The organism is Campylobacter sp. CFSAN093226 (genome assembly GCF_012897595.1).
Taxonomy (GTDB): domain Bacteria; phylum Campylobacterota; class Campylobacteria; order Campylobacterales; family Campylobacteraceae; genus Campylobacter_D; species Campylobacter_D jejuni.
The window spans coordinates 171479-228735 of sequence record NZ_CP040608.1 but is presented as its reverse complement, the minus strand read 5'-3'; the positions used below and the strand labels follow the sequence as shown (position 1 = coordinate 228735).

Genomic DNA, 57257 nt, shown 5'->3' with positions numbered 1-57257 from the left:
GTTTTCACCTTGAAGTTGTATAAACTCTTCTCCAGCTTGCTTGTTATACAAAAATTGCATTTTATAGATATCTTTCTATTAAAAAAGGCAAAAACAATAAAAAAATTTCAAAAGGTAAAATCAAACAACTAATCCATCTAAAAGTGGCATATTTTCTAAATCTTCTTGCTTTTTTAAAACAAACAAAGTGAAAAATTGCTAAGGCAAAAATTAAGATCCAAGAAAAAATCATTACCCAGATATTGACATTCATTTGAAATTGTTTCATTGCTGATAACAAACAACCTGTAAAAATAATCAAAGCTAAAAATAAATAATAAATTGGTAAAAATAATCGTATTCTGCGAATAAAAATGAATTCGGTTTTAAAATTTCCTTGTGTTAGTATAAGATAAAAAAGCATTAAAAAACCGCTCGCATAAAGACTATAAAGATGTAAAGCTAAAAAGAATTCGTAACTTTGATCCATTATTTTCCTTTGTTTATAAAATCAGCTAAATTTTGAATTTGTTCATCACTTAAAAAACTATGGTTTTTATCTTTTATCGTTTTTATTTTTTGTATAAAAATTTTATTGCTCAAGGTTTTAATGGCCGTGCTGTTTTTAGGTTTTAATTCCCCTTTTTCTCCATGACAAGTGGCGCATTTTTGTTTATATAAAGAGTTGATAATACTAGGATTGACTTCATGTTCATCATTTGAACTTTGTGCTTCATCATCTACAGGTAAAGGCAGGTTGGAGTCACTTAATTCTGTTTTTTCATCGTTTTGTTCTATTTGGACTACTTCTTGATCTGTATTTTGAGTCTTGGAAATATTTTTTTCATCATTAGAACAGGCAGATAAAACTAATAAAAAAAAACTTAAGGCAATTAAAATTTTAGCTTTTTGCATTAAATCTCCTTTGGATTTATAAAAATTTCTTCATTTTTTAATTTGTTATAAAAATCTATATCATTCCATTCTGCTTTAATGCCATTGGAAAATTCTATGTCTTGAAGTGAAATTTTTGGCATTAGCTCACTATAGGCATCTTCTCTAAAACCTTGTGCATAGCCTGTTCTTGTTTCATGAACAATGATGCTTTGTAAAGTCACTCCTTGTTCTCCATTTACCATTTTTGTTTGTTTTAATAAAGCATCTATAAGTATGAAAAATACACGACAAAAATTTTCAGCACTTACATTAACAGGCAGGCAAATCCAACGACTTGAATATTTTTTCATTTCTTCTAAATATTTTGCGTCATCATATTTAAAAAGAGTGATAGCATGATCAAAACTATCAATAATTTGGCGTATATAGGTTTTTAAAAGTCCAAAATCATAGACCATTCCAGCATTATCTAAATATTTGCTTTCAAGTAAAACTTCAACTTTGTAAGAATGTCCATGAATGCTACTTTTGCAACGCTTAGAAGAACAAAATCTAACAATGTGTGCGTTTTCAAATTCAAATAATTTTCTTATAATCATACACCCTCTTTATCGTTCCAAAGACGAATATGAATTCTATCAGAATAATTATAACCATTCTTAATACAAAATTCAGCAATTTTTTGAGCATTTTTTTTAAGGTTTTGCTCATTTTCACCCATAGGCATACAAAAAATTTGATTTGGAGCTTCTTTTAGAATTTCATTGATTTCTAAAAATGAATTATCAAGAGTATTGGCATCTAAAACAAATTTATAAAAACTATCTTTTGCGTAATTTTTAAATGCTTTTAAAGCTTTAAAATTTAATCGTTTATCTTTTTTTATCCCACTATTTTGGAGTTTAACGCTTAAAGCAAAAATACATTCTTTGTAAAAAGGATATCTATCAAAATCAATTTCTATGCTTCCATTGCTTTCAAAGTGTATTTCGAATTTATTTTTTAATAACATTTGGATAAATTCTATAAATTCAGGATTTTCATAATGGATTAATGGCTCTCCACCTGTGATAACAACTATAGGATCAAAGTCTTTTTTTAATTTTATCACTCTTTTTAAAAGTTCATTAGCATTTAAAGTTTCATAACTTTCTTTAAAATCTTTTGTGAAAACAGCTCTTATCGTGTCACATCCAATGAGAGTTTTATCGTTTTTTGATATTTTTACATTAAAACCTAAACAGTTGAAATTGCAACCAGCAAAACGCATAAAAATAGCTAATTTTCCATTATATTTGCCTTCTCCTTGAATGCTTAAGAAACTTTCAACAAGTTGCAAAATTAACCTCCAGTTTGATAAAAAGCACGAGATGAGGTTTCATTATCAACAACACTCCATTTATTTTTTTCTGGTTTATTTCTTAATACTTCTTGTAATATTTCTACAGCGGCTTTAATATCACCTTTTCGAACCGCTTCTTTTATGCTTAATGCTTCATCAAAATAAAGGCAAGGTATTAACAAGCCTTCAGCACTTAAGCGTATGCGATTGCAAGAATCGCAAAATTCATGGCTATGAGGATCTATAATTCCAAATTCATAATCATCTGCCTTGTAAATACTCACAGGTGCTTTTTCATCTTTTTTTATAAGTTGAATTTGATATTTTTGACTCAAAATTTGTATAATTTCATCTCTTTTTAATCCTTGTAATTTACCATAAGCATGAGTATTTTCCATAAATTCTATAAAGCGAATTTGAGCTTTTTTTGATTTTGCAAATTCCAAAAGAGATATCAGTTCATCATCGTTTAAATTTTTAAGAGCTACAGTATTAAGTTTTACTTTCAAATCTAGATTTAAAGCTTCATCAATTCCAGATAAAACACTATCTAATACATCTTTTTGCGCAAGAGTTTTTGCTTTTTTGTGATCTAGGGTATCAAGTGAAATATTAAGTCGTTTAAGTCCAGCATTTTTTAGGTCTTTAGCAAAGTCTTTTAGTAAAAATCCATTTGTAGTTATAGCAAGGTCAATATCGCTTTTATAATCGCTAATCATTTTTATAAAAATACTTAAATCTTTTCTTAATAAAGGTTCCCCACCTGTTATACGGATTTTTTCAATTCCTTCGTCTATAGCTGCTTTAACAAATAAAAAAAGTTCTTCAAAGCTTAATAAATTTTCTTTTGGCTGATAATCGAAAGGAATTTTTGGCATACAATAAAGGCAGCGAAAGTTACATCTTTGTGTAACTGAAATTCTAAGATAATTTATCTTTCTACCGAATTGATCTATAAGCATTTATTTTCCATTCTATTTTATTAATTTCTTAAATTTTAAGACAAGTTCTACATTTCCAGTGCCAATGCGTAAATCTTTAGCGATTTGTTCTATGCTTTTTCCTTCTTTGAAAAGATTTTCTATTTTTTGTTCTTCTGTATCGTAATTTGGTGTAAGTTTAGCCATGCTTTGTGCTTTTTGTTCCAAATTTAAAAGACGATTTTGTTGTTCATTTTGAAAATCTTCTATGATATGTTCCATAGTTTTTAGTGTTCTTAAAACAGGAGTGATTTTTGAACTGATTTGTTTATCAAGTTCAATCATAATTTCTTCTTTTAAAAGAGAGGTTTTATAGTCTTCATCCTCTTCGCTATCATCTTTAACTCCTAATTCTTTACGAAAATAATGAAGTTCTTTGGTAATATCTTCTATCACATTTTGAAGTTTTGCTATTTTTGCATTATTTTCTCTTTCTTTGATATTCATGTAGGCTAGCATTGCAATTAAAAGCACAATTATAAAAACTAAATAAAGTACATCATCACTCATTCTTGGCCTTTCTTATTTCTTATCATATTTCTTTGGATTTCAACAACAAAAGCATCAAAAGCCATTTTGTCTTCAGGCTTAATTTTGATAATTTTTGCCAATGTTTGACTTTGAGCTTTGATAAAAATAGCTATTTTTTGATTATTTAAATCAAATCTTAAATAATATTCTTTATCTTCTTCTAAAATAGTATCCAAAAAATTTAGATACTCAAAATTTAAAGATTCTATTACCCCTTTTTGCTTAAGTGGTATAAGTTCTTTATTTTTATCTAAAGAATTTTCAAGTCTTAAAATATCTTCTTTTAGACTTAAAAGAAGATCAAAAATAATTTTTTCACCCTCGTCAAAATCAATGCGTAAAGCAAGTTTTTTCCATTTTAAAATTTGAGAAATTGCTCCAAGTTTTAGGTATTCTCCAAGAAAACGGTTATTTTCTATTTCACAACATTCTAAATGAGCTTCAAATCCTGCTTTAAAAAGTGCTAATTCCATAATAAATCAATCCAAATAAAAATAAAAAAGATAATACTTAAATAACCATTTAGAGTAAAAAATGCTCTATCAATATGAGCAAAATTCTTATGAACAATTTTATGTTCCAAGGCTAAAATAATACCGCTTATAATTACCCCAATAAGTGCTATTTTTCCAAGTGCTACACCCCAAACTTCCCACACAAAAAGAAGCCAAAATAATACCGCTAAAATATGGCAAAAAGATGATATAAATAAAGTAGCCTTTGAACCAAATTTAGCAGGAATAGAGTGAAGTCCTATTTTTTTATCATACTCCATATCTTGTAAAGAATAAAGCAGATCAAACCCAGCTGTCCAAAAAGTTACACCTAAACATAAAATAACGCTATAAATGTGAATTTCACCCATAATTATAACACTTCCTGCAATAGGCGCAAGTCCTAAACAAAATCCTAAAACTAAATGTGCTAAAGAACTAAAGCGCTTAAAAGCTGAATAAATAGCCAATACCAAAAGCACAGGAAAAGACAAATAAAAGGCCAAGGTATTAATAAAATAAGAACATGATATAAAAATAAGTGCATTAATAATGATAAAAATCCATACGCTTTTTCTACCTATTTTTCCACTGACATTAGGGCGATTTGCACAACGAGGATTATCCTTATCTATATCTTCATCCATTAAACGATTTGTAGCCATGGCAAAATTTCTTGCACTTACTGCACAAATAATGCCTAAAATCAACGCCTTAAAACCAAACCAAGCAGTGTCATTTGCAAGTTTTGATGCTACAATCATAGAGGAAAATAAAAAAGGCAAAGCAAAAATAGAATGCTTAAATACTACAAGTTCTAAAATATCTTTAAATTTTATCCAGAATGTGTTCATTTTTCTACTTTAAAATATTTTTTGCTATGATTTTACTAAAATTTTTATAAATTTTAGGATAAATATTAAAATGTTTTTTGAAATAGCATTAATAGGAACAACCGCGAGTGGAAAAACATACATAGCCAATACTTTAGCAAGAGAATTTAATGCTGTTGTTTTAAGTCTTGATAGTCTTTGTGTTTATAAAGAGATTAATATAGCAAGTGCCAAGCCTTCACAAGATGATCTTGCGAGTATAAAATACTTTGGGGTAAATTTATTGAGCGTGAATGAACATTTTAATGTTGAGTTATTCATAAGAGAATATCAAAAAGCAAAAGAATTTGCTTTAGCTAGAAATTTACCTCTAATTATAGTAGGTGGAACTGGATTTTATTTAAAAACTATGATAGATGGTTTAAGTGAAAAAACCTTAGAGTCAAAGAGTTCTTTAAATAACGATGAAATTTATGCTCTTTTATTAAATATTGATCCAAACTATAAAATAGAAAAAAATGATACTTATAGATTAAAAAAATGGCTGGGTATTTATGAACAAACAAGAGAAATTCCTAGTGAATTTTTAAAAAGAACACAAAAAACTGGGGTGCTTAAAGATATAGAAATTTATGAGCTTGCGTGGGATAAAGAAATTTTAAAAAAACGTATTAAAACTAGAACAAAAGAAATGCTTGATAATGGACTTTTAGATGAAGCAAAAATTCTTTTTTCTAAATTTGATCATAAACTTAAAGCATTAAATTCTATAGGTTTGAAAGAGTGTAAAGAATATTTAGATGGAGAAATTTCCTTTAAAGAGCTTGAAAATTTAATCACGATACATACTACACAACTTGCCAAAAGACAAAGAACTTTTAATAAAAAATTTCAAAGTAAAGCCTTGGAATTTGATAAAGCTTTAGCTACTTTAAGAATGAAATTTTCAATCGAAAAATAAATGTTCTATTAGAATTTTTACTCCTAGTATAATTAAAACCAATCCGCCTAAAAGTTCAGCTTTATTTTTAAGATAAATTCCAAATTTATTCCCTATTTTTAGAGCAATGATACATAAAATGAAGGTGATAATACCTATTAAAAATATAGCTAATAATAAATTTACATTTAAAAATGCAAAACTCACACCAACTGCTAGTGCATCGATACTCGTAGCAATTGCTAAAGCTAGCATGGTTTTAAAGCCAAATTGATTGGCATTACTATCGCAATTTTCATTTTCCAATGACTCTTTGATCATTTTTAATCCTATTAAAGAAAGTAAAATAAAAGCTATCCAATGATCAATACTCGCAATAAAAGATGCAAAAGTTATGCCTATAAAATAACCAATAGTTGGCATCAAAGCTTGAAATCCACCAAAATAAATTCCAACAATAAGATAATGTTTTAAATGTAGTTTTTTAACACTAAAACCTTTGCATAGTGATACAGCAAAAGCATCCATTCCTAAAGCACAGGATAAAAAAATAAGACTATAAAAATCCATAACAAATCCTAAAATTTTATAAAAAATTGAAGATGAAATTATAATCAAACAAAGATAAAAATCACATAATTTTGATATATTTAATTAAATTTTAAGAAATAAATATATATAATTCAATTTCATTTTTATTTTTTACTCCTTAAAAGTGGCCCATTCGTCTAGCGGTTAGGACATCGCCCTTTCACGGCGGTAACACGAGTTCGAGTCTCGTATGGGTCACCACTTTTTAATTTTTCTTTTAAAATAACAATTTTTTCATTTTTTCTATTGAAATTTAATAAATATTAATAATTTATTTTGTAGAATACGAATAGCTTTTGATATAAGTCTATTATAGACTTATATCAAGGCTGGGCATTATTGAGCTGGTGTTTGCTCTTTTGTTTTTTTGTGAGTTTTAGCTTCATGTTTTTTATCAGCTTTAGCTTTTGAATGATGAGCTTTTGTATGTGTTTGATTTACATCGCTTGGAGTATTAGCTGCAAAAACATTAGCTGCGAAAGCACCTAGTAATGCTGAGATTAGTACAACTTTTTTCATATTTTCCTCCTTATGAATAATTTTTAGTTGCAAATTAATTGTAATTATTAAAAATCAACAAATAGATATTTTTTGTAAAAATATTTCAAAAAAATATAATTTTTTATATATATTTAAATTATTATTAAAATATATTATAAATGTATCTTATTTTATTTAGATTAAATAAATAGAAATTTTACCCACTAAGCTTTTAAGATATTTTTACTCTTTTTAATATTATTATGGTAATATTTTCAATATCAAACTAAAAATAAAGGAGAAATTATGTTTGAATTAAGAAAATTACCTTATGATACCAATGCTTTTGGTGATTTTTTGAGTGCTGAAACTTTTAGCTATCATCATGGAAAACATCACAATACTTATGTTACAAATCTAAATAATCTTATTAAAGATACTGAATTTGCAGGTAAAGATCTTGTAAGTATTATCAAAACTTCAAATGGGGGCGTATTTAATAACGCAGCTCAAGTTTATAATCATGATTTTTATTTTGATTGCATTAAGCCAAGTACAGGCTGTGGCTGTGGCGGTTCATGTCAAAGTATAGATGCTAATTTACAAGCGGCACTAGAAAAAGAATTTGGATCTTTAGAAAATTTCAAAGCTGAATTTATCAAAGGCGCTACAGGAGTTTTTGGTTCAGGATGGTTTTGGTTAGTTTATAATACTAAAAATCAAAAACTAGAATTTGTAGGTACTTCAAACGCAGCTACACCAATTACTGAAGATAAAGTTCCTTTACTTGTTGTAGATGTTTGGGAACATGCTTATTATGTAGATCATCGCAATACACGCCCTGCTTATTTAGAAAAATTCTATGCTCATATTAACTGGGAATTTGTTGCAAAAGCTTACGAATGGGCTTTAAAAGAAGGCATGGGATCAGTTAGCTTTTATGCAAATGAACTTCACCCTGTAAAATAACTTTAATCCTTTTTGTGCTAGAATGGATTTTGACATTAAGTCAACATTCTACACAAAAAGGGGCAAAAATGGATAATTCTTTATCTGCATATACTCAAAAATATGACAAAGAAGGTTATGGACTTCAATATCCTGATGGTCATGTTATAAGATTTTACGAGAGAATCTTAAAATACAAACTAAGCAAAACAAGTGGAAAATTACTTGATTTTGGTTGTGGAAATGGAGTGCATTCTAAGTATTTTAAAAATATAACCGGGGGGGGGTATAGAGCCTTATGGCATTGATATAGTTCCTAGTTTAAAAAAAGTTTGGGAAAAAGATCCTTGCTTAGATTCTAAAAATTTTCACATCATATCTCCTAATTCTAGCTTTAAAAAACTCTTCAATACAAAAATGGATTTTATATTTGCAAATCAAAGCTTATATTATCTTACAAAACAAGCTTTTAAAGAAGCTGTGCAAGAATTTTATGAACTATGCAATGAAGGAGCTATTATATTTGCAACCATGATGAGCGATAAAGGCTATAGTATGTATGAAAGAGGAGAACTTATGGATAATAGCTTGCGTGAAGTAAAAGGATGTCCAAGTGGTAGATTGAGTGGTTCTTCATATATACGCTTTACTAAAGACATAGAAGAATTAAAAGAAGATTTTAAACCTTTTAAACCTTTATTTTGGGGAGATTATGAATTAATTAATCTGTATAATTTTGAAGGCAGTGTGGAGCACTTTATTTATATAGGACAAAAGTAAGTGCTCTAGCACTTACTCTCCTAAGCTTGGAGTCATTTCGATAATCTTCCAAGGAAGTCCTTGAGAATTCAGCTCTTCCATAAAAGGCTTAGCGTCAAATTCTTCCATATTAAACACGCCTTTTCCTTGCCAAATTCCTTTAGCGATTAATTTCGTACCTATCATAGCAGGAACACCTGTAGTATAGCTCACAGCTTGCGCGCCAGTTTCTTTGTAACATTCTTCATGATTGCAAACATTATAAATATAAACTTGTTTGTCTTTTCCATCTTTTTTACCACGAATCACGCAACCTATATTGGTATAACCTTTAGTGCGTGGTCCTAAACTTGCAGGATCAGGAAGCAAGGTTTTTAAAAATTCTATAGGAATGATTTCTTTACCTTGGTGTATCACAGGTTTAATCCCTAGCATTCCAACATTTTCAAGACATTTCATGTGAGTTAAATAACTTTGTCCAAAAGTCATAAAAAAGCGTATTCTTTTTAAACCTTTGATATTTTTTACCAAGCTTTCAAGTTCTTCATGATAAAGCAAATAGCTATCTTTCACTCCTACTTCTGGATAATCCCACTCCATTTTTATTTCCATAGGCTGCGTTTCTATCCACTTGCCATTTTCCCAATAACGCCCTTTAGCAGAAACCTCACGCAGATTGATTTCAGGGTTAAAATTCGTCGCAAAAGCATAGCCATGATCACCTGCATTGCAATCTAAAATATCTATATAAGAAATTTCATCAAATAAATTTTGCTGTGCATAAGCACAAAAAACATTAGTTACACCAGGATCAAATCCACTTCCTAAAAGTCCTAAAATTCCTGCTTGTTTAAACTCATCATTTCTCGCCCATTGCTCTTTGTATTCAAATTTAGCTAAATCAGGATGTTCATAATTTGCCGTATCTATATAATCAATCCCTGCTTTTATACAAGCATCCATTAAACTCAAATCTTGATAAGGCAAAGCCACATTGAGTAAAATTTGTGCTTCTGTTTTCTTGATAAGTTCTACAACTGCATTGCTATCATCAGCATCAATTTGCGCCGTTTCAATTTGAACCCCTAAACGCTCTTTGATAAAAGCAGCGATTTCATCACATTTGCTTTTTGTTCTACTAGCTAAAGTGATTTTACTAAAAGTATCAGAATTCATTGCGCATTTTACAGTAGCCACACGACTTACCCCACCTGCGCCTATGATTAAAAGATTTTTCATTCCTATCCTTCAAAAATTTTTTTGATTTTATCAAATTTAAACTAAAAATTGATAATATCAAAACTTATTTTCTCTTCTAAATCATAACTTGAGCTCACCAAAATAAAAAAAATTATATTTTTATAAAGTAATTTTAGCCTACAAAAAGCCCCTAAAAATTCTTTTTGTAAAATTTTAGCCTCAAAGCGATTTCCTATTTTAAGCTCTGCATAACCAAAAATATAATTTTTTGAAGCTATCCAAGCAAAAAATTCATCTTCTAAATCAAGTTTTTCTTCTATGATATTTAAATCAGGTAAAATTTGTGCACTTTTAAAATCAGGTTTAAAATAAAGCTCTTTAGGATTTGCATGAGCTAAAATTTTTCCTTTTTCTAAAAAAGCGATTTGATCAGACATACAATAAGCATCTTCAATATCATGAGTTACCATAATAGCCGTAATGCCTTGATTTTCTATCATTTTTTTCAATTCTCTTCTTAAATCCTGTTTTAAATTTTGATCCAAATTAGAAAAAGGTTCATCTAAAAGCAAAAGCTTACATCCTCTTGCCATAGCTCTAGCAAAAGCCACTCTTTGCGCTTGTCCTCCTGAAATTTCATCGATTTTTTTATATCTTAAATCTTCAATTTCAAAAGTTTTAAGCAAATGATTTAAAATTTGATTTTTATCTTTTTTATCATAAAGTGCAAAAAGTATGTTTTTCTCAACATTTAAATGAGGAAATAAAGCATAATTTTGAAACATCAAAGCCACTTCACCTTTGCAAGAAAACAAATCATAAGAACTAGCTTGTTCAAGCTTAGCAATAATCCTTAAAAGCGTGCTTTTTCCGCTTCCACTACCTCCTAAAATGCTTAAAAATTCTCCTTCTTTGACATGAAGATTGATATTTTCTAAAGCTTGTATTTTTCCAAAATTTTTAGATAAATTTTTAATTTCTAACATCATCTTTCCTTGTGATTTTATCCATCCAAACAACAACCATTAAAGAAAGAAAAACGATAAACAAGGAAGGCAAAGCTGCATCATAAATTCTTTCATCACTTGCAAACCAGAAAGCTTTAACACTTAAAGTTTCAAAGCCAAAAGGCGCTAAAATTCTACTTAAAGGAAGTTCTTTAATCGTATCAATAAAAACAATAATAAAAGCCAAAAATAAAAAATGTTTCATTAAAGGTGTGTGAATTTTAAAAAATAAAATAAAATAACTCGTTCTTAAATTTAAACTTGCTTCATCAATATTTAGATGAATTTTATTATATCCTCCCTCTAAAGAATAAATTGCACTCGCTAAAAAACGAATTATATAAGCAAAAACAAGAACAAGTAAAGAATTTCCCAATAAACTCATGTGAAAAAATTTATCCAAAAATACAAAAAGCACTATAATGCTAATCCCTAAAGCAGCAGCAGGTATAGAATAACCCAAAGAACTTATTTTTAAAATAAATAAATTAAAAAAATGATTTTTAACTATCCTAGAGCTAAACATCAAAAAATAAGCTAAAAAAGTGGTAATTAAAGCAGTGATTAAAGCTAAGATTATAGTTTGAAAACTGATAATATAAAATTGCGATTCAAAAAGCTTATGATCTTTTAGCCCCCAATAAACTAGCCAAATAAAAGGTAAAATAAAACCTACAAAAGCAATCATAAAACAATAAATACAGGATAGAATTTGTTTAATAGGATTTAATTTTCTTTTTTTGATAAAAAGAGCTAAATTTTGATTAAAACTATAATGATGTTTATTTTTATAATAATAATCCACATACATAATCAAAAATACAAAAAGCATTAAAATACCCGATAAAACACTAGAAGAATAAGAATCATTCAAATCATACCAGAGTTTAAAAATTCCAGCCGAAAAAGTATCCACTCCCAAATAAGCACTTGCACCATAATCACTCAAAGTTTCCATTAAAACCAATAAAGCTCCAGAAAAAATGGCAGGTCTTGCACTCAAAAGTGCCACGCGTGTAAAAATTCTAAATTCAGAATATTTCATGATTTTAGCTACTTCATAAGCCTCTTTAGCTTCACTTTTAAAAGCTGTTTTAGCAAATAAATAAATATAAGGATATAAAGAAATAGCCAAAACAAAAATAACACCATAATGATTGAAAAAATCTATCCTAAAGCCAAAATTTTCGTGAAAAAATCCTTGAAAATCCATAATTCCCACATAAACAAAGGCTAAAATATAAGCAGGTATGGCTAAGGGTAAAATGAGTAATTTTTCTAAAATTTTACAGAAATAAAAATCATAATTTGCAATCAAATAAGCAGAACTCACACCCAAAATCAAGCTTAAACACAATACTCCCATGCTAATTATAAAAGTATCTTTGATGAATTTTAAAAATAAATAATCAAAAAAATGACTCAAATTTTCTTTAATAGATGAAAATTGGGTTAAATCACTTGTATTAAAATTTTGAAATAAAATATAAAAAAGTTCAGCAAAAATACCAAAAATAGGTAAAGCAAGAAAAAGGGCAAGTAAAATTGCCCCGAGTTTATAGTATTTTAAGGTTTTATACATTATCTAAAACCGACTTCATCGTAAATTTTAACCGCTTCTTTAATATTTTCTGCTATCTTACTCACAGGGATTTGATCTTCTTTGAAAGTTCCAAAATCTTTTACCGTTTGGCTTAATTCTACATCATTTCTTATAGGAAATTCATAATTACTATCAGTAAGAATTTTTTGAATTTCAGGACTTAACATAAATTCCATAAATTTTTTAGCCGCATCTTGATTTTTACTTGATTTTGTCATAGCAATACCGCTAATGTTAATATGCGTTCCTCTATTGTCTTGATTAGGAAAAATAATACCCAAAGAATTCCCCACTTCTACATCTTTTGGATTTTTAGAATTCTTTAAAAGCCCTATATAATAAGTATTCATAACTGCAAATTTAGCTTCGCCTGCAAATACTTGTCTGGCTTGATCTCTATCCCCACCCTTTGGATTTGTCGCAAGATTTTCAAGCACACCTTTAGCCCATGCTTTAGCCTCTTTATTTCCGTCATTAGCTATAATAGATGCTAAAAGAGTTTTGCTATAAGGAGCTGTAGCACTTCTCATAACAATTTCTCCTTTAAATTCAGCTTTTGCTAAATCTTCATAATTTTTCATTTTGCTAATATCGATATTTGTGTTTTTGTTGTAAGCAATAATTCTTGCTCTTTTTGTAATCGCAAACCATTCTTTATCCTTATCTCTTAAATGAGCGGGTATAAATTCTTCTAAATATTTTGATGAAACAGGGGATAAAAGTCCTAAATTCTTAGCTTCTGTAAGATTTGAAATATCAGCTGTGATGAAAATATCAGCAGGAGAATTACTTCCTTCAAGAGAAAGTCTTTTAATAAGTTCTGAAGCTTTAGCTTGAGTATGATTGACCTTAATACCTGTTTTTTCTTCGAATTTTTTGATGATTTCAAAATCAGCATTATAATGTCTTGCTGAGTAAATATTAAGCTCACTAGCACCTAAAAATGAAACAGCTGTTAAAAACATAAAGAAGATTTTTTTCATATTTTATCCTTTAATTGAGAATTATACTCGGTTTTATTAAGATCTTTAAAATCGGTATGAGAATGTTCAGAGCAAGCAAAAGCAAAGCCAACGCATAGTAAAAATAAAATTATTTTTTTCATAGACATTAATTCCTTTTAGATATTTTGATAAGAAATATTAATATTAAAAAGTAAATATAAAGTAACTTAATAATTTTATAACTGATAAATATTTTCATTTTATTATAATAAATTTTGATAATAATTATAAATAATTAAATTTTAATATAAATATTTAATAGTATTTTTATATATAAAATATTAATATTCAATATCAAAAATAAACCACTAAGAAAGTAACAATAATAATGAAATTTTATACTATTTTAAGCATTCTATTTATAAGCTTTATGTTGAGCGCTTGTGCTGTTTTGCAAAAATCATCTCCACTTCAAGAAAATAAAGATTTTTATATACTTGATACGCATACTCAAAAAAAGATTTCTTTTGAAGATATGATTTTAGAATTGCTAAAAGCAGATGTGATACTGCTTGGCGAAAAACACGATGAGGTTAAACATAAGATAAGTCAAGTTATGATTTTTAATGCCTTAGAAGGAAATTTAAGTTCTCAAAATATAAACTTTGATGTAGCTTTAGAAATGTTAGCAAGCACAGAGCAAAATCACTTAGATAAAGCTTTTAAAAATAAAAAAACCATTAAAGCCAATGAACTTACTAATGCATTAAATTGGGATAAGGTCTGGAAATGGAAAGATTATGAGCAATTTGTCAATGTGGTTTTTTATTCAAAGTCAAAAATATTAGGTGCAAATCTTTCACGCTCAGAAATTACAAGCATTTATAATGGGGCTCAGCCCTTAAAGGGTTATGTTTCAACCACAAATGAAGTAAAAAAACAACTTTTTGACATTATATCCTTAAGCCATAAGCTAAATCCTGAAGAAAATAAAGAATTACTAGATAAATTGGTGGAAATTCAACAATTCAAAGACAGGCGTATGGCTGATGTATTGGTTCATCATGTAAATAAAGTTTTATTGCTAGCTGGAAGCTATCATACAAGTAAAAAAATAGGAATTCCTTTACATATACAAGATTTTAAAAGCAGTAAAAAAATAGTTGTAGTGAATTTAAGCTATGGAGAAATAGATTTAAAAGACAGTGATTATGTTTTGATTTATAAGGGGGAGGAATGAAAAAATTAAGTTTATTTTGTGCTGTAGGTTTATGTTTTGCTAGTTTTGCTTTTTCTGAAGAATTAGAATTTGATAGTCTTGAAATTTCAGGTTCAAAAATCAAAAACGATGAAAAACCTTTTGTAACTCCTGGGGCAACAAGCACAAGAGAGGGTATAGGTTCAGATACACAAAGTATAGATTCTATAGTGCGTAGTATACCTGGAACCTACACAAACACAGATCAAGCTCAAGGCACAGTTCAAGTAAATATTCGTGGTATGAGTGGTTTTGGGCGTGTTAATACCATGATTGACGGTGTTACTCAAACTTTTTATGGTAGTGCATCAGATGATCCAGCTAGATTTCATTCACAAACGGGAACTTCAGCTTTTGGAGCTGTTATTGATACAAATTTCTTAATCGGAGTTGATGTTACAAGGGGAACTTTTGAAGGAGTAGGTGGAGCAAATGCCTTGATGGGATCAGCAAATTTTAAGACCATAGGTATAAATGATATTGTACATGATGGCAATATCTTTGGATTTTTAGGACGATTTTCTTATGGAAGCAATGGAATCGGACCAAGTTATATGAGTGCAGTGGCTGGAAAGACTGAACTTGAAAATAATGGATATGTGGGCGCGCTTTTTGGTTATAGCGCAAAGAGAATTACTCAAAATTACACTGTAGGCGGGGGTGGCAAGATAGGTAGTAGTATGGTTGATACTGATGGAGATGGTATAGCTGATACCAATATCGCTCCTTTTGATCCAGATTTTTTAACCCAAAAACCAAACTCTCAACTTTTTAAACTCGAATATGTCCCAAATTCTTTTACAAACACTATATTTTCTTATCGTAGATATCAAAACGAACTTGCCAGTAGAAAAATACACAATGACAATTATCAACTTGATTTTTGGCACAACCCTAATGAGTGGCTTAATGTAAATACGCTTATTGCCTACAATCAAGGCATACAAACCTATGGATCAAAATCTACTTTTGCGGCAAACGATGCCATAGCTAACACAAAGGCAAAAAATACTGCCACTACTTTTGATATAAGTGATACTTTAGAGGGTGAATGGCATAGATTTAATCTAAACATACGCTTTGGAGCAAATATTTTGCTTAATGATTATAAAAATACCTTAAATACATCAATTCAAGGAGTAAATTCTATACCTTTTCAGCCTCGTGGAAAACAAAATCTTTTTACTTATTATCTTGATAATAGTCTAAATTATGGTATCTTTACACTTGATACTAATGTGAATCTTTTAGATTGGAATATCAAAGGACACAGACCTGCTTGCGATGAAGTAAATTTTATGTGTTTTCCAAAAGCGGCGACAGATATAGATAAAAATGGACTTCGCCTGAATGCTTCTGTCATGCTTTCAGCTGCCATACACGAGCTTATTACACCCTTTGTAAGTTTTGCGAGAACAAATAGAGCCCCTAATGTGCAAGAAATGTTTTTCTCAAATAACGAAGGCAATGGTATCAATTCTTTCTTAAAACCAGAACAAGCCAATACTTGGCAAATAGGTTTTAATTCTTTTAAACATGGACTTTTAAAAGATGATGATCGCTTTGGTTTTAAAGCCGTGTATTATCATACAAAAATAAAAGATTATATTTATAATGAACAATTTTATCTTGAAGATCCAAGTAAAGATCCTCCAAGCTCGCAATTTTATATGCACTTAAATTCAGCTGATGATACCATATTTAAGGGTGTGGAGTTAGAATTAAGCTATGACTTGGGTTTTGCTTATGCTAAAGCTATGTATTCAAGACAAGATACAAGTTCGACTATTTCTCAAACTTCAGGACCTCTTCTTGGCTCTTTTTCGGCAAGTAAAATCATGGAGCTTCCAAAAGATTATGCAAATGTAGAGCTTGGCTTTAGGTTAAATGATAAAATAAGCTTTGGTGGTATAGCAAAATACACAGGCAAAGCAAAAAGGGTAAATCCAAATACAGATGATTGGAATAAGGATCCAAACAATCCTTATTATCCTAAACCAACCACACAAGACTTACCAAAAATTCCTATTATAGTAGATTTATATTGGAATATAGAATGGTTTAAAAACCTCACAATGAGAGCAGAGGTGCAAAATTTATTTGATAAAAACTACATGGATGCCTTAAATGCTTATAATTCCTTAGATAATCAGCTTCAATATAATGGAGCAGGTGATCCTATCTATCTTTTTAGCAATTCTGCTCGCGGTCGTACTTTTATAGTAAGTTTTGAATATAAATATTAAGGAATATACAAATGTTAAAAAAATGTTTTTATTTTGTTTTTTTATTGTTAAATTTAAATGCAGAAGCAAATGCAACAGATACAAATTTATCTTTTGATTCTTCTAAGATAGAAACCGAAGCACCTAAAATAGAGCTTTCTCTTTCTAGTCTTTATCAAAATGCTGATGAGGTGGTAAAAGGTGTTATTTATATATTGGTTTTATTTTCCATTTTAGCATGGGCAGTTTTTATTTCTAAGCTTATGCAATTTTATTTTATGAAAAAAAATCTAGACTTGTCTATACAAAAGATAAAAGAATTAAAAAATCTCAATGAATTAGATCAGACAAAAGATTTTGCAGGTGTTTTATCTTTAGAAATTCAAGATGAGCTTGAAAAAAGTGAATATAAAAATGATCACATAAAAGAGCGTATAGAATTGCGTTTGCAAAATACCATCTCAAAGCAAATCACAGCAAGCAAAAATGGCTTGAGTTTGCTTGCGAGCATAGGTGCTAGCGCACCTTTTATAGGGCTTTTTGGAACAGTTTGGGGAATTATGAATGCATTTATAGGTATAGCAAATCTTGGCAATGCTTCTTTGGCAGTCGTTGCGCCTGGTATAGCTGAAGCCTTGTTTGCTACAGCTTTTGGCTTGATAGCTGCTATCCCTGCGGTGCTTTTTTATAATTATCTTACAAGAAAAAATTTAAAACTTATGCACCATTTAGATGAGCTTGCAAATTTTGTCTATATACTTTTTCATAGGAGTTATTTTAATGATAAAAACTGAAATGGCTCACAAAGAAGAGGAGTTAAGTGAGATCAATATAACTCCTTTTATAGATATTATGCTTGTATTATTGATTGTTTTTATGGCTGTTACTCCTCTTATCACAAGTTCTATCAAAATAGAATTACCCAAGAGTTCGCAGCAAGCAGAGGATAAGCTTAAAAATCCCATCATACTTTATTTAAATACTGATAATACTTTGGCTATTAATGATGATAAATTAAGCCTAGAAAATCTTTCAAGTGCTTTAGATATAAAAACCAAAGGCAATAAAGAAGAAATTATTTATTTTCATATCGATAAAAGTGTAAAGTATGAAGATATTATGCAAGTAATGCAAAAATTAAAAGAGAATGGCTATGGAAAAATAGCTCTTTCAAGTAAAAAGATGGATTAGTATGAAGTCTAGTGTGATTTTTGGGTTTGTGTTAAGTTTGATATTGCATACTTTAGTATTAATGTTTTTCCTTTTTTCTTTTTATACTCAAGAAAAATCAAGTGGTGTTGATTTTAAACAAGGAGCGGAATTTACTTCCATTATGATGGTATCAGAGTTTCCTATCGGGGAATTAAAAGAAGTTTCGATTGATCAAAAAAAGAGTAATTCTCAAGATAAAAACAAAAAACAAGACGAAAGAATAAGTTTTAATTCTCAAGATAAAAATGCTGTATTAAAAGTTCAAAAAAAGATTGAAAAGCAAGATGAAAACCAAGCTCAAAAAGAAATAGCTAATGCAAGTGAAAATTCAAAATTTAAAAATGAATCGCTCAGTGCTCCGCTACAAAGTAATAAAGATAAAACACAAACTATAGTAAGTGGCAATGCCAAAGAACAAGTTAAAAGCTATCAAGCTTTGCTTATGGCTCATTTGACTAAATTTAAAAAATATCCTCAAGAAGCGATAATGCAAAAACAAGAAGGCGTTGTAAGAATTCGCGTAAGCATTGATGAAAGCGGAAATGTCTTAAGCAAAGAGCTTAAAAAATCTTGCCCTTATGCAGCGCTCAATGATGAAGCTTTAAGTTTATTTAAAAGAGCTTCTCCATTGCCAAAACCGCCTAAAGAAATGTTAAAAAATGGTGATAAAATCAGTTTTGTTATGCCTATTGATTACAATATTAAAGACTATTTAGGTAAAAAATAAACTTTTCATTAAAAAAAGTTTATTAGAATTTTTATTTTAAAGGTGATGATTATGTTCTCTTCGTTTTTTAAAAGTAAAAAATGGGCTTTATGGGCTTATTTGGGACTTTTTTTACTGTTATTTTTCTTATATATACAAACAAGCTTAAATGTTGCGATCAATTCATGGTATAGTGATTTTTACAATGTTTTACAAAAGCCAAAAATAGAACTTTTGGATTCTAATTCTACGCAAAAAATAGAAGAAAATCTTGAAAATAATGCCACTTTAATCCAAGAGGCTAATCAAAGAGCTGAGCAAAATTTCCAAAAAGCTAATTTTATCAATAAAGGCGCATTGTATTATTATCAAAATTTATTAGAATATTTTTTCAACTCTAGGGCTATGATTGAAAAGCCAAATTATTCAGCAAGTGATTTTTATGCTTTGATTTTAGTTTTTTTGGCTATTGCTATTCCTTATGTTTTAATCGCTACAATTAATATCTATTTTGCTAGCGTCTATGCTTTTAAGTGGCGTGAGGCTATGACTTTTTCTTATTTAAAATTTTGGAAAAATAAAGATGATAATATAGAAGGAAGTTCGCAAAGAATTCAAGAAGATACTTATAATTTTTCTAAAATCGTAGAGAGTTTAGGACTTAGTTTTATAAAAGCTTTGATGACCCTTGTAGCATTTATTCCGATTTTATGGAGTTTAAGTGATGTTGTGAGTAAAGCTTTATTTGCAAATTTAAGCGAAAATTCTTTTTTTTATTTTTTAAAAAACATTGATGGTTTGCTTGTTTATATTGCACTTTTGATTTCTTTAGGAGGCTTGGTTGTGTCATGGTTTGTAGGTATTAAGCTTCCTGGACTTGAATATAACAATCAAAAAGCTGAAGCAGCTTTTAGAAAAGAGCTTGTTTATGCTGAGGATAATCGCAAAGAATACGCTAAAAATGAGACTATGATAGAGCTTTTTACAGGGCTTAAATTTAACTATAAAAGACTTTTTTTACATTATGGATATTTTAATATTTGGCTCATTTTATTTGAGCAAATGATAGTTATAGTGCCATTTTTAATCATGGCACCAGGGCTTTTTGCTGGAGCTATAGGACTTGGTATTGTAATGCAGATTAATAATGCATTTGATCAAGTGCGAAGCTCTTTTAGTATTTTTATCACAAACTGGACAACTATCACTCAACTTAGAAGTATATATAAGCGTTTAAAAGAATTTGAGAAAAATATTTCTTATAAGTCTTAGTTTTTTCTTATAAAATACAAGAAAAAATTCAAATATTAAATTTACTTTTAATTGTGTATAATAAGGTTTAATAATATTTTATTTCTTAAGGAGCTTCATTGGACCCCAGTCAGGTTTTGGATTTAAACCAAACTTCTACAGCATCTTTTGATGCAGGATATTCTATACTTATGGTTGTTGTTGCACTTGCTCTAGTGTTTTTAAATGGTTTTTTTGTTTTGTCTGAATTTAGTATTGTTAAAGTACGTCGTTCCAAGCTTGAAGAGATGGTAAAAGAAAAAAAAGCTGGTGCCAAGAAAGCTTTGGAGGTTACTTCAAGACTTGATACTTATCTTAGTGCTTGTCAATTAGGAATCACTTTAAGTTCTCTAGCTCTTGGTTGGATAGGTGAGCCTGCTATTGCAAAAATGCTAGAAATTCCGCTTATTAATCTTGGTTTTAGCACTGTTATTATCCATACTATGGCTTTCATTATTGCTTTTAGCATTATTACTCTTTTACATGTGGTTTTAGGAGAACTTGTGCCAAAAAGTATAGCTATTGCAGTTGCAGATAAAGCGGTTTTATTTATAGCTAGACCGCTTCATTGGTTTTGGATGCTCTTTTTGCCTTGTATTAAAATTTTCGATTTTTTAGCAGCTATAAGTTTGAAACTTTTTGGAATAAAACCTGCTAAAGAAAGCGAGCTAACTCATAGCGAAGAAGAAATTAAAATCATAGCAAGTGAGAGTCAAAAAGGTGGAGTTTTAGATGAATTTGAAACAGAGATCATACGCAATGCTGTTGATTTTTCAGATACTGTTGCTAAAGAGATTATGACTCCTAGAAAAGATATGATTTGTCTAAATAAACAAAAAAGTTACGAAGAAAATATGCAAATCATTTGTGAGCATAAACATGCTCGCTTTCCTTATATTGATGGCTCTAAAGATACTATTTTAGGTATGATACACATACGAGATATAATACAAAATGAATTAAACCATAAAAGTCAAAATTTAGATACTTTTGTTAAACCTTTGATTTTGGTTCCTGAAAATATCAGCATTTCAAAAGTACTTGTAATGATGAATAAAGAACGCTCTCATACTGCATTAGTAGTTGATGAGTATGGTGGAACTGCTGGAATTTTAACCATGGAAGATATCATGGAAGAAATTATTGGCGAAATTAAAAGCGAGCATGAAGAAGACAGCTATAAAAAACTTGCTGAAAATATCTATGAATTTCAAGGACGATGCGATATAGAAACTGTTGAAGAAATGCTTGTAATAAACTATGATGAGGATTTAGAACAAGTTACTATAGGTGGTTATGTATTTAATCTTTTAGGACGCTTGCCTATGGTAGGAGATCGCATTGAAGATGAACTTTGTTACTATGAAGTTAAAAAAATGGATGGGAATTCTATAGAGCGTGTTAAGGTGGTTAAAAAAACAAATAAAGATGAAGAATAAGCCTCTTTAGGCTTATTTCTTTTTGTAAATTTGGTTTTTAATTTCTATACACTCAAAACCTTTTTCATCTAGTGTAACTACGCGTAAATATCCACCATCATCTATTTTACCCTCGCATAAAAATACTCTTTTGGCTATTTTCATAGGAAGTTTTTCTTTATTTCTGTGTCCAAAGATTTGATAAAGATTGTCCGAGGTGAAATTACAAAATTGATTTGCTACTTTTTGACTGTCTTCATATCCACCTACACCATAAATAAAGTCATGGCTTGGTATAAAACTTATTTTTTCAGGTTTGGAGGGTATAAAATTTACTCCTCCATGTGAACAAAATATGAATTTATTTTGGAATTTGTAGTATAAACATTCTTTTAGATGAGGATAGAGTTTTCTAGCATCTCTTGGAGTAAGTTTTTCTTTTCTAAAATCCTTTAAAGTATTTTCATTAAATTCTTTGGAATTTGACAATTCTCCATTAGCCCATTTTATAAGATGTCTTTCGTGATTTCCTTCTAATAAGCATACGTTTTCTTTTTCGCAAATTTTTAAAAGAAATTTTATTACTTTGCCATTTTCTATACCTCTGTTGATATAATCTCCCAAAAATATATAAAATTCATCTTCTTTGATTGTTTTAATGTATTCTTTTAAAACACTATAGCAACCTTGTAAATCTCCTATATGATGAATTTTTTTGTATTTGCTTAAATTTGGCATTTGGTAAAGACATTTTTTCCAGTCTCTTGAGTCTAAAATTGGGTATTTTTTTGGATTTTTTTTGAGCAAATCTTGAGTTTTTTCCAAAAGAGCATAAGGAATGATATATCCATTTTTTTTAGCTTCTAAAAGATTTTTTTCTTGACATTGTTTTAAAGAGCTATCAAAAACAATAACATATATTTTATAGCGATATTGTTTAGCTAAGTCTTTATAAATTTTTAATGTTTCGTTGTAAGCGTTTATGATGCTAAACTCACCTTTTTGCATACGCATTTCTAGAAGTTTGAGTAAAATTTTACTCAAATCTTCATCATTTTTAACATTTAAAATTTTATATTCACTGACTATATTTTTAACGCTTCCTGATAAAAGACGCAAAGCATTTAAATCAAGTGTATAATTTTGAAGTTTATTATTTTTGATAAATTCTTCTTGTCCTGCGTAATAATTCCCTCTTAAAACAAGTAAGATTCGCACATTCTTTGCCTAGATTTTCTTTAAAAATTCAGTTTTTAAAACAATAACGCCAAATTTATCTACTCTAGCCTCAATTTCACCTTCTTTAGAAGTGAGCTTAATATTTTTTATAGTAGTTCCACGTTTTAAAGTTGTACTTGCACCTTTAACCTTAAGATCTTTTATTACACTCACGCTATCACCTGTGTTAAGTTCTATTCCATTAGCGTCTTTAGCCATTTTTTTCCTTTCTTTGATCTAAAATATTTAAAATTTGCACCACTAAAGCAAAAGCCATAGCGGTATAAATATATGCCTTATCAATATGAATATCAAAACTTTCAGCAACTAAAACTACGCCTATTAGCACCAAAAAAGCTAAGGCTAAAATTTTAATGCTTGGATATTTTTCAACAAAATCTGCTATAGGTTTAGAAGCAAAAAGCATCACAGCTACTGCGATAATAACAGCGATAATCATGATGGTTACATCTTGAGCAATTCCTACTGCGGTAATAACACTATCAAGCGAAAACACTATGTCAATCACAGCAATTTCAGCTACAACTATCCAAAGTTTATTGCTTGCTTTAAAATGACTTTGACTTTCTTCTTGATGAGAAATTTGCTCTTTAATTTCTTTAATAGACTTTACAATCAAGAAAAGCCCACCTAGTAAAAGAACTAGATCTCTTCCTGAAATTTCATTGCCCAATACACTAAACAAAGGTGTTACAAGTTTCATTACCCAAAAAAGAGATAAAAGAAGTAAAATTCTTGTAATCATTGCAAAAGCTAAACCTAAGATACGTCCTTTATCACGATGTTCAGGGGGTAGTTTGCTTACTAAAATAGCTAAAAAAATGATATTATCTATCCCTAGTACAATTTCAAGAGCACTTAAAGTAGCTAAAGTAATCCAAGCATCAATACTAAATATCCATTCAAACATAAATTTCCTTGAAAATTTTAAAATTTTTTAAAGCGATATTTTATAGTTTTAAAGCAAATACCTTTAATTCTTTAAGAAAAAATTTCAATCACACTTAAGGGTAAAATTTCATGTTCTAGACTATGAATTTTTTCTTCAAATTCTTCAAAACTCAAATTTCTTTTTTCAAAAGCTTTTTGAGCTATAATCATTCCACCATCAAGTTCTTCACTGACCCAATGCACACTCACACCAGCTACTTTCATATCACTTTCATAACTTTCTTTAATCGCATGTGCTCCTTTAAAAAGGGGTAATAAAGAAGGATGAAGGTTAATTGCCTTAATATTTTTTGTAAAAACAGGACTTAAAATTCTCATAAAACCTGCTAATACAGTAAGATTTGCTCCACTTTCTTTGATTTTTTGTACCAAAATCGTATCAAATTCTTCACGAGTATTATAAGCCTTATGATCAACAATGACAGTATCAAGACCAAATTTTTTTGCTCTTTGTACACCAAAAGCATCTTTTTTATTACAAATGCAAAGTACTACTTCATAGGTATTTTCCCCTATGGTTTTTTTATGAAGTTTTTCTAAAATATTTTCTAAATTACTTCCATTTCCACTAAAAAGTACAGCTAATTTTACAAGCATTTTAATCCTTTGATAAGTTTTAAAGCGTCAAAGCTATTTTTATTAAATTTATATTTTTTTGCAACAAGTCCATGAGCTAAAGTAGCATTTTTTGCTGCTTCTAAAGCGCTAAAACCAAAACCTAAATGTGCAGCAATCATTCCACTTAAAACATCTCCACTCCCACCTTTAGCTAAGGCTTGATTTCCTAAATTTACAACAAATAATTTTTCTTTTTGCACAATAATAGGATTTGCTCCTTTTAAAACAAGAACACAATCATAATTTTGTGAAAATTTTCTAGCATAGAAAAAGCGATTTTTTTGCAATGTTTCTATATCTAAATTCTCATCAAAGCACATTTTATAAAGTTTTATAAATTCTTTTGGATGAGGGGTTATAACAACATCTTTTCTGTTTAAATACCAAAGCAAAGCTTCACTTAAAAAGCAGTTTGCATCCAAGATCAAAGGAGTGTTTTGCAAAATTTCATCTTTTAGAAAATCCAAATTTTCAAGCCCCATACCTAAAGCAATAGCACTTGCATTATTTTCAATTTTTTCTTTTAACATCAAAAGAGGCGAGAAACTTTTTTGTGCTACTAAAGAAACAAGACCTGCTCCAAAATTTAAGGCTCCAAGTCCTGCTAAAGTTCCAGCACTTGCATTGGCAACTATATAAATATGGCCAAAATTTCCTTTATTGGCGTTGATTTTTCTATCTATAGTTTTTAAATCTTTTTTTTCAAGCAAAAAAGCTTGAGAATTAGGGTAAAATTTCTTAGATCTAATGCCTAAATTGGCTATTTTAATCCTTCCTACAAATTCCTTAGCAAAATCTTCAAGTAAAATTTCCTTTAAAGCTCCCATACAAAATGTAATATCAGCTTTAAAACAAGGATAAAATCCCAAATTTGTAGGTATATCACAAGCTATTTTTAAAGCCTTACTTTGATTAACTTTTTGAATAATTAAACTTGTTTTTTCATCTAAACAACGATTTGAACCTGTACCTAAAATACAATCAATGATAATATGAAATTTTTTAAAATTGGGTTCTTTTTTACAAAATTTAAAAGCATAATTTTGTAAAATTTGCTCTTGTTTTTTAAAAAGCGTATTTTCTTTAAAGCCTATTTTATAAGCTTTAGCGTGTTTTAAATTTCTTAAAGCCACCAAGCCATCTGAAGCGTTGTTACCCCCGCCTAATAAAAAAAGTATTTTTACTTTTCTAATCTTGCGTTGAATGCGAATTTTTTTAGCTTCTTTTTTAATTAGCTTGGCTAAATTTAATCCCGCATTTTCCATTAAAATAAGCTCATCTAAGCCTTTATTTATAGCATTTTGTTCTAAAATTTTTATATTATCAATAATAGCTTTCATAATCTTTTTTCACCAAAAAATATATATTTTTTTCTCTTTCTTCTTCAAATTTTTTCATTTTGGGTAAAAATTTCTGGATCAAAGCACGAAAATTCTTAAAACCATAATTTTGCGGATGAAAATCCGAGTATTTGCGGTTCATATTAGTACGGATTTGTGCGTATTCGGCACGCCCTTTTTCATCGATAAGTTGTTCGGTGATATTGATTAAAGCTCTTAAATAATCCTTACTTAAAATATCTTCTTTTTTACTCTCATCTTTATCTAAATAAAAAAATTCACTAAAGGCATTTACATAAGATTTTATAGACTTTTCAAGCCCCATTCCTATAACTTGTTTTTTATTTTCTCTTAATTTTTGAATGAGTGAAGTATAATCACTATCGCTTGAAACAATAACAAAAATATCTATATTTTTTTCATAAAATATGGACATAATTTCAGTGATTAAATACATATCGCTTGAGTTTTTGTTGGCTGCAAAATTAAATTGTTGCATAGCGATTAAAGAATATTCAGCAATTTGCTCTCTCCAACCTTGTATATTTTTTTGAGTCCAATCCCCATAAATGCGTTTAATGATAACCTCTCCGTAATCTGAAGCGATATCAAAAATACTTTTAGCGTATTTTGCAGGGATATTTTCTGCATCTATAAAGATAGCTATACTTTTATTTTCCATTTTAATTCCTTGCTCTAAAGCTTAAAGCTTCTAAAATATGGGTTTTGCTAATATTAAGACTTTGTTCTAAATCCGCTATACTTCTTGAAACTTTTAAAATTTTATTAAGCGATCGCAAAGAAAGATTATAACGTGAAATTGCTAAATCTAGCGTATCTTTGGCATCTTTTTCCAATACACAAAAACGACTTAAATCTTCATCTTTTAATTTCCCATTAAATTCTTTTTGCCCCCGTTTTTTACTAAAAATAAAAGCTTGTAAAATTTTTTCACTCATTTCTTTAGAACTTATACTCGTTTTATCATCCTTGCTGATCTCATCCATAGCTACATAAAGATCAATCCTATCCATAATAGGAGCTGAAATGTGATTTTTGTATTTTTTAATCTCATTTTCACTACAAACACAAGAAAGATTTTTGGAGAATAAATTTCCACAAGGACAAGGATTTTGGGCAGCTATAAAGCTAAATTTTGTTTCATAAGTGATTTTAGAATTTACTCTTGAAATATGAATTTTATGATCCTCTAAAGGTTCTCTTAAACTCTCTATGATTTGCTTGTTAAAATGTGGAAATTCATCAAAAAACAATACTCCACCATTTGCAAGTGCTACTTCTCCAATTCTGGCATTTTTTGTTCCTCCGCCAAAAATACTTGCTCTTGTAGAAGTATGATGAGGATGACGAAAAGCACGAATTTTAGTAAATTCACAATCTTTTGAATCTAAAGACATATAAGCATTTTGCATTAAAATTTCACTTAAACTTTGAGGGGGCATGATATAAACAAGGCGTTTAGCACACATGCTTTTACCACTTCCTGGACTTCCTTCAAATAAGATATTATGCATACCTAAAGCAGCTATCATACAAGCTCTTTTGGCTTTTTCCTGCCCTTTGATATCTTTAAAATCAAGTTTAAAATCCATATTTTGTAAAAAAATTTCATTTTCTATTTGTAAAGGGTTTGCAAATAAAGGATGATTGTGAGAAAAGCGAAAATTTTCATAATTTTTTTCTTTAAAAAACTCTATTGCTTCATTTAAATTTTCAAGTCCATAAACCTCTAAATTTGGTATCATGGAAGCTTTTTGTGCTATACTTTTTGGAACAACGATCTTAGCTTTTTTAATTTTAGCAGAGAGAAACAAAAGCAAAGAAAAAAGCTCATTTGTGCTTTTAATACTTCCATCAAGTCCTAATTCTCCTACTACAAAAAAGTCATCTAATTCTTCATTTTGCAAAAGGATTAATAAAGCGATAGCCAAATCAAAATGCGATCCCTTTTTTGGGATGCCTGAAGGACTAAGATTGATAGTGATTTTTTTAGCAGGAAAAGCAAAATCACAACTTAAAAGTGTGGCTTTGATGCGTTCGACACTTTCCTTAATCGCTGTACTTGCAAGCCCTACTATGCTTAAATTTGGCAAACCTCTTGTAAAAGTGGATTCTACCTCTATAATGTCTAAGCCTTCATGAAAGCTTATGCACTTTAGTTTTTTCATTTCTCTTTTTTATGATTTTTCTTCTTTTTCTTAAATTCTTTATCGAATTTTTGACGCTTAGCAAAGGAAATTTTTTCTATAAATAAATGTCCATTTAAATGATCATTTTCGTGTTGAATAGCCACAGCTAAAAAACCTTTTGCTTCAAGTTCTTTAAATTCTCCAAAGCGATCTTGATATTTAAGCAAGATATGATTATAGCGTTTCACTTCTTCAAAAAAATCTGGCACACTCAAACACCCTTCTGTGCAAGTAATCATTTCTTCATCTAAAGGAATAATTTCAGGATTGATAATCTCTAGCAAATCTTCTTTTTTTTGTTCATCGTTTTCATCAAAAATATTTACAAGTAAAACACGCAAAGGAATATCCACTTGAATAGCTGCTAAACCTACTCCATTACTTGCTATCATAGTTTCATACATATCATCAAGCAAGGTGTGAAGTTCTGTATCAAATTTATTTACAATTTCAGAGTTTAAAAAAAGTCTAGGATTGGGATAGGTGATAATTTTTCTAACCATTAAAAAACCTTTGTTTTAAATGATCTCCAAAGAAATCATTTAAAACTTTTTTCCAAAACCTTATCAATCAGCCCATATTCTTTAGCTTCTTGTGCTGACATGAAAAAATCTCTTTCTGTATCTTTTGCTATTTTTGCAACTTTTTGCTTAGTATTTTTTGCCAAAATATCATTAAGTATAGTTTTGAGTCTTAAAATTTCTTTGGCTTGAATTTCAATATCTGTGGCTTGACCTCTAGCTCCACCTAAAGGTTGATGAATCATAATACGTGAATTAGGCAAAGCAAAACGTTTTCCTTCTGCGCCACAACTAAGCAAAAATGCTCCCATAGAAGCAGCTTGTCCTATACAAATCGTACAAACATCAGGTTTGATATAGTTCATAGTATCATAAATACTAAAACCACTTGTAATTACACCACCTGGAGAATTGATATAAAGATAAATATCTTTTGTAGGATCTTCAGCTTCTAAAAAAAGAAGTTGTGCTACGATAGAAGCGGCAAGTTCATCATGAATTTCACCACTTAGCATAATAATTCTATCTTTTAAAAGGCGTGAATAAATGTCATAACTTCTTTCACCACGACTAGATTTTTCAATAACATAAGGAATAAACATTATTTATCTTCTTTCTCTTTTTTGCTCACTTTTTCTGATTTTTCTGTTTTTGGTATAAAAATATCATTAAAAAGTTTTTCTTCAATTAAAGCCATTTTCACAGCAGGCAAAGCTCCTTGTTTTTTATAGTTTTCTAAATGCTCTTTTGGATTCATACCATAGCGATATGCTTCAAAATAAATCGCTTGAATCAATTCTTGATCATTTACTTCAATCTTACGCAATTTTGCAAGTTCATCAATGATAAAAGTAAGTTTTACACTTTTTTGTGCTTCTTCTTTAAAAGAATCACGTTTTTCTTGATATTTTTCTTTACTTGCTTTAAGCTCTTCAATTTCTTTTTCGCTAAAAGTATTAAAAGCCGCACGCATCTGCATATCAGTTTCTTGTTCTACTATGCCTTTAGGTAAATCAAAATTATATTTTTCAATCAAAGCATCTGCAAATTTGCCTTTTAATTCATCATTTACAAGTTTGAAAAGTTTTTCATTTTTGATTTGCTCTTTTAATTTTTCATCTAAAACTTCAACACTAGCTTTTTCTTCTCCTGGTAAAAGTTTTTTAAGCATTTCATCATCAAGTTCTGGAATTTTAAGCTCTTGAATTTCATGTAGTTTTACTTTAAATACTGCATCTTTACCCGCTAAATGCGCTGCGCCGTATTCTTTAGGGAAAGTTACTTTGATATCTTTTTCTTCACCTATTTTCATTCCCACCATACCATCTTCAAAACCTGGAATAAATTGCTTAGAACCAATTTCTAAAACATAATTTTCAGCTTTACCACCTTCAAAAGCTTTATCATCTACAAAACCTTCAAAATCAAATTTTGCAAAATCACCTTCTTTTAAAGCTCTTTTTGTTTTTATAGCTTCAGGAGTAGCAAAACGCTTTAAAAGCTCATCTTTTTTCTCATCAATTTCTTTTTTACTTACTTTTGGAGTTTGATATTCAGGGATGAGTTTTTCATAACCCTCAAGTTTGATTTCAGGTTTAAAAGAAAGTATTAATTCAGCAATAATTTCTCCATCTTTACGATCAAATTTTTCAAAATATGGCTCACCTACAAGCTCTTTATTTTCTTTTTTAAGTTCTTGTAAAGCGCTATTTACAGCGGATTTAAAAAGATTTTGTTCTGCATCTTGAGTGAGCTCTCTTTCATATCTTTTAAGTACGGCACTTACAGGAACTTTTCCTGGTCTAAACCCATCCATTTTTACACTTTTAGAAGCTTTTTTTGCTAAATTTTCTACTTCACTTTTGATCATTCCTGAAGGAATTTTTACACTAGCAGTCGCATTAACAGAATCTAGTTGCTTTGCCTTTACTTCCATAGTTTTTTCCTTATAAAATAAAATTTGCCTTCAATGATAGCAAATTTTTCCTTATTACTTGCATAAAATTTTAAAGTAATTTATGATAAAATTGCAATATTACATTATTATTAAAATATAAAAAATATTTTTGGAGAAAAATGTGCAAAAAAAATTTGAAGATTGTGTTAAAACCATGCTTGAAATTATAGGAGAAAATCCAAATCGTGAAGGGCTTATTAAAACGCCAAATCGTGTTTTTAAAGCTTATGAATTTCTTACTAGTGGTTATACGCAAAATGTCAAAGAAATTTTAAATGACGCTTTATTTGAAAGTTCTAATAATGAAATGGTTTTAGTGCGTGATATAGAATTTTACAGTCTTTGCGAACATCATCTTTTGCCTTTTTTTGGGCGTGCTCATGTAGCCTATATCCCTAATAAAAAAGTAGTAGGTTTAAGCAAAATTCCACGCCTTGTAGAAGTGTTTGCAAGAAGACTTCAAATTCAAGAACAACTTACTGAACAAATCGCACAAGCTTTAATGGAAAATGTCGATGCAAAAGGTGTGGGTGTAGTCATAGAAGCAAGACATATGTGTGTTGAAATGCGTGGAGTGCAAAAAGCTAATTCCACCACTACAACTTCAGCTTTACGTGGAATTTTCTTAAAAAATGAAAAAACCAGAGAGGAATTTTTTTCTCTCATAAACTCTGCTAAACAGGTAAGATTTTAATGAATCTTGAAAAACTACGCTCCAAACTTGGCAAAGAAAATTTAAGTGCTATTTTTGGAGAGATTACAAAAATTTCTGCTACAAGTATAGAAATTCGTGGGCTTAAAACAGGGGTTGGAGATATAGTGAAGTTAGTTTCTAATGAAAATGAAAATTTAAACACTCTAGCTATGGTTGTAGAAATCAAAGAACAATTTAGCTATTTAAGCCCATTTTCTTTTATAGAAGGTTTTAAAATAGGCGATCGTGCTTTTATAAGTGATGCAGGTATGCAAATAGGCGTTAGCGATGAACTTTTAGGCAGGGTAGTAGATCCTTTTATGCGTCCAAAAGATGGTAAAGGAGCTATAGAAGCAACCAAATATATGCCTATAATGCGTGCACCTATTGATGCAATGAAAAGAGGGCTTATAGAAGAAGTTTTTCCCGTGGGTGTTAAAACCATAGACGCGCTTTTAACTTGTGGTGTAGGACAAAAACTTGGTATTTTTGCAGGAAGTGGGGTAGGAAAATCCACTCTTATGGGAATGATAGTTAAAAATTCCAAAGCTCCTATAAAAGTAGTGGCACTCATAGGAGAAAGGGGGCGTGAAATTCCTGAATTTATACAAAAAAATTTAGGCGGAAAGCTCGATGATACAGTGATTATTGTTGCTACAAGTGATGATAGTGCTTTGATGCGTAAATACGGTGCTTTTTGCGCAATGAGTGTGGCAGAATACTTTAAAGAACAGGGCAAAGATGTACTTTTTATCATGGATAGTGTAACGCGTTTTGCTATGGCACAAAGAGAAATTGGACTAGCTCTTGGAGAGCCTCCTACAACCAAAGGTTATCCACCAAGTGTTTTAAGTCTTTTGCCTCAACTCATGGAAAGAACCGGTAAAGAAGAAGGTAAAGGCACTATAACAGCCTTTTTTACCGTTTTAGTGGATGGTGATGATATGAGCGATCCAATCGCCGATCAAAGTCGTTCTATCTTAGATGGACACATTGTTTTAAGCCGTGAATTAACAGACTTTGGAATTTATCCTCCTATTAATATACAAAACTCTGCTTCAAGGGTGATGAGTGACATTATAAGTCCTGAACATAAACTTTGGGCAAGAAAATTTAAGCGTTTAAACTCGCTTTTAAAAGAAAATGAAGTATTGCTTCGCATCGGTGCTTATCAGAAAGGAAGTGATAAAGAACTTGATGAAGCTATTTCTAAAAAAGAATTTATGCAAAAATTCTTAGGACAAAATCCTGAAGAAAGCTTCGAATTTAATCAAACTTTAGAGCTTTTAAGTCAAATTGATACACCAAATACTCCTTTGCCACCAACTCAAAATATAAATGTAGGAAGTGCAAGTGCAACTTTGCCTAATCCTAATTTAAAATAAAATTATTTAATAAAATAATCTCCATCAAAACTGATTAAAGAATATTTCCTTTCATCGCCTATGCTTTGAGTTAGCTCTTCTATGCTTAAAAAACTTAGCGTATCAGCTTCTACATATTCACGCACTTCTTCAGCATTTTTATTTGCACTGATAAGTTCTTCAAAAGTTGGAGTATCTATGCCATAAGTATCAGGAAATTTGATCTCAGGACAAGCTATGGCAAGATGGATTTTGCTCGCTCCTGCAGCACGAAGCAAAGAAATTATTTTTTTAGAAGTAGTGCCACGCACCAAGCTATCATCAATGACTACGATTTCTTTGCCTTCTAAAACTTTACGCATAGGATTAAGTTTTAATTTTACTTTTAAATTTCTAAGCTCTTGAGTTGGCTCTATAAAAGTTCTTCCTACATAATGATTTCTTACTATTGCCATTTCAAGAGGGATTTGTAAATATTGCGCAAAACCTATAGCTGCACTTACTCCACTATCTGGCACAGGCACGACAAAGTCTGCTTTATAAGCAAATTTTTTAGCTAAAGCTTCGCCCATTTTTTTACGCACTTCATACACGCTTTTGCCTTCTACTATACTATCAGGTCTAGCAAAATAAATGTATTCAAAAGCGCAAATTCTAGGAGTTTGAGAAAAAAGTTCTATGCTTTCAAATTTATCATTTCCCTGAGTAAAAATAAGCATTTCCCCTGGTTTAACATCACGAATAAATTCAGCCTCTATAAGATCAAAAGCACAAGTTTCACTAGCAACTATATAGCCTCCATCTTTTAAACGCCCTAAAGACAAAGGACGCACCCCATGAGGATCTCTTACAACATAAAGTTTATCTTTGCTTGCTAAAACAAAACAATAAGCTCCTATACATTCTTTTAAACTCTCAATAAATCTATCTTTTAGACTTTCTTGCTTACTTCTTGCGATAAGATGGACAACATTTTCTGTATCCATATTGGTTTGAAAAATAGCTCCATCTTGAATAAGTCTTGATCTTACCTCTTCTTTATTGACTAAATTTCCATTATGCGCTAAAGCAATATCACCTAAAACCGAAGTAGCTGCTATGGGCTGAGCGTCATTTAAACTTGAATTTCCTGCTGTAGAATAGCGATTATGCCCTATAGCGATTTCACCTTCTAAAGTTTTTAGATTATCAGGATTAAAAATTTGACTCACTTCACCTTTAGCTTTAATAGTCTTAATATTTTTACCATTACTCACACTAATGCCACTTGCTTCTTGCCCACGGTGTTGCATAGCAAAAAGCGCATAATACGCATAAGTGCTAGCATTTTTTGAATTGATAACTCCTACAACTGCACACATTTTAAATTCCTAAAAAATCATTGATTGAATACATTTTTGCTTCTTGCTTGCTAAGCCAAATAGCGATTTTAATCGCACCTTTAGCAAAAGTCGCCCTTGAAGTAGCGGTATGATTAAGTTCTAAAAACTCACCATCTTCGTAAAAACCTACCGTATGGCGTCCTACTATATCGCCACCCCTTAAACTCATCACGGCAATCTCATCTTTACTTCTTTCACCTATAATGCCATCTCTTCCACTTACTCTTACTTTTTCAAGTTCTAAATTTCTAGCTTTTGCTACACTTTGAGCTAAAGTCATAGCTGTACCACTTGGGGCATCTTTTTTATGGCGATGATGCATTTCTAAAATTTCTATATCAAAATTTCTTAGCATTTGACTGGCTTTACTAGCAAGATAGTTTAAAACCGCAACACCTAAAGACATATTGGTCGCATAAAAAATCGGCATCACTTCACTAGCACTTTGCATCAAATGTAAAATTTTCTCATCAAGCCCTGTTGTACCTATTACCAAAGGTTTAGGCATAGTTCTTGCATAATTTAAAAGCTCATGAGTTCCACTTGGGGAAGAAAAATCAATAATCACATCGCTTTTTTCAAAAAGCTCTCCTAAATTTCCACCCTTATCATAAAGTATCGAAATTCGTGCTTGTGTTTCGCTTTTTAAACATTCTTCAATCTGTTTTCCCATTCGTCCTTTAGCGCCATAAATTCCTATTTTAATCATCTTTTTCCTTGAAAATAAAATATTGATTTTAGCATTTATTTTGTAAATTTTAAATAATAAAATTAAGCTTTATGGTTTTTTAATTTATATAAATTATCTAACAATTTTGCTTCTTCTCCTAAGCCCTTGCTATGATAAAATTTTAAATTTTTACCAAGATATTTTTGCTCTACCCAGCCACCAAAATCATGTGGATAAAGATAGTTTTGTTTTTCTTGATGATTGTTGTTAAGATAATTAGGTATTTCTAAAGCTTCATTATTTTTTACATAGTTTAAAGCTTCATTGATAGCTTTGTAGCTTGCATTGGATTTGATTGTGCTTGCTAAATAAACTACGCATTGGGCTAGGATAATTCTTGCTTCAGGATAACCTATATTTTTAACAGCATCTAGAGTCGAAACTGCTAAATTTAAAGCATTTGGATCGGCATTTCCGACATCTTCACTTGAAAAAATCACCAAACGCCTAGCGATAAAATCCGCACTTTCTCCTGCATCAATAAGTCTTGCAAGATAATAAATAGCTGCATCAACGTCACTTCCGCGTAAACTTTTTATCATTGCACTTGCTAAAATATAATGTGTATCTTTTGAGCTAACACCTTCACTATTTATGGTGTTGCGAAGTTTTTTAAGATTTTCAAGACTGATATGTTTTTCATCTAAAACCAAGACAAATTCAAGCAAATTTAGCATAGCTCTTGCATCAGCACTTTTAAGTAGAAAATCTTTAGCTTCTTTATCAATACTAAATTTCATTTTTTCCTGTACGCGTAAGAGTAAAGTTTCAAGTTCCTTTGCCCCTAAAGATTTAAATTCAAAAAGCATGGAACGACTTCTTATACCAGAACTTAAAACAAAATAGGGATTTTCAGTGCTTGCACCAATTAAAATTAAACGGTAATTTTCCATAGGAATTAAAAGCATTTCTTGTTGGGTTTTGCTAAGGCGGTGAATTTCATCAATAAAAATTAAAGGCTTATAAAGACTATTTTTATAATTATCTAAAATTTTTCTTAGTTCTTCGAGTTTAAAATTTCCTCCATCAAATTCATAAAAATCTAAGCCAAATTCTTTTGCTACAACTCTAGCAAAAGTTGTTTTTCCAGAACCTGCTGTTCCAAAAAAAATACTATGAGGAAGTTTTTGTAAAGCAGTAAATTTTTTGAAAATTTCTATAAGCTCATATTGTCCTAAAATATCATCAAAATTTTCAGGGCGAAAGGTCAAAGCTAGGCTCATTAATTTAAATCCATATTTGAAAATTCACTACCATTAATTTTTAGTTGAGGATTGGCCAAGCTATCATAAGATAAATTTAGAAAAAAGTTATTATTTTCTTTTAAAAAATATTGATTTAAACCTCCATAATCCTTTGTCCAAGGAAAAATTTCATCAGGCTCGTCTGAACTGATAACTTGTAATTTTGCTTGATAAGAGTTGTTAATATTTAAATTGCCTTGTAAACTGATATTTTGTTTATTTTTTTCAAGGATTAAATTTTGTATTTTTAGATCAAGATTTTTTTGAATAAAATGAGAGATATTGAAATTTGAATTAAAAAATTTGTTTATGGTTATATTAAATTTTGTTTTGTCAAAATTCAAATTCTGACCCAATAAAGATTTAAGATCAATTTCATTGGATTTTCCTTGTATGTTTAAGTTTACTGCTGAATTTTCTTCATTAAAATTTACTTGGTTTTTGCTGTAAAAAGAATTGATTTTATTGTTATCTAGCACAAGATAATCAAAGTTGATCTCTTGTTGGCTATCGCTAAATAAATTTAACTCATAAAATTGTACAGGATTGTTAAAAAATTGTTCGTAATTTAAATTTTGTAATACAAATTTAGTATAAAATTGAGAAAAATTAATCATATCAAAATGTATTTTCATGTTTTTAATTTCTAAATTTTTATTCATTAAAACTTCAATATATCCGCCGTTTATGATGGTATCTCCGCCTTCATTGCTTAAATTTATATCTTTAATATTTAGAAATATTTTAGAGTTATTATCGTGTAATTTGAGAGTAAAAGTTCCTAATTTATTGTTTTTTAACACTTCATCTAAAAAATCAAAAGGATTTGTAAAATTTCCTTTTATAATTTTATTTAAGAAAAAATAATTATTAAATTTAAGGTTGATTTTGGTTGAAAGCTGTGTATGAGAGTGATTTAAAGTAAAACTTCCTTTAGAGGTTAAAAAACCTTTTTTGAAGTAAATATCTGTAATTGTATAATCAGGATTGCTATTTTTAATAAATTTATTAAATAAAAGTTCGTTAGTGTATCCTATATAAAATATATGAATAATAAAACCTAATATAAAACAAAAAACAATAAAAATCCATTTTTTCATTATTTGCCTTAGATGAAAATATAAGTGTTATTTTATAAATTGCTTGTTAAAAAAGAGTTTAAATTTTTATTTAAGAGTAATGAAGTAGTTTGCCGAAGAATGATTTTTATAAATCCCTTGTTAAGGGATTTATATTAATAAGCTTTTTTATAACATTGAATTTCAATTTTTCTAGCTACTGGAATAGCCTGAGTATTTGGTGTAGCAGGTGTTCCATAAGAAATTTTACTTTCTAAAAAATTTCCAACCTGTAAATCTTTAAAAGTTCCATCTTTATCTGTTCCAAAAATACCACAATCATCCATTTCTATTTCGGTATTTGGTAGAACTTTTATAGCCATTTGTCCGCCATAAATAGAGTCAATAAGCAAGGTTTTGTTGTTATCATAAATTTGTGCAATAGTACCTTCAAGTTTTAGACTATCTGCAAAAAGCATTGAGCTAGCTAAAAGTGCTGATGCGAATAAAATACTTTTTTTCATAATTATTTCTCCTTAATGTAAAGTGATGACATTATAAAATTTTTAAGTGAAGTGAATGTGAAATTAAAAATTTTGACTTTCATAAATTAATACGCTTTGATTATTTTCAAAAAAAGTTTGTGGAAAAAGATATAAACCTTCATTAAAAGGAGCTTTGATTAGAGTATATTGAAGATGAAATGGGGTAATGGAGTTAATAGATTGTTCTAAAAAAGTAGTGCAGTAAAAAGCATCTTTATCTGTACTTATGATAAATTTTCTGCCTAAATGTTCCAAATCTTTAGCAACTATTTTTTGTTTGGTTTTTTCATCAAATTTTAATCTTTTAATAGCAATTTTATGACTCAGTTTTAAAAAATCATCCATAGAGCTTAAGATAACTTGGTTTTTAGCATTTTTGTCATCATCTGTTGTAGCATGTATGAGTATAGTTGGAGAAGTTTTAACTACCATAGCGATATGAGAATAAGGGCTTTGACTTAAATTTTCTATTAAAAAACTTTCACTTCCTATTCCTGCACGAAAGACAAGATCACCTATTTCAAGAAAAGGTAGATAGGGTTTTTTGATGATTTGATTTGAAGGATTGGAATTTATAAAGAAACCCAAAATTCCAATCAATAAAAATAAAATTAAGAAAAAATATAAAATTTTATTTAAGTAAAACAAGCCATTTTCTATCTTTTTTAGCAAGAAAAACATTGCTGCTTTGATTATTATCATTGTTAAATAACACTAAAACTCTGATTTTAGCAGAATCTTTATTGATTGTTTTTTCTTCAATTTGAATATCTTTAACACCACCCATTCTTTTTGCTTTGGCTGCATTTTCAGCAACAACTTGAGTGATTTTATCACTAACAAATGTTTTTTCTTCATCGCTTTTAGCTTCGCTAAGATCAATGTAACTCATAACAGATTTAGTATCACCACTGTAAAGATCTTTTGTAAAATTTTTAGCTAAATCTTCAGGATTTGAAGAACCGTAAGCCACTAAAAAAAGGCAACTAAAGCCAAGAAAGAAAGTTTAAAAAATTTCATTTTTTTCTTTTGATAGTATAAATTAAAATATTCATAATTATAGCAAAATAATTCAAAATTATTTTTTTATTCTTGTTTATAATGGTTACATTAGAAAATATATTTTTTTAAAAAGCTATAAATTTAAACACATATAAGTTGGAGTTAAAATATCCTATTTTATTATCGAATAAAAATGATACAAAAGGATAGGATATGGAAATTTTTTTAGCTTTATTGGGTTTTTTCTCGTTAGGATTGATAGTTTGGCTTTTGCTAAAAGATTATACTACTCCAGCATTAGCTTTTATAAGTGTAAGTATTAGTGTAGCTTGTATTTTACTTATTCTTGAACGGCTTGGTTTTGGCGTGGGTGTAGCTTTAGGGGTTAAAGGAGGTGTTTTTGATATTAAAACATTGGTTGTTTTTATTAAAGATGGAGTCAAAAGCGTAACGGATACGGCAGCTTTGTTTGTTTTTTCTATACTCTTTTTTAGTGTTTTAAATGCAAGTGGTTTTTTTACTAAAATTTTAAATGCATTTTTATCAAAAATGAAAGCTAATGTATATCAAGTTTGCATTCTTACTGTTTTTATTGCTGCTGCTGTGCATTTAGATGGTTCAGGTGCTTCTACTTTTCTTATTGTAATACCTGCATTATTACCTATTTATGAGCGTTTAGGTATAAGAAAGACTTCAATGTTATTGATTATTACTTCGGCTATGGGGGTTATGAATGTTATTCCTTGGGGTGGTCCTACTTTAAGAGCGGCTACTAATATAGGAATGGATGCAAATTTGCTTTGGCACCATATTATACCTATTCAGATTGTAGGTTTGGTATTATCCCTTCTTTTGGCAATTTGGATTGCTAAGATAGAAATAAAAAGAGGTGCAGGCGCAGGTAACTTGTCTGGAATAAATTTAAATATAGAAAAAAGCGAACACCATAATGAAAAATGGTTTTGGTTAAATTTACTTGTAGCTATTGGAGTTATTGGGCTTTTAATTAGCGGTATTATTCCTAGTTATATTTGCTTTATGATAGGACTTGCAATAATTTTACCGCTTAATTATCCTAATTTAAAAACAGCTAAAAAAGTTTTAGATCGTGCAAGTGCTGGTGCAATGCTTATGTATATTACTTTAATTGGTGCTGGGATATTAATAGGCGTATTTGATAAAAGTGGTATTATGGAGAAAATGGGTGTTTTGATTTTAAATTTTGTTCCAGATTATTTAGGCGCTTATATTCCTTTGATGGTAGGGATATTGGCTGTTCCAATGGCAATTATTTTTTGTACAGATTCTTATTTTTATGGAGTGATGCCTATAGTTTTGAGTGTAACTAAGGCTTTTGGCGCTGAACCTTTGACTATAGCTATTATCATGGTGATAGCAAGAAATTGTGCGACATTTATTTCTCCTGTTGTGCCTGCAACTTTGCTAGGTTGTGGTTTAGCAGAGGTTAATATTAAAGATCATATCAAAAGAAGCTTTTTTTATATATGGGGTATAAGTATTATTTGCTTGATTTTTGCTGAGGTAGCTGGGATAATATAATTAAAATAAAAGAACTTTTGATTTTTCAATGATTGGTTCATTGTTTTATGATATTTTTGAGTCAAAAATTTATAAAAATATAAGCGTTTTTTTGTATTATTTTATTTTGCTTTAGAGAAAAATTATAAATTTAAACTTATAAGAATATTTTTTAAGTTGAAAGTAAATTTTAAAACGGAGAAATGATGTACAAAAAACAAAATTTACCAGAACTTACCTTAAGGGGTTTGATTTTGGGAAGTATTTTAACTATTATTTTTACAGCTTCAAATGTATATTTGGGGTTAAAAGTGGGACTTACTTTTTCATCATCAATTCCAGCTGTGGTCATCTCCATGGCGGTTTTGAGTCTTTTTAAGACTTCAAATATTTTAGAAAATAATATGGTTCAAACTCAAGCTTCAGCAGCAGGAACTTTATCATCAGTTATTTTTGTTATCCCAGGGCTTTTTATGTGTGGGTATTGGAGTGAATTTCCACTTTGGCAAACTTTTATGATATGTCTTTGTGGTGGCGGACTTGGAGTGCTTTTTACTATACCATTAAGAAGGACTATGGTGGTTGAAAGCAAGCTTGCTTATCCTGAAGGTAGAGCCGCAGCTGAAATTTTAAAAGTAGCCAATAAAGATCAGAGTAGTAAAAAAGGAAAACAAGGCATTAAAGAAATAGCATTAGGCTCTTTTATAGCTGCTATTTTTAGTTTGTTAAGCAATGGTTTTAAACTCGCTGCAAGTGAGAGTAATTTTGCTTTTATTTGGAATAAAATGGCTTTTGGTTTTTCTATGGGATATTCTTTGGCACTTTTAGGGGCAGGTTATTTAGTTGGTTTAGCAGGTGCTATAGCTCTTTTTGTAGGTATGTTTTTAGCTTGGGGTATTTTTACTCCCTATCTTTCAAATTTTGAATTCGATAGTACAAAAAATGCCGTAGATTTAGCTTCTAGTGTATGGAGTTCTAAAGTAAGGCTTATAGGAACAGGAGCTATTGCTATAGCAGCGCTTTGGACTTTAATAGAACTTTTAAAACCCGTTATTGAGGGTATTAAAGAAATTGTTAAAAATGTTAAAATTACTAATCAAGAAAAAAATGAAAGAACAAATATAGACCTTTCTTTAAAAAGTATTTTTATACTTTTTGTTTTAATGGTTGTGGGTTTATTTATTACTTTTTATAGTTTTGTTGAAGATGCTAACTTAAGTATTTATTATCAAATGCTATTTTCATTTGTTGGAACTTTAGTTTCTGTTTTAATAGGTTTTTTTGTTGCAGCAGCTTGCGGATATATGGCAGGACTTGTAGGATCTTCTTCTAGTCCTATTTCTGGAATCGGACTTATTGGTGTTATTATTTCTTCTATTGTTTTTTTGGTTTTAGGTGTGGAACTTTTTCAAGATCCTATGCTTTCTAAATTTGCAGTAGCATTAGCTATTTTTACTACTAGTGTTATTTTAGCTACAGCTGCTATTTCGAATGATAATTTACAAGATTTAAAGACAGGACATTTAGTCGGAGCTACTCCTTGGAAACAACAAGTTGCTTTACTTGTAGGCTGTGTTTTTGGTGCTTTGGCTATAGTTCCTGTTTTAAATTTGCTTTATCAAGCCTATGGTTTTGTCGGAGCAATGCCAAGAGAAGGTATGGATGCTTCATCAGCTTTAGCAGCACCGCAAGCAAATTTAATGAGCACTATCGCCCAAGGAATTTTTCATCACAATATAGAGTGGGGTTATATGGCTTTTGGTGTATTTGTAGGAATTTTAATGATTATTATAGATAAAATTTTAAAAGGAACACAGAAAATGTCTTTGCCGCCTTTAGCCGTTGGAATAGGTATTTACCTTCCCCCTGCTGTAAATATACCTTTAGTTATAGGCGGAATTTTAAAATATATTGTAATGCAACACTTGACTAAAAAATATGCAAAAAATTCTCATAAAGAAGAAAAACTTGCAAGTTGTGAGCAAAGAGGCACGCTTTTTGCTTCAGGGCTTATAGTGGGTGAAAGTATTTTTGGGGTAATTATCGCAGGAATTACTGTATTTTCAGTAAGTATGGGTGGTAGTAAAAATCCTTTAGCTTTAAATTTAGCAAATTTTCATGATAGCGAGCTTTTCGCACTTATCTTTTTTGTGGGAGTTGTATTATATTTCATTAAGCGTATTGTTAAAAAAGATGCTTAATTTTTGGGGTTAAAACCCCATTTAATCCATTCTGATATAATTTTTCTTTTGCAATTATCATTCAAGGATTAAAATGGAAAATTTATATGCTTTAATACTTGGAATTATAGAAGGTCTGACTGAGTTTTTACCTATTTCTTCAACAGGACATATGATTTTAGGTACGACTATTTTAGGTATCGATATAGATGAGTTTTGGAAAAGCTTTTTGATTATCATCCAGCTTGGTTCTATTTTGGCGGTCATTTTTGTATTTTGGCGTAAATTGTTTCAAGGGCTTGATATTTGGTTAAAACTTGCAGTTGGATTTTTTCCTACCGGAGTTATAGGGCTTTTTGTGGCAAAATACTTAAATGCTTTATTTAATGGTTGGGTTGTGGTTGGAATGCTCATTTTTGGCGGTGTTGTGTTTATTCTTATAGAACTTGCACATAAAAATAAACAATATCGTATCAATTCTTTAGAAGAAATAAGTTTTAAACAAGCTTTTTGCATAGGTATTTTTCAATCTTTAGCCATGATTCCTGGTACTTCAAGAAGTGGAGCAAGTATTATTGGTGGACTTTTGCTAGAATTTAATAGAAAAGTTGCGGCTGAGTTTAGTTTTTTGCTTGCCATTCCAACGATGATTATCGCTACAGCTTATAGCATTTATAAAGAGCCTGAGCTTCTTGGCAATGCAAATTCTTTAATTCCTTTAGGCATAGGTTTTATCACTGCTTTTATTGTTGCAGTTTTAGTTATAAAATTTTTCTTAAAATTTATTTCTAAATTCGACTTTATCCCTTTTGGAATTTATCGTATTATTTTAGGATTTGTTTTCTTTTATTTGTATTATAGTGGGATTTTAAATGCTGGAAGTGAATTTAAGCTATAAATAAATATTAAATTTATTCTAAGATTTTTTTAAAAATAAGCTGAATTTCAAAAATAATTAAGTCTTAGAAAGTTAAAATTAGAACTTTATAAACACTCACAGGGTAAGTGAGCGACAAAGGGTTAAAAATATGGAAAAAGAAGTTATTGCGTATTTGGACAATGAGACAATAATTGACTCTCAAAGTGTGAAAAATACAAATTTAAAAGAAATTTATTTTGATAATTCTAAAGAAAGTTTAGAAGTAATCCGTCATTCTTGTGCGCATTTAATGGCACAGGCGATTAAGAGTTTGTATCCTGAAGCTAAATTTTTCGTTGGTCCTGTTATAGAAGATGGATTTTATTATGATTTTCGTGTGGAAAGTAAGATTGGCGAAGAAGATTTGGTAAAAATTGAAAAAAAGATGAAAGAACTTGCTGAAGCAAAGATTGAAATTTCAAAATATGAAATCACAAAAAGCGAAGCTTTGGCTAAATTTCAAAATGATGATTTAAAACAAGAAGTTTTATTGCGTATTCCTGATAGAGCTGTAAGTATTTATAAACAAGGTGAATTTGAAGATTTGTGTCGTGGTCCTCATGTGCCAAATACGAAATTTTTACGCTTTTTTAAACTCACTCGTGTTGCAGGAGCGTATTTGGGTGGCGATGAAAAAAGAGAAATGCTTACTCGAATTTATGGAACTGCTTTTGCAGATAAGGAAAGTTTAAAAGAGTATTTAACCATTATTGAAGAAGCTAAAAAACGCGATCATAGAAAGCTTGGAACAGAGCTTAAGCTTTTTACTTTTGATGATGAGATCGGAGGAGGTCTTCCTATTTGGTTGAGTAATGGTGCAAGACTTAGATCTAAACTTGAACATATGCTTTATAAGATCCATCGTTTACGTGGTTATGAGCCTGTGCGTGGGCCTGAACTTTTAAAAGCAGATGCATGGAAAATCAGTGGGCATTATGCAAACTATAAAGAAAATATGTATTTTACACAAATTGATGAACAAGAATATGGCATTAAGCCTATGAACTGTGTGGGACATATTAAAATTTATCAAAGTGATGTAAGAAGTTATCGTGATTTGCCTTTGAAATTTTTTGAATACGGCGTGGTACATCGTCATGAAAAAAGTGGCGTTTTGCATGGACTTTTTAGAGTGAGAGAATTCACTCAAGATGATGCACATATTTTTTGTATGCCAAGTCAGATTAAAGAGCAGGTTTTAGAAATTTTAGCTTTTGTGGATAATTTGATGAAATTATTTGATTTTAGCTATGAAATGGAAATTTCAACTAAACCTGAAAAAGCCATAGGTGATGATGAAATTTGGGAAATAGCGACTAAGGCTTTAAAAGAAGCTTTAGATGAACAAGGTTTAAAATACGGTATTGATGAAGGTGGCGGGGCTTTTTATGGGCCAAAGATTGATATTAAAATCACCGATGCTTTAAAAAGAAAGTGGCAATGCGGAACCATACAAGTAGATTTTAACCTGCCAAGTCGTTTTAAACTTGAATACACTGATAGTGATAATGAAAAAAAACAACCTGTAATGTTGCATCGTGCGATTTTAGGTTCTTTTGAAAGATTTATAGGAATTTTAACCGAGCATTGTGCGGGTGAGTTTCCATTTTTTATCGCACCAACTGCGGTGGGTATAGTGCCAATAGGCGAAGCACATATTGCTTACGCAAAAGAAATTCAAAAAGAATTATTAGAGCTTAATATCGATAGCGAGGTGTATGAAAAAAATGAGAGCTTAAGTAAAAAAATTCGTATCGCTGAAAAGCAAAAATTACCTATGATTTTAGTTTTAGGCGATGATGAGGTGGCAAAGCGTAGCGTTGCTTTAAGAGATAGAAGAGCTAAAGAACAAAAAAATCTTAGCTTGGACGAATTTATTAAATTAGTTAAGGAGAAAATGAGTGAGGTACACTTTTGAGTAAAGAAAAAGAAGTATTGCTCAATGAAGAAATAAGAGCGGATGAAATCAGATGTGTTGGCGATGATGGCAAAGTTTATGGTATTATCAGTAGTGATGAAGCTTTAGAAATTGCAAATCGTTTAGGACTTGATCTTGTAATGATAGCTGCAGATGCTAAGCCACCTGTTTGCAAGATCATGGACTATGGTAAATTCCGTTATCAACAAGAGAAAAAACAAAAAGAAGCAAAGAAAAAACAAAAAGTGATTGATATAAAAGAAATCAAACTTTCTGTAAAAATTGCTCAAAATGATATTAATTACAAGGTAAAACATGCTTTAGAATTTTTAGAACAAGGTAAGCATGTGAGATTTCGTGTGTTCTTAAAAGGACGTGAAATGGCAACTCCTGAAGCAGGTGTAGCTTTGCTTGAAAAAATTTGGACTATGATAGAAAATGAAGCTAATCGTGACAAAGAGCCAAATTTTGAAGGTCGTTATGTAAATATGCTTGTAACTCCAAAAAAAGCTTAATCCACTTTTGTGGATAAAGCTTTTAAAGGTTTTAAATTTTGAAAGAAAATCCTTCTTTTTTAAAAGAGCAAATTATAACTTATCTTGGAAATAAAAGAGCACTTTTAAGTTTTTTAAATAATGGCTTTAAGGTAGCTAAAAAAGAACTTGGTAAAGATAAATTTAGTTTTTGTGATATATTTAGTGGCTCAGGTGTTGTAAGTCGTTTTGCAAAAGCACACTCAAATTATATTTTAGCCAATGATTTAGAAGATTATTCAAAACTCATCAATGAGTGTTATCTTGCTAATAAAGACAAAGATTTACTTCAAAATATAAAAAAGTATTATAAAAATTTAATCCAAAATTTAGATTTTCAAAAAGGTTTTATCAGTGAGCTTTATGCTCCAAAAGATGATGATGATATTAAAAAAAATGAAAGGGTTTTTTATACTTTTAAAAATGCTTTATATCTTGATACTATAAGGCAAAAAATCGAAAATGAAATTCCAAAAGAATTGAGGCATTTCTTTATAGCTCCTTTGATTTATGAAGCCAGTGTTCATTCAAATACTAGCGGAGTTTTTAAAGGTTTTTATAAGGGTAAGGATGGCATCGGAAAATTTGGTGGCGAAGGACAAAATGCACTTAAACGCATTAAAGGAGAAATAGAGCTTAAAATGCCTATTTTTTCAAATTTTTCTTGTGAATTTGAAGTGATGCAAAAGGATGCAAACATGCTTGCAAAAGAACTTGATTTTTTTGATGTAGTGTATCTTGACCCCCCTTATAATCAGCACCCTTATAGTTCTAATTATTTTATGCTAAATTTAATTGCAAATTATAAAAAACCTGAAGAAATTTCTAAAATCAGTGGCATTCCAAAGGATTGGAACCGCAGTACTTTTAATAAGTCAAAATTTGCCCAAGATGCTTTATTTGAACTTATTAATGATTTAAAAGCAAGAGTGATTTTACTTTCTTATAATTGTGAAGGTTTTGTAAAAAAAGAAATTTTTTTAAAGCGCTTAAGCACTCTTGGAAAATGCCGGATTTTAGAGCAAAAATATAATACTTTTAGAGCTTCTCGCAATCTTAAAAATCGCAATATCCATCTTCATGAGCAACTTTATATTTTAGTTAAAAATTAGTTTTTCGTGCTAAAATTGCACTTAAAAATGAGGAGGGATTTATGAAACTAAAATTATCTTTTTGTACATTAATGGCATTTGGTTTTTCTAACTATCTTTTTGCTTCAGCTATTGATCCAAAGTTATTTTCAAGAATATCTTGATTTTGCCAGTAATAAAGGCAAATTTCAAGTAGGTCAAATTGGCTTTTAAATTTTAGCAAAAAATCCTAGTCAAAATATCTCTTTTAATGTGCCTATGATTGATTTTTCTACTTCAAATCGTGGAGGAAAATTCCAAGGAGAATTTACCAATATAGGACAATCTTATATAGTCAGCGCTTCTCATATGAGTACAAGTTTAAATACTGGGAAGTAAATAAAGACTATGTGAAACAAGGTAGTGTTTTACACTTTGGAGGGGTAGCAAATAGAATCGTAAGCTCAAGTGATAATTTTACTTATAAAAAAGAAAATGTGGATTTTGCTGTTTTAAAAATGAGTAAGATTAGTCTCAATAAAAGTGCAAATTTGAGTAAAGATTTAAATCTTATTGAAAAAATTCTGGCGATGGTGGAGATATTTATGAATACAAGGATCCATTTTGGGATAGTTGTCAAAGTGGAAAATGTGATTATTCAAAAGGTAAAGGCAAGCTTTTTGATAGTTCGGGTTATGAGTACTTTGCAAGAGAGGGAAGTGGTATTGTAGCTTTAGGTTTTGAAGATACAAATAAAGTACCCATTAAGATTTTTGATTCTAATGAAATCAATTTAGGAGGTTTTGTCGGTTTAACTCCTAAAAATACTGAAGATAAGCGTTTTAAGTTGCAATTTCTTAATTATACCAATGATAAAAGAAATCCTTTTACAAGTTCTTCAATATCCGGGGATTCTGGAAGTAGAGTTTATGTTTATGATAAGATGGATAAAAAATGGTATTTAGTAGGTGTAGTAAGTACGAGTAATTGTAATGTCCATTTTACTATGGATATACTTGTTTGCAGGTTGATTATGCTTTGATCAATCAAGCAAAGATCAATGAATTTTAAAATGCTCATAAAGTAGTCATAGGATCTGGAACTTATACACTTAGTAGCGATGGTTTGATGAAAGATGGTAAAAAAATAGAAAATGTAAGTTTGATTTCTAAGACTAATGTGGGTTATGTAAGCTATAAAAATTCTTTTGATGATAAAATAATTGTGATAAGAGAATTGAAGAAATGCAAAATAGCAAGGATTTGTATTTTTCTCAAAATGGAAGTATAAATTTAAATAGCGATGTGGATTTAGGCGCTAGTGTTTTAAATTTGATAAAAATTCAAATTGGCAAATAACAGGCGATAAATGGCTTATACATGGCGGAATTTATGCTGATAAGGGTTCAAGGTAGAATATAATGTTAAAACCAAAAAAGATGATTTTCTTTAATAAAATGGGTGAAGGAGAGCTTGTTGTCAAAAGTCAAAGTGTGGATACAGGACTTAGAATGGGTGAGGACCAAGGTAAGTCTTGAGGGTGAAGGTTTAAGTTTTAGCGAAATTTATATGAATGGCAGAACTTTGGATTTATCAGGCTTAACATTAAATTTTGATCAAATTAAAACTGACTCTAATAATGTTTTTATCACAAGTTCTTAATCAGGAATACATTTAAATTTAGAAAACAAGCAAGATTATCTTTATCATGGCAATATCTTTTCAGATGAAGCTGTAACAATGAGTGCCAATACAGACAAAGCTTTGATTTTTGATGGTAATATTTACAATAAAGAAGGTGTTTTTAGGACAGAAAATGCCAAGTTAAATTTTCAAGGACATGCTAGAATACACGCTTATGTAAGCAAAGAACAAGCTAAAAAACTTCAAGAACATGGTTTAAGTGCTTTAACTAAGCCTGTAAGTTTTACACAAGAAGATTGGGAAGATAGGGTTTTTGTTTTAAAAGAGCTTAATTTAGAAAAAAAGCGAGTTTTATTTAGGGCGTAATGTAAGCTTAAAAGTAGAAAACCTTAATGCTAAAAATTCCAAAATAGAGCTTGGAAGTAAAAATTTGTGGATCGATGAAAAAGATGGGGAAAATATTATTGATAAGACTGATGATTATTCTTATGGAGATGTTGTATAAACAGGAGTTGGCAAAGAAATGGCTTTTGAGCAAAAGCTTTAAAATACCCAAAATGCTAAGATAGAAAAGGTTTATTTTAGTGTAAATTTAAATCTTGATCATTCTGATGTTACTTTGCAAAACACATTTTTTAGTGGTAATATCAAAGGTATCAATGATACGCAAAAAAAATCTTGCGATTAAAGATTCTTTGCTTGAGTCTCATATATAAATGAGCAATCTTCAAGTAGAAAAAAGTGCTATTTATAGGAAAGTTGATGCAAAAAAATTAAGTGCAAATAATACAATATTTAAAATCAATGCGGATTTTGAAAATTCTAAATCAGATTATATTAATTCTAAGGAAAGCACACAAGGAGTAAATAATACTTTAGTATTAATTTTTCTTAATAATCCTAGTAAAAAGCGGGTTTAAATATCTTACTAGCTCATTTAAAAGATGAAAATAAACATTTAACAAAGGAATTTTTTACTATGCCAAATGTGAGCAAGGTTTTAGTACGTATACCCCAAATGTTGTTTTTTCTCATAATGAGGAAAATTTTGCCCAGAGTGGAATTTAGAAAAAATTGATTCTAAGATTAAAGATGAATATTTTTTTACTAATGATAATACTCAAGCTATTGTAAAAACTAAATCTATACTTGCTCAAGCTATTTTAGGCTCCATGATAGGAGTGGAATAATATGCATAAAAGAATGGGGGAATTACGCAATAATCCTTATGAAAGTGGTGTATGGTTAAGAACTTTTGGATGGGGTACGAGTGATGAGTATAATAGTGGAAAATACTTTGAAATTCAAAGCGGACATGATAAATTAAACGAGTATTCGAATTTCGAGCTTTACAGTGGAGTAAGGTTTTTATAGTGATTTTGTTTTAGATATATTTATTATCAAAATGAAATAAATGCAAATTTTATTCCAGGAAATCAAGGTAGATTAGATGATAATGATGGTTCGCATAATATTATCTTAAGTGCTGAGTTAGGTTATAGAAAAGCTTATGATAAATTTTATCTTGAGCCGATTTGGAATTTATCAGTGGTTATGTAGGAGCTATGGATCTAAAAGGAGATATTGCTAGTTTAAAACGATTTTCTTATATTCCTTTAGTCGTAAAAACAGCATTTTTCATAGGAAGTCAAAATTAAAATTTAAATTTTAGAACAGGACTTGGTTTGTATGCGGATCCGATTAAAGCAGGAGATCAAATTTTAGAGGATCAAGCAAGTCAGAGAAGATATGAAGGAAAAAAGATCAAAGAATGTTTATAAATTTAGGAAATGATTATAAGCTTAACGATAAAACACGCTTTAATTTTGAATTTGAAAAGACATTTTTTGGCGATTTAAATGTAGATTGGAGTGCAAATGCTAATTTAAGATATAGTTTTTAAATAAAAAATAATTTAAAAATTGTATTTTTATTTTAAGCTTTTTTGTTTATAATACTTGCTTTTACATTTAAAGGATAAAGATGAAAATAAAAGTTGGGATTTTAGGAGCGAGTGGTTATGCGGGAAATGAACTTGTTCGCATTTTGCTTAATCATCCCAAGGTTGAAATTTCTTATTTGGGTTCGAGTTCTAGCGTGGGGCAAAATTATCAAGATCTTTATCCTAACACCCCTTTAAATTTATGTTTTGAAAATAAAAATTTAGATGAACTTGAACTTGATCTTTTGTTTTTGGCTACTCCGCATAAATTTAGTGCTAAACTTTTAAATGAGAATTTATTAAAAAAGATGAAAATCATTGATTTAAGTGCGGATTTTCGTCTTAAAAATCCTAAAGATTATGAGCTTTGGTATAAATTCACTCATCCTAATCAAGAGCTTTTGCAAAATGCGGTTTATGGACTTTGTGAGCTTTATAAAGAAGAGATAAAAAAAGCAAGTTTAGTGGCAAATCCAGGTTGTTATACCACTTGTTCTATCTTAAGTCTTTATCCGCTTTTTAAAGAAAAGATCATTGATTTTAGCTCAGTTATTATTGATGCAAAAAGTGGAGTAAGTGGAGCAGGAAGAAGTGCAAAGGTGGAAAATCTTTTTTGTGAAGTTAATGAAAATATCAAAGCTTATAATTTAGCTTTGCATCGCCATACTCCTGAAATTGAAGAGCATTTAAGCTATGCGGCCAAAGAGAAAATCACTCTACAATTTACCCCTCATCTTGTGCCTATGCAAAGAGGAATTTTAATCAGTGCTTATGCAAATTTAAAAGAGGACTTGCAAGAACAAGATATACGCGATATTTATACAAAATACTATCAAAACAATAAATTCATAAGGCTTTTACCGCCGCAGTCGCTTCCGCAGACTCGGTGGGTTAAATCAAGCAATTTTGCGGATATAAATTTTAGTGTAGATCAACGCACAAAGCGTGTTATTGTGCTTGGTGCTATTGATAATTTAATCAAAGGTGCAGCAGGACAAGCTGTTCAAAATATGAATTTAATGTTTGATTTTGATGAAGATGAAGGACTTAAATTCTTTGCAAATTTGTAAAGGATAAAAATGTTAATACGAGCTATGCAAAAAAGCGATTATGAAGCCGTTTATAAGCTTTGGTGTGAGATAAAAGGCTTTGGGATAAGAAGCATTGATGATAGCAAAGAAAATATAGAAAATTTTTTAGATAGAAACCCAAATCTTAGCGTTGTAGCAGTGATTGATGAAGAAATTGTAGGAAGTATACTTTGCGGGCATGATGGACGCACAGGAGGATTTTATCATGTATGTGTACATAAAGATCATAGAAAAAAGGGCATAGCGCACGAGATGGCAAAATTTTGTCTTGAGGCTTTAAAAGCTCAAAAGATTAATAAAATCGCCTTAATCGCTTTTAAAAACAATGATTTAGGCAATGAGTTTTGGAAACATTATGGTTTTACTTTAAGAGAGGATGCGAATTATTACGATCTTTCTTTAAATGAGTATAATCAAACTAGCTTTAATGCTTAAGGAATGATCATGCAAAAATATTTAGAAAAAGCTAATGTCTTAATCGAAGCTTTGCCTTATATACGCAAATTTAATTCTAAGATTATACTTATAAAATACGGCGGATCAGCTATGGAAAATGAAGAGCTAAAGCATTGTGTGATGCAAGATATAGCTCTTTTAAAACTCGTGGGTTTAAAGCCTATTATTGTACATGGTGGGGGAAAAGATATTTCTGCTATGTGTGAAAAATTAGGCGTAAAGAGTGAGTTTAAAAACGGTCTTAGGGTTAGTGATAAAGCCACTATTGAAGTAGCCAGCATGGTTTTAAATCATATCAATAAAAATTTAGTCCATAGTTTGCAAAATTTAGGAGTTAAAGCCATAGGGCTTTGTGGTAAAGATGGCGCGCTTTTAGAATGTGTGAAAAAAGATGAAAATTTAGCTTTTGTTGGCACGATACAAAAGGTAAATTCGAAAATTTTAGAAGAGCTTTTGGAAAAAGATTTTTTACCTATCATTGCTCCTATTGGCATGGATGAGAATTTTAATACTTATAATATCAACGCTGATGACGCAGCTTGTGCGATCGCTAAGGCTTTAAGGGCTGAAAAACTTGCTTTTTTAACTGATACTGCAGGGCTTTATGAGGATTTTAATGATAAAAATTCTTTAATTTCTAAAATCAGCCTTGAACAGGCTAAAATTTTAGCTCCTAAAATAGAAGGTGGTATGCATGTAAAATTAAAATCTTGCATTGATGCTTGTGAAAATGGAGTCAAAAAGGTACATATTTTAGATGGGCGTGTGAAACATTCTTTGTTGCTTGAGTTTTTTACCGATGAAGGTATAGGCACTTTGGTGGGTTAAAGGATGAAAATGGATTATAAAGAACAAAGTCATATTATCCCTACCTATAAGCGTTTTGATATAGTTTTAGAAAAAGGGCAGGGGGTTTATCTTTTTGACGATAAGGCTAAAAAATATCTTGATTTTTCAAGTGGCATAGGTGTTTGTGCTTTAGGATATAATCATGCTAAATTTAATGCTAAAATCAAAGCGCAAGTGGATAAGCTTTTGCATACTAGCAATTTATATTATAATGAAAATATAGCTGCTGCAGCTAAAAATTTAGCCAAAGCTAGTGCTTTAGAGCGTGTTTTTTTTACAAATTCTGGTACAGAAAGTATAGAAGGAGCGATGAAAACAGCTAGAAAATACGCCTTTAACAAAGGTGTTAAGGGTGGACAATTTATCGCTTTTAAGCATTCTTTTCATGGGCGTACTTTAGGGGCTTTATCGCTTACTGCTAATGAAAAATATCAAAAGCCTTTTAAACCTTTAATTTCAGGGGTTAAATTTGCAAAATATAATGATATTTCAAGCGTTGAAAAACTGGTGAATGAAAAAACTTGTGCCATTATCTTAGAAAGCGTGCAAGGAGAAGGTGGAATAAATCCTGCAAATAAAGATTTTTACAAAGCCTTAAGAAAGCTTTGCGATGAAAAAGATATATTATTAATCGCTGATGAAATTCAATGTGGCATGGGTAGAAGTGGAAAATTTTTTGCCTATGAGCACGCACAAATTTTGCCTGATATCATGACTTCAGCTAAGGCCTTAGGTTGTGGGCTTAGTGTGGGTGCTTTTGTAATAAATCAAAAGGTAGCAAGCAATTCTTTAGAAGCAGGCGATCATGGTAGTACTTATGGTGGAAATCCTTTAGTTTGTGCAGGAGTGAATGCGGTTTTTGAAATTTTTAAAGAAGAAAAAATTTTAGAAAATGTCAATAAACTCACGCCTTATTTAGAGCAAAGTTTAGATGAGTTGATAAATGAATTTGATTTTTGTAAAAAACGTAAAGGCTTAGGGTTTATGCAAGGGCTGAGTCTTGATAAAAGTGTAAAAGTAGCTAAGGTCATTCAAAAATGTCAAGAAAATGCACTTTTATTAATAAGTTGCGGGGAGAATGATTTGAGATTTTTACCTCCTTTGATTTTACAAAAAGAACATATTGATGAAATGAGTGAAAAGTTAAGAAAGGCTCTAAAGAGTTTTTAATAAATTTTGTAAAAAAATTTATTCTTTTCCATCTACTATAGGCACAAATAAACATTCTTCTAAAATTTCTTTTTGTAAATTTGTGCCATTTTTTCTAAGGCGTGTGATGAATTGTTTGCCATTGTGTAAAATAGGAGCGACTAAAATACCGTCATCGCTTAATTGATCAAGTAAAATTTCAGGAATTTGTGTCGCATAAGCAGAAAATAAAATCCTATCATAAGGAGCATAATTTTTCCAGCCATTTTGTCCATCATCAAATTTTACATTGATATTAAAAAGTTCTAATTCTCTGAAAGTTTGAGCGGCTTTTTTGGCTAAATTTTCTATGCGTTCTATGGTAAAAACACGCCTTATGACTTTGCTTAAAATCGCAGCTTGATAGCCACTTCCACAACCTATCTCTAAAATACTATCAGCATTTTTAAAATCTAAAGCCATAGTCATTTTAGCTACAGTTAAAGGTGAACTAATCCATTGAGAATTTGCTAAAGGCAAAGCATCAAGGCGATAAGCATGGGCTTTTAAAGGAGAAAAAATTTCACGTGGAATTTGACAAAAAGCATTAAAAAGTTCTTCATTGATAAAAACTTTTTGTGCAATTTCTTCAGCCATATTTTGACATCTTTTTTGTTCAAATGCGTTCATTACTTCTCCTATAAATTTAAATAAAAATTGTAACTAAAAAAGTTGAAATAGAGTTAAACTTAGCTATACTTAAATAAAAAGGAAAAAAATGCTTATAAAATTTAAAAATCATAGTCCCAAACTAGGTCAAAATGTTTTTGTTGCAGAGGGCGCTAAAATCATAGGAGAAATAGAAATAGGAGATGAAAGTAGTATTTGGTTTAATTGTGTTTTAAGAGCCGATGTTAATTTTATAAAAATTGGCAAAAGAACCAATATTCAAGATCTTAGCACAGTTCATGTTTGGCATAGGGAATTTGATGAAAAAGGAAAGTTAAAAGATGCTGGTTTTCCTACAATAATAGGAGATGATGTAACTATAGGACATAATTGCGTTATCCATGCTTGTGTGATAAAAAATCGTGTTTTAATCGGAATGAATGCTGTTATCATGGATAATGCTTTGATAGAAGAAGATAGCATAGTGGGTGCTGGAAGCGTTGTAACAAAGGGTAAAAAATTTCCGCCACGCTCTTTGATACTTGGAAATCCTGCAAAATTTGTGCGTGAATTAAACGATGAAGAAGTCAGCTTTCTAAAACAATCCGCTTTAAATTATGTGGATTTTAAAAACGAGTTTTTAAAAGATCTTCAGTGATATTTTGAAGTTTAGGCGAGAGTTTTACTTCAAATTTCACAAAACGATCAAGATCTAAAAAACTCTCATCGAGTTTTGAAATTTGCTCTTTTGTATAATCTTGAATAGTATTTAAAGATGACTTTTTAAGAAGTCTTTTTTCTTTGTAGACTAATTCTAAAAGTTCTTTGCGTTCTAAATTTTCATCTTGATTTGGGTTTTCGTCAAAAACATAAAGTTCATCAAAAAGGATTTTTTGCGTGTTTTTATCATAAACTCTAAAAAGCTTTTTAAAATGAGGTAGGGTTGATTTTTCGTTATTTTCGCTGATTTTGATTTTAGGTTTTATGCCTTGATCTTCTAAGGCTGCGAGTTTATAAACACAACTAAAAATAGGGTCACTTGAAGCAGTGATCAATCTTTCACCTACACCAAAGATATCAATAGGTGCATTTTGTTCTTTGAGTTTTTTAATGCTCCATTCATCAAGTGCGTTAGAAACTATGATTTTACATTTTTGAAGTCCTGCTTGATCAAGCTCTTGTCTGATTTTCAAACTCAACTCAAGTAAATTTCCAGAATCTATTCTCACGCCGCCTTCTTGAATACCAAATTCTTTAAAAACTTTAATCGCATTTTTAAGTCCGCTATTTAGACAATCATAAGTATCAATCAAAAAAACAGGATTTTTTGGATAAATTTTCACATAAGCTTTAAAAGCTTCAAGTTCATTTTCAAACATTTGCACCCAAGAATGTGCCATAGTTCCATTGATAGGGATATTATAAATTTTTCCTGCTAAAGTACAAGCACTTCCTATGCAACCTCCTATAAAAGCTGCTCTTGCTCCTTTTAAGGCTGCTTCACTTCCTTGTGCTCTGCGTGAACCAAATTCTAAAATTTTACTGTCTTTAGCTGCACGCACGATACGATTGGTTTTGGTAGCAATAAGGCTTTGGTGGTTTAAACTTAAAAGTAAAAAAGTTTCTAAAAGCTGTGCTTCTATGGTTGTAGCTTTAATACATAGCAAAGGTTCGTTTGGAAAAATCACTTCTCCTTCACGCATAGCATAAATTTCACCCTTAAATTTAAAGTTAGCTAAAAAATCTAAAAATTCTGTATCAAAAATACCTTGTTTTCTTAAAAATTCTATATCTTCTGCATCAAAACTCAAATTTTCAACAAAGTCTAAAATATCTTCAAGACCTGCAAAAATAGCAAAAGATCCTGAATCTGGAATTTTTCTAAAAAATATATCAAAATAACAAATTTGATCTTTTTTATTGTTTTTGAAATAGCCTTGAGACATTGTAAATTCATAAAAATCACAAAGCAAGGCTAAAGAAGTTTTAGAAGTCATCAAAGCTTATACTACCCTTAGAATAATTCGTTACTTTACTTTCAAAGAAATTGCTCTTTTGATCGTTAAATTTTGAAAAATCATCTACCCATTTAATAGGATGTTTTGCATTATATAACTTATCTAAATTGATCGCACTTAATCTTTGATCTACAAGATAATGGATATATTCTTCTATGATATCATCAGTAAAGCCCATGATTTGATTTTGAGTGATGTATTTACCCCATTTGATCTCAAGATCTCCAGCTTTTTTAAACATATCATAAATTTTATTGATATTTTCATCATGGAATAAATCAGGTCTTTCTTTGCGTACTGAATTGATCATATTTTGAAATAATAAAAGATGTGTGATTTCATCTCTTTGGATAAAGCGGATCATTTGTGCTGAACCTAGCATTTTTCCTGCACGTGCAAGTGCGTAAATGGCAGTAAAACCACTATAAAAATATACTCCTTCTAAAATTTGATTTGCCACCATAGCCAAAAGAAGTTTATTATCATCTACATCGCCTGCTAATTCTTCATAAATACTTGAAATAAAGTCATTTTTTTCACGCAAAGTTTCATCATGCTTTTCCATTTCATAAATCAAATCTGTATTATCGCAAATCGCTTCTACCATAACAGCGTAAGATTTTGAATGGTTTGCCTCTTCATAAGCTTGGCGTGCCAAAACCGCATTGATTTCAGGAGCTGTGATGTAAGGGTTGATATTATCTGCTAAATTATTGGTTTGGAAACTATCCATAGAAATAAGCTGACTCCAAACCAAATCATACATTCTTTTTTCACCTGCAGTTAAATTACAGCGATAATCAAGTGCAT

At 30.0% G+C, this 57257-nt stretch carries 60 protein-coding genes, 1 tRNA gene and 1 pseudogene (2 of these 62 running past the window's edge); 26 read left to right on the top strand and 36 right to left on the bottom strand.

The features are described 5' to 3' along the window. The 9 genes in view from FBF02_RS01200 to mqnP are tightly spaced (at most 12 nt apart) and all read right to left on the bottom strand, a layout consistent with a single transcriptional unit that may run on beyond the window. Positions 1 to 60, bottom strand: the 5' end (the start) of a protein-coding gene (locus tag FBF02_RS01200) for a 16S rRNA (uracil(1498)-N(3))-methyltransferase (protein WP_002851903.1). Its footprint begins 597 nt before the window's first position; only the first 60 of its 657 coding nucleotides appear in the window; its start codon is at positions 58 to 60; its stop codon lies beyond the left edge, outside the window. A 1-nt stretch (position 61) separates the two neighbouring features. Further along, positions 62 to 469 carry a membrane protein gene (locus FBF02_RS01195; RefSeq protein WP_002851635.1) on the bottom strand — a complete coding sequence of 136 codons (408 nt, stop codon included), beginning with the start codon at positions 467 to 469 and terminating at the stop codon, positions 62 to 64. Further along, the gene (locus tag FBF02_RS01190; RefSeq protein ID WP_002851842.1) at positions 469 to 894 is read right to left on the bottom strand and encodes a cytochrome c; all 426 of its coding nucleotides are present in this window, start codon (positions 892 to 894) and stop codon (positions 469 to 471) included. The genes FBF02_RS01195 and FBF02_RS01190 overlap by 1 nt, the downstream gene beginning before the upstream one ends. Continuing rightward, positions 894 to 1475 (bottom strand): 6-carboxytetrahydropterin synthase, encoded by a 582-nt coding sequence (locus FBF02_RS01185; protein WP_002858675.1) that lies wholly within the window; start codon positions 1473 to 1475, stop codon positions 894 to 896. Before FBF02_RS01185 ends, FBF02_RS01190 begins: the two co-directional genes overlap by 1 nt. After that, on the bottom strand, positions 1472 to 2215 hold the full coding sequence (locus tag FBF02_RS01180; protein WP_002851883.1) for a 7-carboxy-7-deazaguanine synthase QueE: 744 nt from the start codon (positions 2213 to 2215) through the stop codon (positions 1472 to 1474). The genes FBF02_RS01185 and FBF02_RS01180 overlap by 4 nt, the downstream gene beginning before the upstream one ends. Positions 2216 to 2217: 2 nt before the next feature. Further along, complete coding sequence (gene moaA, locus FBF02_RS01175; protein ID WP_002868437.1) at positions 2218 to 3180, bottom strand: GTP 3',8-cyclase MoaA; 963 nt, start codon at positions 3178 to 3180, stop codon at positions 2218 to 2220. A 12-nt stretch (positions 3181 to 3192) separates the two neighbouring features. Continuing rightward, the gene (locus tag FBF02_RS01170; protein ID WP_002851715.1) at positions 3193 to 3708 is read right to left on the bottom strand and encodes a hypothetical protein; all 516 of its coding nucleotides are present in this window, start codon (positions 3706 to 3708) and stop codon (positions 3193 to 3195) included. Next, a complete protein-coding gene (locus FBF02_RS01165; protein WP_002851641.1) occupies positions 3705 to 4202 on the bottom strand; it encodes a hypothetical protein in 498 nt (165 codons plus the stop codon). The genes FBF02_RS01170 and FBF02_RS01165 overlap by 4 nt, the downstream gene beginning before the upstream one ends. Continuing rightward, positions 4193 to 5077: a menaquinone biosynthesis prenyltransferase MqnP gene (mqnP, locus tag FBF02_RS01160; protein WP_002851905.1), complete on the bottom strand. Its 885-nt coding sequence runs from the start codon at positions 5075 to 5077 to the stop codon at positions 4193 to 4195. Before mqnP ends, FBF02_RS01165 begins: the two co-directional genes overlap by 10 nt. A 70-nt stretch (positions 5078 to 5147) precedes the next feature. Here mqnP and miaA point away from each other — a divergent pair, with 70 nt between their 5' ends. After that, entirely contained in the window at positions 5148 to 6017 is an 870-nt protein-coding gene (miaA, locus tag FBF02_RS01155; protein ID WP_002851982.1) for a tRNA (adenosine(37)-N6)-dimethylallyltransferase MiaA, read from the top strand. On the opposite strand, the gene FBF02_RS01150 is transcribed toward miaA, so the two are convergent. Further along, positions 6003 to 6566: a manganese efflux pump MntP family protein gene (locus tag FBF02_RS01150; protein WP_002851996.1), complete on the bottom strand. Its 564-nt coding sequence runs from the start codon at positions 6564 to 6566 to the stop codon at positions 6003 to 6005. The two genes, miaA and FBF02_RS01150, sit on opposite strands and share 15 nt — an antisense overlap. A 147-nt stretch (positions 6567 to 6713) precedes the next feature. Between FBF02_RS01150 and FBF02_RS01145 the strand changes: the two genes are divergently transcribed. Further along, positions 6714 to 6788 (top strand) — tRNA-Glu (locus FBF02_RS01145). 135 nt (positions 6789 to 6923) lie between these two features. On the opposite strand, the gene FBF02_RS01140 is transcribed toward FBF02_RS01145, so the two are convergent. Continuing rightward, a complete protein-coding gene (locus FBF02_RS01140; protein ID WP_002851904.1) occupies positions 6924 to 7106 on the bottom strand; it encodes a hypothetical protein in 183 nt (60 codons plus the stop codon). A gap of 267 nt (positions 7107 to 7373) precedes the next feature. Between FBF02_RS01140 and sodB the strand changes: the two genes are divergently transcribed. From sodB to FBF02_RS09010, 3 genes are all read left to right on the top strand, one after another. Then, positions 7374 to 8036, top strand: coding sequence for a superoxide dismutase [Fe] (sodB, locus tag FBF02_RS01135; RefSeq protein WP_002858676.1), 663 nt, complete (start codon positions 7374 to 7376; stop codon positions 8034 to 8036). Between the two features lie 68 nt (positions 8037 to 8104). Next, positions 8105 to 8323 (top strand): hypothetical protein, encoded by a 219-nt coding sequence (locus tag FBF02_RS09015; RefSeq protein ID WP_002857297.1) that lies wholly within the window; start codon positions 8105 to 8107, stop codon positions 8321 to 8323. 109 nt (positions 8324 to 8432) lie between these two features. After that, a complete protein-coding gene (locus FBF02_RS09010; protein WP_002851711.1) occupies positions 8433 to 8795 on the top strand; it encodes a hypothetical protein in 363 nt (120 codons plus the stop codon). Positions 8796 to 8807: 12 nt separating this feature from the next. On the opposite strand, the gene FBF02_RS01125 is transcribed toward FBF02_RS09010, so the two are convergent. From FBF02_RS01125 to FBF02_RS01105, 5 genes are read right to left on the bottom strand one after another with little or no spacing between them, the layout of a single operon-like run. Continuing rightward, positions 8808 to 10013: a saccharopine dehydrogenase family protein gene (locus tag FBF02_RS01125; RefSeq protein ID WP_002852026.1), complete on the bottom strand. Its 1206-nt coding sequence runs from the start codon at positions 10011 to 10013 to the stop codon at positions 8808 to 8810. A 41-nt stretch (positions 10014 to 10054) separates the two neighbouring features. Then, entirely contained in the window at positions 10055 to 10963 is a 909-nt protein-coding gene (locus tag FBF02_RS01120; RefSeq protein WP_010891842.1) for an ABC transporter ATP-binding protein, read from the bottom strand. Continuing rightward, positions 10947 to 12563: an iron ABC transporter permease gene (locus FBF02_RS01115; RefSeq protein ID WP_002852018.1), complete on the bottom strand. Its 1617-nt coding sequence runs from the start codon at positions 12561 to 12563 to the stop codon at positions 10947 to 10949. The genes FBF02_RS01120 and FBF02_RS01115 overlap by 17 nt, the downstream gene beginning before the upstream one ends. Next, the gene (locus FBF02_RS01110) at positions 12563 to 13567 is read right to left on the bottom strand and encodes a Fe(3+) ABC transporter substrate-binding protein (protein ID WP_002857563.1); all 1005 of its coding nucleotides are present in this window, start codon (positions 13565 to 13567) and stop codon (positions 12563 to 12565) included. Before FBF02_RS01110 ends, FBF02_RS01115 begins: the two co-directional genes overlap by 1 nt. Then, complete coding sequence (locus FBF02_RS01105) at positions 13564 to 13695, bottom strand: lipoprotein (RefSeq protein WP_002859376.1); 132 nt, start codon at positions 13693 to 13695, stop codon at positions 13564 to 13566. Before FBF02_RS01105 ends, FBF02_RS01110 begins: the two co-directional genes overlap by 4 nt. 221 nt (positions 13696 to 13916) lie before the next feature. Here FBF02_RS01105 and FBF02_RS01100 point away from each other — a divergent pair, with 221 nt between their 5' ends. The 7 genes from FBF02_RS01100 to FBF02_RS01070 all read left to right on the top strand — a co-directional run bounded on the left by FBF02_RS01100 (position 13917) and on the right by FBF02_RS01070 (position 21658). Then, the gene (locus tag FBF02_RS01100) at positions 13917 to 14768 is read left to right on the top strand and encodes a ChaN family lipoprotein (RefSeq protein ID WP_002851704.1); all 852 of its coding nucleotides are present in this window, start codon (positions 13917 to 13919) and stop codon (positions 14766 to 14768) included. Further along, on the top strand, positions 14765 to 17032 hold the full coding sequence (locus FBF02_RS01095; protein ID WP_021034175.1) for a TonB-dependent receptor: 2268 nt from the start codon (positions 14765 to 14767) through the stop codon (positions 17030 to 17032). The genes FBF02_RS01100 and FBF02_RS01095 overlap by 4 nt, the downstream gene beginning before the upstream one ends. 11 nt (positions 17033 to 17043) lie before the next feature. Further along, positions 17044 to 17805, top strand: a complete 762-nt coding sequence (locus FBF02_RS01090; protein ID WP_002857636.1) for a MotA/TolQ/ExbB proton channel family protein — start codon at positions 17044 to 17046, stop codon at positions 17803 to 17805. Beyond that, positions 17792 to 18202, top strand: a complete 411-nt coding sequence (locus tag FBF02_RS01085) for a biopolymer transporter ExbD (RefSeq protein ID WP_002851714.1) — start codon at positions 17792 to 17794, stop codon at positions 18200 to 18202. Before FBF02_RS01090 ends, FBF02_RS01085 begins: the two co-directional genes overlap by 14 nt. Before the next feature lies 1 nt (position 18203). Further along, complete coding sequence (locus tag FBF02_RS01080; RefSeq protein WP_002851961.1) at positions 18204 to 18950, top strand: energy transducer TonB; 747 nt, start codon at positions 18204 to 18206, stop codon at positions 18948 to 18950. 45 nt (positions 18951 to 18995) lie between these two features. Beyond that, positions 18996 to 20201, top strand: coding sequence for a putative transporter (locus FBF02_RS01075; protein WP_010891843.1), 1206 nt, complete (start codon positions 18996 to 18998; stop codon positions 20199 to 20201). Between the two features lie 98 nt (positions 20202 to 20299). Further along, a complete protein-coding gene (locus FBF02_RS01070; RefSeq protein WP_168940564.1) occupies positions 20300 to 21658 on the top strand; it encodes a hemolysin family protein in 1359 nt (452 codons plus the stop codon). Positions 21659 to 21670: 12 nt separating this feature from the next. Here FBF02_RS01070 and FBF02_RS01065 read toward each other — a convergent pair whose 3' ends face one another. The 10 genes from FBF02_RS01065 to tig form a co-directional block, all read right to left on the bottom strand. Beyond that, on the bottom strand, positions 21671 to 22855 hold the full coding sequence (locus FBF02_RS01065) for a metallophosphoesterase (protein WP_002851935.1): 1185 nt from the start codon (positions 22853 to 22855) through the stop codon (positions 21671 to 21673). 9 nt (positions 22856 to 22864) lie between these two features. Beyond that, positions 22865 to 23074 carry an alkylphosphonate utilization protein gene (locus FBF02_RS01060; RefSeq protein ID WP_002851709.1) on the bottom strand — a complete coding sequence of 70 codons (210 nt, stop codon included), beginning with the start codon at positions 23072 to 23074 and terminating at the stop codon, positions 22865 to 22867. Beyond that, complete coding sequence (locus FBF02_RS01055) at positions 23067 to 23786, bottom strand: TerC family protein (protein ID WP_002851673.1); 720 nt, start codon at positions 23784 to 23786, stop codon at positions 23067 to 23069. The genes FBF02_RS01060 and FBF02_RS01055 overlap by 8 nt, the downstream gene beginning before the upstream one ends. A gap of 71 nt (positions 23787 to 23857) precedes the next feature. Next, the gene (gene purN, locus FBF02_RS01050; RefSeq protein WP_002851620.1) at positions 23858 to 24424 is read right to left on the bottom strand and encodes a phosphoribosylglycinamide formyltransferase; all 567 of its coding nucleotides are present in this window, start codon (positions 24422 to 24424) and stop codon (positions 23858 to 23860) included. Beyond that, entirely contained in the window at positions 24415 to 25785 is a 1371-nt protein-coding gene (locus tag FBF02_RS01045; RefSeq protein ID WP_002851837.1) for a bifunctional ADP-dependent NAD(P)H-hydrate dehydratase/NAD(P)H-hydrate epimerase, read from the bottom strand. The genes purN and FBF02_RS01045 overlap by 10 nt, the downstream gene beginning before the upstream one ends. Then, entirely contained in the window at positions 25769 to 26467 is a 699-nt protein-coding gene (locus tag FBF02_RS01040; RefSeq protein WP_002826913.1) for an NYN domain-containing protein, read from the bottom strand. The genes FBF02_RS01045 and FBF02_RS01040 overlap by 17 nt, the downstream gene beginning before the upstream one ends. Before the next feature lies 1 nt (position 26468). Beyond that, the gene (locus FBF02_RS01035; RefSeq protein WP_002851902.1) at positions 26469 to 27974 is read right to left on the bottom strand and encodes a YifB family Mg chelatase-like AAA ATPase; all 1506 of its coding nucleotides are present in this window, start codon (positions 27972 to 27974) and stop codon (positions 26469 to 26471) included. Then, positions 27971 to 28498: a peptide deformylase gene (gene def / locus FBF02_RS01030; protein ID WP_002851936.1), complete on the bottom strand. Its 528-nt coding sequence runs from the start codon at positions 28496 to 28498 to the stop codon at positions 27971 to 27973. Before def ends, FBF02_RS01035 begins: the two co-directional genes overlap by 4 nt. Positions 28499 to 28533: 35 nt before the next feature. Next, on the bottom strand, positions 28534 to 29118 hold the full coding sequence (gene clpP, locus FBF02_RS01025) for an ATP-dependent Clp endopeptidase proteolytic subunit ClpP (protein ID WP_002806309.1): 585 nt from the start codon (positions 29116 to 29118) through the stop codon (positions 28534 to 28536). Further along, positions 29118 to 30452: a trigger factor gene (tig, locus tag FBF02_RS01020; protein ID WP_002851938.1), complete on the bottom strand. Its 1335-nt coding sequence runs from the start codon at positions 30450 to 30452 to the stop codon at positions 29118 to 29120. The genes clpP and tig overlap by 1 nt, the downstream gene beginning before the upstream one ends. Before the next feature lie 142 nt (positions 30453 to 30594). Here tig and folE point away from each other — a divergent pair, with 142 nt between their 5' ends. Both folE and fliI read left to right on the top strand, forming a co-directional pair. Next, positions 30595 to 31167 carry a GTP cyclohydrolase I FolE gene (folE, locus tag FBF02_RS01015; protein ID WP_002851990.1) on the top strand — a complete coding sequence of 191 codons (573 nt, stop codon included), beginning with the start codon at positions 30595 to 30597 and terminating at the stop codon, positions 31165 to 31167. Then, positions 31167 to 32552 (top strand): flagellar protein export ATPase FliI, encoded by a 1386-nt coding sequence (gene fliI, locus FBF02_RS01010; RefSeq protein WP_002851735.1) that lies wholly within the window; start codon positions 31167 to 31169, stop codon positions 32550 to 32552. Before folE ends, fliI begins: the two co-directional genes overlap by 1 nt. A 2-nt stretch (positions 32553 to 32554) precedes the next feature. Here fliI and purF read toward each other — a convergent pair whose 3' ends face one another. The 7 genes from purF to FBF02_RS00975 all read right to left on the bottom strand — a co-directional run bounded on the left by purF (position 32555) and on the right by FBF02_RS00975 (position 38463). Then, on the bottom strand, positions 32555 to 33892 hold the full coding sequence (purF, locus tag FBF02_RS01005) for an amidophosphoribosyltransferase (protein ID WP_002851896.1): 1338 nt from the start codon (positions 33890 to 33892) through the stop codon (positions 32555 to 32557). A 1-nt stretch (position 33893) separates the two neighbouring features. Beyond that, positions 33894 to 34622 (bottom strand): 4-hydroxy-tetrahydrodipicolinate reductase, encoded by a 729-nt coding sequence (gene dapB / locus FBF02_RS01000; RefSeq protein ID WP_002851754.1) that lies wholly within the window; start codon positions 34620 to 34622, stop codon positions 33894 to 33896. A 62-nt stretch (positions 34623 to 34684) separates the two neighbouring features. Beyond that, the gene (locus FBF02_RS00995) at positions 34685 to 35866 is read right to left on the bottom strand and encodes a replication-associated recombination protein A (RefSeq protein ID WP_002851835.1); all 1182 of its coding nucleotides are present in this window, start codon (positions 35864 to 35866) and stop codon (positions 34685 to 34687) included. Beyond that, positions 35866 to 36987 carry a hypothetical protein gene (locus FBF02_RS00990; protein WP_002851609.1) on the bottom strand — a complete coding sequence of 374 codons (1122 nt, stop codon included), beginning with the start codon at positions 36985 to 36987 and terminating at the stop codon, positions 35866 to 35868. Before FBF02_RS00990 ends, FBF02_RS00995 begins: the two co-directional genes overlap by 1 nt. Positions 36988 to 37121: 134 nt before the next feature. Further along, positions 37122 to 37469: a hypothetical protein gene (locus tag FBF02_RS00985; protein WP_002851849.1), complete on the bottom strand. Its 348-nt coding sequence runs from the start codon at positions 37467 to 37469 to the stop codon at positions 37122 to 37124. 63 nt (positions 37470 to 37532) lie between these two features. Further along, complete coding sequence (locus FBF02_RS00980; RefSeq protein WP_002858707.1) at positions 37533 to 38138, bottom strand: YiiX/YebB-like N1pC/P60 family cysteine hydrolase; 606 nt, start codon at positions 38136 to 38138, stop codon at positions 37533 to 37535. Beyond that, positions 38122 to 38463 carry a DUF4878 domain-containing protein gene (locus FBF02_RS00975; RefSeq protein WP_002851872.1) on the bottom strand — a complete coding sequence of 114 codons (342 nt, stop codon included), beginning with the start codon at positions 38461 to 38463 and terminating at the stop codon, positions 38122 to 38124. The genes FBF02_RS00980 and FBF02_RS00975 overlap by 17 nt, the downstream gene beginning before the upstream one ends. 242 nt (positions 38464 to 38705) lie before the next feature. On the opposite strand from FBF02_RS00975, the gene FBF02_RS00970 reads away from it, so the two are divergent. From FBF02_RS00970 to FBF02_RS00890, 11 genes and pseudogenes are all read left to right on the top strand, one after another. Further along, the gene (locus FBF02_RS00970; protein ID WP_002851832.1) at positions 38706 to 40052 is read left to right on the top strand and encodes a CitMHS family transporter; all 1347 of its coding nucleotides are present in this window, start codon (positions 38706 to 38708) and stop codon (positions 40050 to 40052) included. A 182-nt stretch (positions 40053 to 40234) separates the two neighbouring features. After that, on the top strand, positions 40235 to 42232 hold the full coding sequence (locus FBF02_RS00965) for an oligopeptide transporter, OPT family (RefSeq protein ID WP_079254409.1): 1998 nt from the start codon (positions 40235 to 40237) through the stop codon (positions 42230 to 42232). 73 nt (positions 42233 to 42305) lie between these two features. Continuing rightward, positions 42306 to 43109, top strand: coding sequence for an undecaprenyl-diphosphate phosphatase (locus FBF02_RS00960; RefSeq protein ID WP_002836742.1), 804 nt, complete (start codon positions 42306 to 42308; stop codon positions 43107 to 43109). Positions 43110 to 43239: 130 nt separating this feature from the next. Further along, positions 43240 to 45048, top strand: a complete 1809-nt coding sequence (gene thrS / locus FBF02_RS00955; protein WP_002858701.1) for a threonine--tRNA ligase — start codon at positions 43240 to 43242, stop codon at positions 45046 to 45048. Beyond that, positions 45045 to 45563, top strand: coding sequence for a translation initiation factor IF-3 (gene infC, locus FBF02_RS00950; protein ID WP_002851726.1), 519 nt, complete (start codon positions 45045 to 45047; stop codon positions 45561 to 45563). The genes thrS and infC overlap by 4 nt, the downstream gene beginning before the upstream one ends. A gap of 38 nt (positions 45564 to 45601) precedes the next feature. After that, entirely contained in the window at positions 45602 to 46693 is a 1092-nt protein-coding gene (locus FBF02_RS00945) for a DNA adenine methylase (RefSeq protein WP_002857221.1), read from the top strand. A gap of 41 nt (positions 46694 to 46734) precedes the next feature. Next, positions 46735 to 50197, top strand: a pseudogene (locus FBF02_RS08975) (S6 family peptidase). A gap of 80 nt (positions 50198 to 50277) precedes the next feature. After that, the gene (gene argC, locus FBF02_RS00905; protein ID WP_002851634.1) at positions 50278 to 51306 is read left to right on the top strand and encodes an N-acetyl-gamma-glutamyl-phosphate reductase; all 1029 of its coding nucleotides are present in this window, start codon (positions 50278 to 50280) and stop codon (positions 51304 to 51306) included. A 9-nt stretch (positions 51307 to 51315) separates the two neighbouring features. Next, positions 51316 to 51762: an N-acetyltransferase gene (locus FBF02_RS00900; RefSeq protein WP_002851934.1), complete on the top strand. Its 447-nt coding sequence runs from the start codon at positions 51316 to 51318 to the stop codon at positions 51760 to 51762. A gap of 3 nt (positions 51763 to 51765) precedes the next feature. After that, positions 51766 to 52611, top strand: a complete 846-nt coding sequence (gene argB / locus FBF02_RS00895; RefSeq protein ID WP_002864194.1) for an acetylglutamate kinase — start codon at positions 51766 to 51768, stop codon at positions 52609 to 52611. 3 nt (positions 52612 to 52614) lie between these two features. Then, positions 52615 to 53802: an aspartate aminotransferase family protein gene (locus FBF02_RS00890; protein ID WP_002864195.1), complete on the top strand. Its 1188-nt coding sequence runs from the start codon at positions 52615 to 52617 to the stop codon at positions 53800 to 53802. 18 nt (positions 53803 to 53820) lie between these two features. Here the strand turns inward: FBF02_RS00890 and FBF02_RS00885 are convergent, their stop codons facing one another. Beyond that, the gene (locus tag FBF02_RS00885) at positions 53821 to 54450 is read right to left on the bottom strand and encodes a protein-L-isoaspartate(D-aspartate) O-methyltransferase (protein WP_002851780.1); all 630 of its coding nucleotides are present in this window, start codon (positions 54448 to 54450) and stop codon (positions 53821 to 53823) included. Between the two features lie 88 nt (positions 54451 to 54538). Between FBF02_RS00885 and FBF02_RS00880 the strand changes: the two genes are divergently transcribed. Further along, entirely contained in the window at positions 54539 to 55087 is a 549-nt protein-coding gene (locus tag FBF02_RS00880) for a gamma carbonic anhydrase family protein (protein WP_002851622.1), read from the top strand. On the opposite strand, the gene FBF02_RS00875 is transcribed toward FBF02_RS00880, so the two are convergent. Beyond that, positions 55056 to 56429 carry a nicotinate phosphoribosyltransferase gene (locus FBF02_RS00875; protein ID WP_002851910.1) on the bottom strand — a complete coding sequence of 458 codons (1374 nt, stop codon included), beginning with the start codon at positions 56427 to 56429 and terminating at the stop codon, positions 55056 to 55058. The two genes, FBF02_RS00880 and FBF02_RS00875, sit on opposite strands and share 32 nt — an antisense overlap. Then, positions 56416 to 57257, bottom strand: the 3' portion of a protein-coding gene (locus tag FBF02_RS00870) for a ribonucleotide-diphosphate reductase subunit beta (RefSeq protein ID WP_002851758.1). The gene runs 181 nt beyond the window's last position; the window shows 842 of its 1023 coding nt (coding positions 182–1023); its start codon lies beyond the right edge, outside the window — the gene reads right to left on this strand; it ends in the stop codon at positions 56416 to 56418. The genes FBF02_RS00875 and FBF02_RS00870 overlap by 14 nt, the downstream gene beginning before the upstream one ends.

What these genes read in the sequence shown, in the direction of transcription:
- FBF02_RS01040 (WP_002826913.1), bottom strand. Translation starts at nt 26,467, where the DNA reads ATGGAAAATAAAAGTATAGCTATCTTTATAGATGCAGAAAATATCCCT.
- FBF02_RS00990 (WP_002851609.1), bottom strand. Translation starts at nt 36,987, where the DNA reads ATGAAAAAATGGATTTTTATTGTTTTTTGTTTTATATTAGGTTTTATT.
- FBF02_RS00900 (WP_002851934.1), top strand. Translation starts at nt 51,316, where the DNA reads ATGTTAATACGAGCTATGCAAAAAAGCGATTATGAAGCCGTTTATAAG.
- FBF02_RS00985 (WP_002851849.1), bottom strand. Translation starts at nt 37,469, where the DNA reads ATGAAAAAAAGTATTTTATTCGCATCAGCACTTTTAGCTAGCTCAATG.
- FBF02_RS00885 (WP_002851780.1), bottom strand. Translation starts at nt 54,450, where the DNA reads ATGAACGCATTTGAACAAAAAAGATGTCAAAATATGGCTGAAGAAATT.
- FBF02_RS01125 (WP_002852026.1), bottom strand. Translation starts at nt 10,013, where the DNA reads ATGAAAAATCTTTTAATCATAGGCGCAGGTGGGGTAAGTCGTGTGGCT.
- argB (WP_002864194.1), top strand. Translation starts at nt 51,766, where the DNA reads ATGATCATGCAAAAATATTTAGAAAAAGCTAATGTCTTAATCGAAGCT.
- FBF02_RS00890 (WP_002864195.1), top strand. Translation starts at nt 52,615, where the DNA reads ATGAAAATGGATTATAAAGAACAAAGTCATATTATCCCTACCTATAAG.
- fliI (WP_002851735.1), top strand. Translation starts at nt 31,167, where the DNA reads ATGAATCTTGAAAAACTACGCTCCAAACTTGGCAAAGAAAATTTAAGT.
- FBF02_RS09010 (WP_002851711.1), top strand. Translation starts at nt 8,433, where the DNA reads ATGGATTTTATATTTGCAAATCAAAGCTTATATTATCTTACAAAACAA.
- mqnP (WP_002851905.1), bottom strand. Translation starts at nt 5,077, where the DNA reads ATGAACACATTCTGGATAAAATTTAAAGATATTTTAGAACTTGTAGTA.
- thrS (WP_002858701.1), top strand. Translation starts at nt 43,240, where the DNA reads ATGGAAAAAGAAGTTATTGCGTATTTGGACAATGAGACAATAATTGAC.
- moaA (WP_002868437.1), bottom strand. Translation starts at nt 3,180, where the DNA reads ATGCTTATAGATCAATTCGGTAGAAAGATAAATTATCTTAGAATTTCA.
- FBF02_RS01060 (WP_002851709.1), bottom strand. Translation starts at nt 23,074, where the DNA reads ATGGCTAAAGACGCTAATGGAATAGAACTTAACACAGGTGATAGCGTG.
- argC (WP_002851634.1), top strand. Translation starts at nt 50,278, where the DNA reads ATGAAAATAAAAGTTGGGATTTTAGGAGCGAGTGGTTATGCGGGAAAT.
- FBF02_RS00965 (WP_079254409.1), top strand. Translation starts at nt 40,235, where the DNA reads ATGATGTACAAAAAACAAAATTTACCAGAACTTACCTTAAGGGGTTTG.
- def (WP_002851936.1), bottom strand. Translation starts at nt 28,498, where the DNA reads ATGGTTAGAAAAATTATCACCTATCCCAATCCTAGACTTTTTTTAAAC.
- FBF02_RS01185 (WP_002858675.1), bottom strand. Translation starts at nt 1,475, where the DNA reads ATGATTATAAGAAAATTATTTGAATTTGAAAACGCACACATTGTTAGA.
- FBF02_RS01170 (WP_002851715.1), bottom strand. Translation starts at nt 3,708, where the DNA reads ATGAGTGATGATGTACTTTATTTAGTTTTTATAATTGTGCTTTTAATT.
- tig (WP_002851938.1), bottom strand. Translation starts at nt 30,452, where the DNA reads ATGGAAGTAAAGGCAAAGCAACTAGATTCTGTTAATGCGACTGCTAGT.
- FBF02_RS01150 (WP_002851996.1), bottom strand. Translation starts at nt 6,566, where the DNA reads ATGGATTTTTATAGTCTTATTTTTTTATCCTGTGCTTTAGGAATGGAT.
- FBF02_RS01075 (WP_010891843.1), top strand. Translation starts at nt 18,996, where the DNA reads ATGATTATGTTCTCTTCGTTTTTTAAAAGTAAAAAATGGGCTTTATGG.
- FBF02_RS09015 (WP_002857297.1), top strand. Translation starts at nt 8,105, where the DNA reads ATGGATAATTCTTTATCTGCATATACTCAAAAATATGACAAAGAAGGT.
- FBF02_RS01115 (WP_002852018.1), bottom strand. Translation starts at nt 12,563, where the DNA reads ATGTATAAAACCTTAAAATACTATAAACTCGGGGCAATTTTACTTGCC.
- FBF02_RS01105 (WP_002859376.1), bottom strand. Translation starts at nt 13,695, where the DNA reads ATGTCTATGAAAAAAATAATTTTATTTTTACTATGCGTTGGCTTTGCT.
- dapB (WP_002851754.1), bottom strand. Translation starts at nt 34,622, where the DNA reads ATGATTAAAATAGGAATTTATGGCGCTAAAGGACGAATGGGAAAACAG.
- FBF02_RS01140 (WP_002851904.1), bottom strand. Translation starts at nt 7,106, where the DNA reads ATGAAAAAAGTTGTACTAATCTCAGCATTACTAGGTGCTTTCGCAGCT.
- miaA (WP_002851982.1), top strand. Translation starts at nt 5,148, where the DNA reads ATGTTTTTTGAAATAGCATTAATAGGAACAACCGCGAGTGGAAAAACA.
- FBF02_RS01110 (WP_002857563.1), bottom strand. Translation starts at nt 13,567, where the DNA reads ATGAAAAAAATCTTCTTTATGTTTTTAACAGCTGTTTCATTTTTAGGT.
- FBF02_RS00880 (WP_002851622.1), top strand. Translation starts at nt 54,539, where the DNA reads ATGCTTATAAAATTTAAAAATCATAGTCCCAAACTAGGTCAAAATGTT.
- FBF02_RS01095 (WP_021034175.1), top strand. Translation starts at nt 14,765, where the DNA reads ATGAAAAAATTAAGTTTATTTTGTGCTGTAGGTTTATGTTTTGCTAGT.
- FBF02_RS01035 (WP_002851902.1), bottom strand. Translation starts at nt 27,974, where the DNA reads ATGAAAAAACTAAAGTGCATAAGCTTTCATGAAGGCTTAGACATTATA.
- FBF02_RS00970 (WP_002851832.1), top strand. Translation starts at nt 38,706, where the DNA reads ATGGAAATTTTTTTAGCTTTATTGGGTTTTTTCTCGTTAGGATTGATA.
- FBF02_RS01080 (WP_002851961.1), top strand. Translation starts at nt 18,204, where the DNA reads ATGAAGTCTAGTGTGATTTTTGGGTTTGTGTTAAGTTTGATATTGCAT.
- FBF02_RS00960 (WP_002836742.1), top strand. Translation starts at nt 42,306, where the DNA reads ATGGAAAATTTATATGCTTTAATACTTGGAATTATAGAAGGTCTGACT.
- clpP (WP_002806309.1), bottom strand. Translation starts at nt 29,118, where the DNA reads ATGTTTATTCCTTATGTTATTGAAAAATCTAGTCGTGGTGAAAGAAGT.
- purN (WP_002851620.1), bottom strand. Translation starts at nt 24,424, where the DNA reads ATGCTTGTAAAATTAGCTGTACTTTTTAGTGGAAATGGAAGTAATTTA.
- FBF02_RS01085 (WP_002851714.1), top strand. Translation starts at nt 17,792, where the DNA reads ATGATAAAAACTGAAATGGCTCACAAAGAAGAGGAGTTAAGTGAGATC.
- FBF02_RS01055 (WP_002851673.1), bottom strand. Translation starts at nt 23,786, where the DNA reads ATGTTTGAATGGATATTTAGTATTGATGCTTGGATTACTTTAGCTACT.
- purF (WP_002851896.1), bottom strand. Translation starts at nt 33,892, where the DNA reads ATGTGTGCAGTTGTAGGAGTTATCAATTCAAAAAATGCTAGCACTTAT.
- FBF02_RS01165 (WP_002851641.1), bottom strand. Translation starts at nt 4,202, where the DNA reads ATGGAATTAGCACTTTTTAAAGCAGGATTTGAAGCTCATTTAGAATGT.
- FBF02_RS00995 (WP_002851835.1), bottom strand. Translation starts at nt 35,866, where the DNA reads ATGAGCCTAGCTTTGACCTTTCGCCCTGAAAATTTTGATGATATTTTA.
- FBF02_RS01120 (WP_010891842.1), bottom strand. Translation starts at nt 10,963, where the DNA reads ATGATGTTAGAAATTAAAAATTTATCTAAAAATTTTGGAAAAATACAA.
- FBF02_RS01045 (WP_002851837.1), bottom strand. Translation starts at nt 25,785, where the DNA reads ATGAAAGCTATTATTGATAATATAAAAATTTTAGAACAAAATGCTATA.
- FBF02_RS01100 (WP_002851704.1), top strand. Translation starts at nt 13,917, where the DNA reads ATGAAATTTTATACTATTTTAAGCATTCTATTTATAAGCTTTATGTTG.
- FBF02_RS01190 (WP_002851842.1), bottom strand. Translation starts at nt 894, where the DNA reads ATGCAAAAAGCTAAAATTTTAATTGCCTTAAGTTTTTTTTTATTAGTT.
- FBF02_RS01195 (WP_002851635.1), bottom strand. Translation starts at nt 469, where the DNA reads ATGGATCAAAGTTACGAATTCTTTTTAGCTTTACATCTTTATAGTCTT.
- sodB (WP_002858676.1), top strand. Translation starts at nt 7,374, where the DNA reads ATGTTTGAATTAAGAAAATTACCTTATGATACCAATGCTTTTGGTGAT.
- FBF02_RS01090 (WP_002857636.1), top strand. Translation starts at nt 17,044, where the DNA reads ATGTTAAAAAAATGTTTTTATTTTGTTTTTTTATTGTTAAATTTAAAT.